Origin of the sequence: Mariniflexile maritimum, assembly GCF_009746565.1 — a bacterium.
GTDB classification, from domain to species: domain Bacteria; phylum Bacteroidota; class Bacteroidia; order Flavobacteriales; family Flavobacteriaceae; genus Mariniflexile; species Mariniflexile maritimum.
Genome location: NZ_WRPN01000013.1, coordinates 1 through 57,671, shown reverse-complemented (window position 1 = coordinate 57,671; position 57,671 = coordinate 1). Strand labels below are relative to the sequence as shown.

Genomic DNA, 57,671 nt, shown 5'->3' with positions numbered 1-57,671 from the left:
GTTTGGGTGGCATCTTCAATTTTTACGTTTTCTTTGGCTTCAATGGCTTGGTGCAAACCATCGGAATAGCGGCGGCCATCCATGATACGGCCGGTTTGCTCATCAACAATCATTACTTTGTTGTCGATAACCACATATTGAATGTCTTTTTCAAATAATGCGTAGGCCTTTAATAATTGGTTAAGGGTGTGGATACGCTCTGATTTTACTCCAAAATCTTTATATAATTCTTCTTTTAACTTTGCTTCTTCGGCTAAAGGTAACTGTTGGCTTTCAATTTTGGCGATTTCAACACCAATTTCCGGCATGATGAAAAAGTTGGGATCGTCTTTTCCGGATAAGTATTCCACGCCTTTATCGGAAAGCTCAATTTGATTGTTCTTTTCTTCAATCACATAATACAGTTCGGCATCCACCTTTGGCATTTCGCGGTTGTTGTCCTGCATGTAATAGTTTTCGGTTTTTTGAAGCAATTGCTTTACGCCTTCCTCACTTAAAAATTTAATAAGGGCTTTGTTTTTGGGCATACCACGATACACGCGGAGCAATTGGAACCCGCCTTCTTTGGTATCGCCAGCTGCAATTAATTTTTTAGCTTCAGCCAAAACACCGGTTAAATACTTGCGCTGTACCGCAACAATATCATCAACCTTCGGTTTTAGCTCGTTAAACTCATGGCGTTCGCCTTGCGGAATGGGGCCCGAAATAATTAGGGGGGTACGGGCATCATCCACTAGCACCGAATCTACCTCATCTACAATCGCGTAGTGGTGCGGGCGTTGTACCAAATCGTTGGGCGAGTGTGCCATGTTATCGCGCAGGTAATCGAAACCAAACTCGTTGTTTGTTCCGTAGGTTATATCGGCGTTATAGGCTTTTTTTCGGGCTTCGCTATTGGGTTGGTGGTGGTCTATACAATCGACCGTTAACCCGTGGAATTGGAATATTGGCGCCATCCACGCGCTATCCCTTTTTGCCAAATAATCGTTTACCGTTACCAAATGGACCCCATTTCCCGAAAGGGCGTTGAGGTACATGGGTAGTGTGGCCACTAAGGTTTTACCCTCACCTGTTTGCATTTCGGCTATTTTGCCTTGGTGCAGGGCAATACCGCCAATAAGTTGCACGTCGTAATGTACCATGTCCCAGGTAATGGCTTTTCCCGCGGCATCCCAGGAGTTGGACCAGATGGCCTTATCATCATCCAGGGTAACATAATCGTTGTTGCCCGATAGTTCCCTGTCAAACGCGCTTGCGGTTACGGTAAGGGTGGTATTGTCCTTAAACCGTTTGGCCGTTTCCTTTATTACGGCAAAGGCTTCGGGCAGAATGTTGTTCAGAACGTCTTCGGTAATCTTGTAGGCATCATCCTTTAACTTATCAATGGCTTGGTAAATATCTTCTCGTCGGTCAATATCTTCGGTGTTTTCAGCTTCTACGAGCAGGCCATCTATTTGGTCGTTTATGGGCTTTATGGCTTCCGCAATGAGGGTTTTAAACTGCGCCGTTTTAGCGCGAAGTTCATCGTGGGATAACGCCCCAATGGCCGCTTCAAAGGTTTTGATTTTATTTAGGATAGGGGTGATGGCCTTTACATCTTGTTTTGATTTGTCGCCAACAAATACTTTTAGTACAGAATTTATAAAACTCATGGGTTTCTATTTTGTTACACTGGTTGTGTGGTTCTTTTTTTGGTGCTTCTTTTAAAAAAAGCATTCAAAGATACATTTTGTAATATGTTTTATTAAGATTAGAGAAAAAAAAAAGTCTCAAACCGAGACTTTTTAACTTTTCTTTATGCTTTATTAGTATTCATCCTCATTCCAAAGGTAATCTTCATCTGTTGGATAATCAGACCAAATTTCGTCAATGGAGTCGTAGGCATCACCTTCGTCTTCAATAGACTGTAAATTTTCAACAACTTCCAAAGGCGCACCGGTTCTAATGGCGTAATCTATTAGCTCGTCCTTTGTTGCTGGCCACGGCGCATCGCTTAAATACGATGCTAATTCTAAAGTCCAATACATGTTATATGCGTTTAAATTTTGTGCAAAAATAATTTTTTAGTTCAAACACACAAGGAAAAAATGAATTATTTAATTATTATTTTTAGGAACGTATGTTTTTATTGTTTAATTAACTGATAGCTAGTGTTTTAATTTATGGCGTTACCATCCCGATAGCTATCGGGAGGTCGGGCTTTACGTTGCAATCTTTTTTGCTTTTAATGGCAAAAAAGGATTTCCACTACAATCCCTAACGCAAATCACAATAAACATTCAAATTCACGTCAATGGTAGGAGGTACAACGAAGCAATCTGTTAATTAATAATTCCGATTCATGAGATTGCTTCGTACCTCTTAATGACGATACACTATTAATACTTCTTTTTAAACGTCGCACTTCCAACTTCACTGCTTCTCCGGAATCCACTTCACTTCAGGTGCTTGCAAGTCAAAAGTCAATTTTCGTGCCAATACAAACAAATAGTCAGATAGGCGATTTAAGTACATGATGGTATGCGGATCAATGGGTTCCACATCGTTAAGTGCCGTGGCTAAACGTTCGGCTCTTCGGCAAACACAACGCGCAATATGACAGAATGACACCGTTTGGTGTCCACCCGGCAGCACAAAATGCGTCATGGGTGGTAATGATTCGTTCATTGCATCTATTTCATGCTCCAATCGCTCAATATCTTCATCAGATATTTTAGGAATATTCAACCGTTCTTTCCCGTTTTTTAAAATGGCTTTATCGGGCGGGGTCGCCAAAATAGCGCCCACCGTAAAAAGTCGGTCTTGAACACGTATGAGTATATCTTTGTAATGCTGATTTATATCTTGGTCGCGAATTAAGCCTAAATAGGAGTTCAATTCATCAACGGTACCGTAGCTTTCAATACGGATGTGGTGCTTTGGTACGCGGGTGCCGCCAAATAATGCGGTGGTGCCTTTATCGCCTGTTTTGGTGTAGATTTTCATAACTTCAAAGTTAGAAGTAAAATATTAAAAGTTAAAAGTTTTTTGGTACGAATTCACGAATAATGATTTCTTTGAATTTTACCAAAGGTCAAGAAGCACACTCAAGGATTCTAAATCTTTCCTTTAGTATTCAAATGCTTGCTATTCCTGCGACGGTAGGCATCCAAAATAAAAGATGCTATTTACTAATTAAATTTAAATTTTAACAGGCGTTATAACAAAGTAAACGACTAGACAAAAATGGCTAAACCTTGGTGTTAACAACGACTCGTAATATATTTTTACACATTTTTTTTCCCAATAAACCTAATTACACTTGCTAATCCGTTGTGAAAACGTCCTTCATTTAATTCTATTTGTGTCTCTTCAAGTTCAATGATTTCAAAATTTTTGAAAGTGTCTTTAATTTCCTGCTTTGAAAACAACATTGCTCTTATTGCCGGACCTCCAATTTTAGGGTTCTTTTTGAGAAGTTCCAGATTATTAACACTAAAGCCTTCCAAAATCAGATACCCATTTGGTTTTATTAATTCAGCTAAATCCTTGTGTAATGTCTCTTTTTCGTTTTCTGGAAAATGAGCATAAATTAGCGCTAGAGCATCAAAACTATTTTTTTTAAGATTTAGCTGATTCAGCTCTCCAACCCTATAATCAATAGTCACATTTTCTGATTTAGCTAATTCTTTCGCTTTATTTTTTCCTGCTTCGCTAATGTCAAAAGCAAATACATTTAATCCTAATTTTGCGGCATAAACGGCATTTCTACCTTCTCCTTCGGCAGGTAGAAGTAGTTTTCCAGATACATTTAGTTTGTTGATGGTATTCTTAAAGAACACATTAGGGTTCTTTCCGTATGCGAATTCTTTTTTCTTATATCTGTTATTCCAAAATTCTTCCATATTGGTTTTTAAATTGCACATAACTAAAAAGACTATGAAATTATTTTAATGGTTTGCCAAAGTTAACGAAGTTATATTTTTTCTCTGAAAAGTGAAATAGAGTTTTTTTTAAACACCTAAACCCGAATAACAAAATGTTCTTTCAATTGTTCTTTCCTAAAAAAAACAATTCCCCAATAAAAGGTATCGATGGTTACCGTTACTTTTGGGTGTTTTTTGATGGTTTCCCAAGCTTCTGTCATGGGTTTCGACCAATAAATATCATCAAAAATAAACACCGAATCGTTATGTGCCGTTTGTAAAAGGGTTTCAAAATAATGTAAGGTAGCTTCTTTTGTGTGGTTACCGTCAAAAAAAACAAGGTCGTAGGGGTTTGGTTTTAGTTTTTCAATGGCATCATTAAAATTTCCTGTTATTAAATGAATGTTTTTTAATGAATGTTTTTCAAAATTAGCTTTCGTAAAATTTGAAATATTCGGGCAGCCTTCAATGGTGGTAATGCGGGCTTCAGGATTTGCCAAACTTATAGCATGAGTTGCAATGCCAAGGGAAGTGCCTAACTCCAATACGGCATTTGGTTTAAAATAGGCGACGAGCCGGTATAAAAGTTCGGCTCTTTTTAGGGTGGTGCCAGCGTTTTTGGCAATTTCTGAAACGCGGCGTTCCCGTTGTTTGGTAAGGTTGGAGCCTGCGCCTAAATCGGTTACAATTAGCTGGGTTTTGTTTTTAAGAAGCTGCTTTTTATGGTTGTGAATGTTTTTATATGCTTCATAATTAGTTTTGTCGTAAAAACAGTTGCTCACCAAATGATAAACAAAAGGGGAATGGACCCCGTGCTGGTTGGTCGATTTTAAGATGAAGTTTAGGTAAGCTTTAATTTGATACAGCATGCTTTGATGATTTGTTAGGAAGCTGTTCAATGAAAAAAAGAATCAGTTTTTAAGAAAAATCACTTTTTAATCATTTTTACAATACTTCCAAGTAATTTAAACAGTAATAGCGCCATAAAACCTACCAAAAGTCCTATAATAAAATCTTTAATAAAACTTGGAACCATTTCCATAAAATGGTGTAAAAACGCGATATTATGGGTAAAAATACCACCGGCCACCAAAATAAGGGCAATGGTGCCAATAACCGATAAACTTTTTATAACCCAAGGCAAGGCCCTAACCAGAAAATGACCGATGCCTGCAAAAAAGCCGTTTTTATTTTTGCTGTTTTTTATGAGCCTGAACCCTAAGTCGTCCATCCTAACAATCATGGCTACAATGCCGTAAACGCCAATGGTCGCTAAAATGGCAACAATGGAAACCACGAGCACTTGAAACAAGATAGGCTTACCCAATACGGTTCCTAATGCAATGATAACGATTTCAACCGATAGGATAAAGTCGGTTACAATGGCCGATTTTATCTTCTTTTTTTCGGCCGCCACAACATCTTCTTCCGCAAGGGGCTCCATTTTTATTTCTTTGGTTTCCTGTTTGTGTTTCCCAAAAGAGTGCACTATTTTTTCAACACCTTCATAAGCCAAATACACGCCACCCAATACCAAAATTAAGGTTACCGCCCATGGTAAAAAGGAACTGAGTAAAAAAGCAATGGGTAAAATAATGAGTTTGTTTAAAAACGAGCCTTTGGTGATGGCCCACAAAACGGGCAATTCTCTGGACGATACAAACCCGGTGGCTTTTTCGGCGTTAACCGCCAAATCATCCCCTAAAATACCCGCTGTTTTTTTGGTGGTAATTTTGCTCATAACCACCACATCGTCCATAAGTGCGCCAATATCATCTAATAATGCAAAAAAACCTGATGCCATAAATTGAATGTTGTTATTTTAATTTGGAAGCTAAATTATCGAAAATAGACATGCCAATATAAATTAAGATGATTACAGGAATGGCGGCAAATTGCATAAAAATTAAAGATAAAACACAAAGTATCAAGAAAATATAACGGGTGGCATTGGCCTTAAAACCCCAGTTTTTAAATTTAAGGGCAAATAATTTAATGTTTGCGTTTAAAAGATAGCAACTTAACAACGTTAAACACACTAAAAACCATTGGTTGATGATGATGGCGTTTAGATAATCGTTATTTTGAAATTCTATAATTAATGGCAGGGAAATTATCAATAAAGCGTTTGCAGGTGTTGGCAGGCCTTTAAAATAGGTTTGTTGGTCTTCGTCGATATTAAATTTTGCAAGTCGGTAGGCCGAAGCCAAAGTAATGCACAAGCCAACAACAGGCAAAAGGGGTAATTTTACACTGCTCCAATGGAAGGTTGAACTCCACTCGCTGGTCATTTCCGGTGCATCCAAGGTTAAAAAAAGCAGTTTGTACATAATAATTCCGGGCACAACGCCACTGGTAACCATATCGGCAAGCGAATCCAGTTGCACGCCCAGGTCGCTTTGTACGTTTAATTTTCTGGCTATAAAACCATCAAAAAAATCGAAAAATATACCGAGAAAAACAAATAATGCCGCCGCAACAAAATGGTTGTTTACGGCAAAAATAATGGCAATTGTTCCGCATAACAAATTCAAAAGGGTTAATACATTGGGTATATGCTGCTTCATGGCTTTAGTTTTAATCGTGTAAAAATAGCAAACAATTTTCGTCTAAAGCAATATCTGTGATAATTTCAAGTTTATAGGTTTATAAATTATGTGCATCTTTGTAAAAAAATTGCGATTGAGAATTTACATCACTGCATTAAGCTGTTTCATGGCGCTATCTGTTTCTAGTCAAACCGTTCGGAAATATTCCAACGAGTTTTTGAATATAGGCGTTGATGCCGCTGCTTTGGGCATGAGCAATGCCATAACGGCGCAAACGGCCGACGTAAATTCAAGTTATTGGAATCCTGCGGGCCTGCTGAAATTGGAAGATAGCCAACTGGCTTTGATGCACTCCAGTTACTTTGCCAATATTGCCAATTACGATTATGTGGCGTTTGCAAAACCCTTGGATAATGAAAGTGCCGTTGGCATCTCGCTAATCCGTTTTGCGGTTGATGATATTTTAAATACCACCCAACTTATTGACGACCAAGGGAATATAAAATACGACCGTATCAGTTTGTTTTCTACGGCCGATTATGCCCTAACCTTTTCGTATGCGCGTTCATTGCCCGTACGCGGACTCAATTATGGCGTGAATGCCAAGGTCATACGGCGCGTTATTGGCGATTTCGCATCGTCTTGGGGCTTTGGGTTTGATGCCGGCATACAGTTTGAAACCGATAACGATTGGAAATTTGGACTGATGGCGCGCGATATCACCACTACTTTTAATGCTTGGGCTATTGATAAGGATGCCTTTAAAAAAATACAGGATGCCGTAGCGGGCCAAAACCAAGAACTGCCCGAAACTACCGAAATTACCATTCCCAAACTACAAATGGGCGTTTCTAAATTGTTTGATTTTAATTTTGATTATACACTGTTGGCAGCGGCAAATTTGAATGTGCGCTTTGAACAGAATAACGATGTAATTTCCTCATCGTTCGCCAGTATCAATCCTGCTTTGGGCTTTGAATTTGGCTATATTGATATGGTTTATTTGCGTGCCGGTGTTGGCAATTTTCAAAATGAACTGCAAATAGACAGTACCGAAAAATTAACCTTTCAGCCCAGTTTTGGCGTTGGTTTTAAATACAATGGTATTCAAATAGATTATGCGTTTACCGATATTGGCGACCAAAGTGTGGCACTCTATTCCAATGTGTTTTCGTTAAAACTCGATTTTAGTATCTTTAGGTAAATTTTGCTACATGAAAAAAACAGTACTTTTTTTATTTCTTTTACTAGCTTCAAAACTAACATACGCACAGCAAAATATACTATCCGAACAAGCTGAAATGAGCGTGCTTACCATTGGCCCCGGTACCTCCTTAAACGATTCGTTTGGGCATAGTGCTTTCAGGATAAAAGATCCCGTAAAAGGTATTGATGTGGTTTTTAACTATGGTGTTTACGATTTTAACACGCCTCATTTCTATACCAAATTTGCCCAAGGAAAACTCAATTATTTAATGGGGTTGAATTATTACGAGGATTTTTTTGAAGCTTATACATCGCAAAACCGAAGCATCAAAGAGCAGGTTTTAAATCTATCACAAACCGAAAAACAGAAATTGTTCAATTATTTGCTAAACAATTACAGGCCAGAAAACCGTGCCTACCTTTACGATTTCTTTTATGATAATTGTGCTACCAAAATGAAGGATGTGCTTCAAAATGTTTTAAATAACGCCATTGTATTCAATAAGCCCCAAGATTTTCAGCCCAAAACCTTCCGAACCTTAATTCAAGAAAACCTTCATAAAAATTCATGGGGAAGTTTGGGTATTGATGTGGCATTAGGCTCGGTAATCGATAGAAAAACATCTGCCGAAGAAGAAATGTTTCTTCCGGAAAACATCCATAAATTCTTTGAAATAGCACGCATAAAAAACACCAATAAACCGTTGGTTAAAGAAAATAAGGTGCTTTATAAAGCGGTGCCTATACCAAAACCAACCGATTTTTTCACCAGTCCATTGGTCGTTTTTGGAATTATCGGTCTTTTTATTCTTTACAGAACCTATACTGATTTCAAAAAACATACACGCAGTAGGTGGCTAGATGTTACTTTGTTTAGCATAACGGGACTTGTGGGTATTTTAATTTTACTACTGTGGTTTGCAACCGACCACAAGGGCACGCACCAAAATTACAATCTGCTTTGGGCTTTTGTGCTTAATATTTTTGTAATGGGTCAAGTGGTTCGGGTAAACCCAAGCGCATGGTTTGTGCGTTATTTAAAGTTTTTGGTAATTCTGCTGTGCTTATTAACCTTTCATTGGATTGTGGGCGTACAGGTTTTTGCCATTGGATTGATTCCTTTATTGATAGCGTTGTTGGTAAGGTATGTGTTTTTGATTGGCTTTTATAAAGCAGATAGTATTGAACTTTAACATTAAGGTTTTGATGGCGGAAGAAGCATCCTGATAGCTTCCAAAACTACCACTTATTTTCTCGCAAAGGCGCAAAGGTTTTTTTAAAACGGGAGACGGTTGAACAATAGAAAAAAGTCATAATAGAAACCCCAAACCCAACTACTGCCCCCTATAAAAAATCATGGTGCTAAGGGTTTTAATAAAAATATTAACATCCAACAAAAAGCTACGGTGCTTAATATAATACAGGTCGTATTGCAGTTTAAGCAAGCTATCATCTACCGAAGATCCGTAACGGGTTTTTACTTGCGCCCAACCTGTAAGTCCGGGTTTTACGATGTGGCGGGTTTCATAAAAGGGTAGTATTTGCGATAATTGCCTAACAAAGTGCGGGCGCTCGGGTCGGGGCCCAATCAAGCTCATGTCGCCTTTTAGGATGTTTATAAATTGCGGTATTTCGTCCAGCCGGGAATTTCTTAAAAATTTACCAAATGGCGTAATGCGCACATCGTTTTTTTTTGCCCAAACCGCACCACCGGTTTCGGCGTTTTTTATCATGGTGCGAAATTTTATGATTTTGAAAAGGTTGCCGTTTTTACCAATGCGTTCTTGCGAATAGAAAAGCGGGCCGCGGTTGCCAAATAAATTTCCTATTAAAACCAAAGGAACCACCAGGAGGCCGAATAAGAGTCCAATAACGGCTATCGATAAGTCGAACAAACGCTGAAAAAACAAATACAACTTATTGTGGTTGCTTCGGCTAAACGGAAAATAGCGGTAAAAATCCTTGCCAACAAATTGAACCGGAACGCGTTGCATCATATCTTCATAAACCCGTGTGTATTCTTTTATGGGAAAGCCACCTTCCAAAAGGGTGATGAGGTCTTTGTAAATTTCAGGAGTGATTGAACTTGAGTGATAACTGGCTATAACAATTTCCGAAATGTGTTCCTCTTTTATAACCTGATAAATTTGTTTGGGGCTGTATTCAATAATGCCTTTAAATTTAATTTTATCCTGTTTTTTGTGCTCACAATTAATAAAACCGATGATTTTGTAATTGGGGTCGGCATTTCCAAAGGCTTCAATAATGGCTTCAATGTTCGATATTTCGCCCACAATAAGTACTTTTTTGTAAAACCGTGGCGATACAATAAACGTTACATAGGCCATGCGCCATACGAACAGCGCAAAGAGGATGGCAAAATAAAAGTAGATAATCTGAAGCCGGTTATCGGGCAAAATGGGGGTGAAAAAGGGCGTTAACAAATAGAATAAAACCGTAACCGAAGCAGTAAAAACAATGCTTGTGGCTATTTTTTCAATCTTGCTCGATTTTTGTAAATCGTACAGCTCGAAAATAGTACCAAATATGGAGATGTACAAAATAAGCACAAATGCCCACCGCCAATTTTCCTGGTTGATGGTAAAGTAATCAAAATCGAAGGTATTGCTTACAAAGTAGAGAACGGCAAGTATGGAAATGACGTCGAAAATGCGCAACAAGACCTTGCGTTCTGAAATCTCGAAATGAATCCCTTTTTTCGACATTGTTGTAGTTTATGTGTTGAGAGGTTATAAAGATACTAAGTTAATTATAGATATTTCTAATTTTGAAGCATACTAATCCATAACTTTTTAACAACGTTCCAATCATAGGCCGTTACTTTGTTTCTGGCGTTCTGCATCATTTTATGGGCAGTTTCCGTATTGGCCAGTATTTTTTTTATGGCTTCCACAAAGGCGTTTTCATCATTTGCAGGCACCAAAATACCTTCTTTTTCATGTTCAATTAAATAGGGCAAACCACCCACGTTCGTACTGATAATGGGCAACCCCAAGGCCATGGCCTCTATAACGCTTACGGGCATATTATCAAAATTGCTGGTGTTTATAAATAACGTATAATTTTCAGAAAGGGCTATCCACTGGGGTTTTGTTAGCTTGCCCGTAAAGTGCACATCAACCCCTAACGTTTGCGCATAGCTTTTGGTTTTTTGTAACGAGCCATCGTTATCGGGCCCTACCATACATAAGCTTGCCGGTATGTGTTCATCGCGTAAGGCCTTAACTATTTTTACAGCCAACATCGGATTATAAATTTCTGAAAACGAGCGCACCCAAAGTAATTTTATGGTTTTGAAATCGCGTTGTTTAAAAGTGTAATGTTCTAGGTGGATGCTATTAGGAATACAGATGCAGTTTGAATAGCCAAGGGCTTTAAATTCGGATACCATATATTCTGAAGGCGCCACATTTATAAAGGCATGTTTAAACAGCGCTTTTGATAATCTGGGGCTTGTTTTTAAACGGTTTGGTAAATGGCCACCATGTAAAATGGGAATGTATTTTAAATGAAAAACACGACATAGTTGACTGCTTAAATAGGCATAATAAAAGTTTTGGGTAGAGTAGGTGTCAATTAAAACATAATCGGCTTTTTTGCAGTGCTTCATTACAGCAAAAAGCATATCGAAAAGCCGTAATAATTTGTTTTTTTTGTTGGAAGACACAAAAACGCTAAAGCCTTCCTGCCTTAATGCGCCGCTTAAGGTTTCGATGGTTGTTTGGGTTTTGCCTGTTTCAGACAGATTGTTTCCTAGGTACAGAAGGTTTTTCATAGGTGATGGTTAACAAACAAAGGCCGTATATAAAAGCGGGTGCCGCAATGCGCATGGCGGAATGGTTGATGGTTAACAGCCAAAACAAATAAAATGAATAGAAAAAAAGGTTGGTTTTGTTTTTCAATCGAAGCAGCAAAGGGGTAAATAACAGTATGAGGAAAGCAAACACCCCAAACAGTCCGTGTTCTGCAACAATACGGCTCATTTCGTTGTGCGATGCGGCCTCAACGCCTGTTTCGTTTAAACGGACTTCTTTCACCTTGCCCACACCAATTCCTAAAAACGGATGGTCTATAAACTCATTAAACTCAAACGTCACCAGGTCGGTCCTACCGGTGGTAACGTCTTCTTTTTCACGGCCTGCCGCATCTTGGTTGGCATAACGCTTTTCAATAAAACCACTGGTTTGGAATGAACTGTACGCCCATGTAAAAAATACCATGATTAAAAATACAACCAACGAAAGTTTTATTCGGAACTTGGTTTTTAAGTTCACTTTTAAGTAATAAATGCCTATAAAAAACACTATCATAAGAATGGCCGTTAACACGCCGCCACGGCTAAAGGTTATTAACGCCCTGTAGGTTAAAATACCCAATAAAAACAAATCGATAAGCCTGTAAAGTAGCCCTTCTTTCGACATGAAAAAGCGCGTTGCCAACACAAACATGCCCATACCTAAAACGGTTGCCACTTGGTTAGGGCCAAAACCACCCGAGGTCGCAAAGTTCGACTCGGTGCTTGTAATGGCTTCCTGTAAATTGGGGGTATATAAAAACAAATAAAACGTCATGCTTACCAAAGGGAGCAATAAAGCAAGTAAAACCATTTTCATTTGGTTAAAAGTTATGGAACGTTTGTAACAAAAAATGGCAGTAATGCCCAAACAAATGGGGCCGCTTAAATTAAAAGCAATGGCTTTTCTAATATTGGTCTCAAAGCCCATTTCAGAAACCGCCACAAAAATACCCGGTATCAACAGCAAAATATAGAACACATATACCAAAGCCTTGTTTGAAAAACTATTGCTTATTAAGCCAATTACCATCAAAACAATAACCAAGTACTTAATGGCCTCGTAGGCAATCGTACCATCGTTCATTCTTAAAAACACTTCGGCCCCTATAAGGTACGCACAAGCAAACAGCACATAAAAGGACTTGATTTTTTTGGGTGCCATTAAAATTTTATAGCCAAAGAATGGTGTAATAATTAAAAAATAGGCGAGTGCCAAGGGTTTAAACAGATACACCCCCAAGGCCAAACCAAGGTGGAAAATGAGGAGCTTAAAATAAACCGACAGCTTCATTTTTTTTGCAAATTGTAAATATTAAGCAGTGTTTTTACTGCATGTGCTTCTGAAAAAGTTGATAATACTTTTAAATTCAGGTTTTCGGCAACTTGAGCCCTCAAATCTAAATCATTCATATAAGTTATTAAAGCTTCGGCCAAAACTTTTGGGTTTTCCGCCGAAATCAATAAACCTTCATTGGCATTTGAAATCACTTTGTTGCAATCGCCCACATTCGTAGCAACTACGGGTAACTTCGCCAACCCATACTCTAACAGCGCCAAAGGCAAACCTTCCGATTTTGAAGCGAGTACGCCTAGGGTGCTTTGGTTCAGGATGTTGAAGGTATCAACACAGCTTCCATAGAAAAAAACGTGGTTTTCTAAATGATTGCTTTCAATGAAATTTTTAATGCCATGATAATAGACATCTTCATCATAATGGCCAACTAAATGCAAAGTCCAATCGGCATGAAATTTATGAACTGCCTTAAATGCTTCCAACAAATTTAGGTGGTCTTTATCGGGTCTTAAATTCGCTAGGCACACCATGCGTTTACCGGTTTTACCCAAAAGCGTCGTGAATTTTAATGAAGGGTCGAGATGCGGGTAGTTGGGCAAAACGTACACTTTTTTAGTAAAAAGCTTGGTTTCGCATCGTACTTTTAATGCAGCGTTTACCACGAGGATACCTGAAAAAAAGTAAGAACAAATTTTTAAAATGAATTTAGCTGTGGTTGAAGTCTGTTCTCGGTTTCCATAGTGTTCATGCCAAATTAATTTAAGTTTCGGAGTTAGAATTTTAACAAGGGTCGCTATGAAAAAAGAAGAACCATGTGCATGAATGAGGTCTATTTTATTGTTTTTAATAAAGGCATGAAGCGTTTTGATGGCCTTTAGGTCGAAGGTTGATTGTTTGTTTAAAAATAAATAGGAAACGTTTTTTGAAAGGCTGTCCTTTAGCACACCTTCCTCTCGGGTAGCGCACAAATGCGATGTTTTGATGTGCGAAACCAGTGCGTTGGCATAATTTACCGCCACCCGCTCTGCGCCACCGGCATTTAGGGAATCTATAAGCTGTAAAACGTTCATAACGGTTTCAATAATTTAGAAATTTCAGTTTCAAAAACGTCTAATGTATAGGTTTGCGACCAGTTTGAAGCGTTTTTGCTCATAGATTTTAGGGTTTCTGCATCCTTAAGGGCATCCAAAATGGTTGCAAGGGCTTTTTGTAAATCGGCTTCAATTAAAATGCCCCTGTTGCCAAAATCGAGCATGTAAGGCACGCACGAAACGGGCGTTGCCAAGGGTATGGCACCAAAAAACATGCTCTCGGCAAGTGCTTTGGGCCACCCTTCCGATTTGGATGGCAAAAGGGAAAAGTGGGCCGATTTTAGAGCTTCTTTAATCACGTTTTTCGATTGGTTGCCATGTAAGGTAACCATTTTTTCAAGACCTTGTTGGGTTATGTAACGTTGAAGGGTTTCTTTTAAAACACCGTCGCCATACATGTCCAAAAACACAGGTTTACCTTGTTGGTGCAGTGCTTCTATAATTTGAATGGCCAATAACGGGCGTTTGCCTTCCGTTAGGGTGCCAGCAAATACAACATTTAGGTTACCAGCATAATTTCGGGTATGGGGCGTTTCTCTTTCGGTGTTTGAATAGGTTGCCGTAAAGAACGGTTTGATATTCTTCGATTGGTTTTTCCATTCGCCATATACTAAAACCGTCATGTTTTTGCTTAAAAGGGTGTTGCTTAATAGCCATTTTTGCAGTTTGTAACTTAGGGGTTGCTTTGCTCGGGGGTCCCAATTGCCTGCATATTTAGCGGTTTTTATCTTCTTCGGAAAAAAAATCTGGACAAAACAGCCCATTAAGCCAATATTTCCGGGGCACCTTAAATGGATGTGGTCTGCTTTTTTGGAGGCTTTATATAGTTTGAAAAAAATTATAGGAAGTTTAAATAGCGAACGGAATGTTTTAGTGAAAGATGTAAAAGCCAAGGATGGAACCTCTGTTAGCACTAAGTTTTCATGGTGGTAGGCCGTTTCTATGTTTGAAATAGCACCATAAACCAAGGGTGCCACAATTTCTACGGTATCCACATGGTTTAGCCATAAATTCATTTCACGTACATAGGGCGCATAACTAAAGAGCTGTTGGTCTTTGGTTTTGTGCAAGGCATGGGATATAATTAAAAACCTCATGGGGCCACTTTTGGTGCCTTAAAGATAAGCGAAAACCAGCCAACCACACGCCCAAAACTTTCGGTTAATGCCTCTTTTTTGTTTGAAGACGTGATGGCGTTAAGCAGCCTTAGTTTGGTTAGCAGTATGGCGGTAGCATGCCATTTGAATTGCGCTTTCAAAGAAGGATTGGGATATTTAACACGCCACACATACCAGCCATTTCTAATAACCATCTTGCCATACTTAAATTTGTTTGGGCGCCCCAAACCATCGTGATGGTGGGCTAGTTGTGCAGATGTGTTGATATATAGGGTACCTGTTTTTGCCAATCGCAACGAGAAATCGGCGTCTTCATACAGGCCGTAACCTTCAAAATAGGTTGAAAATGCCATCTTATCAAAAACGTTTTTTCTATAAGAGGAAACCCCGCCCATAAGTTGTTCTACGCGATACGTTTTTCCAGAAGGTGGTAAAAAGCTAACAGAGCGTCCGTGTGAAAACGTAGGCATAAAACCAGGTTCGGTATCGGGTAACAATCCAAAAAAACGACGTATTTTAAATCGGGATGGTTCCGTGCGTTGCCAACCATCATAATAAAAATGGTTTCTATCTTTTGGCAACAGTTCCTTTTCCCAGCTTACTTCATTTGAAATGTAGCCACCAACCGCCAAAGCATCTGGTTTTTCCGTGTAAGTTTGTATTAAATTTTCAAAATAATGGGCATCCAAAATAATATCATCATCCAAAAAACACACAATTTCTGAAGATTTTGAAACCTGTTCAATTCCAAAATTGCGCTGTTTGGTCAAGCCTCTGTGTAACGCATCAACTTTAAAATAGTTTAAATTTTTAAATGGATGTTGCTTTAAAATACTTTCGGTTTCGTTATTGGTAGAGCCGTCTATAATTAGAATTTCATTTGGATAAAGCGTTTGTTTCGCCACCGAGTGTAACAAGTTTAGCAACGGTTGTGGGCGCATGTAGGTGCAAACTATTAAAGTAAAATCCTTCATTATCAGTGTGTTCTCTTGCCTAGAGCCATTAATTTTTTAGCATAAAATACCGACTTGTTAAACTGTAAAAGTCGCATGGGGAATTTTAATAACCGTAATGGGATTTCCACCAACTTTGCTTTTGTAAAATAGAATACAAAATACTTGATTTTATATTCTTTTCGTTGGTTTTCGTTAAAATGTTTAAACAACTGGTACATAATGGTAGGGCTTGGTATAGGCACAATCCATTTTACGGGCGTATTCAATTCCCAAGGTTGCGGTTTGCGTTTTTTTCCTTTAATTCCGGCTTGTTGCCCCCAAAAGCGATACCCACCTACTGGTGGTTTTAAGTGCAAATTTACCGAGAACGGGTTGTGCAGAACGGTGACGCCCAATTTGGTAATGGACAGACCAAAATCGCTGTCCTCACCATAACCGCCATCATAGTTGATGTCGTTTCCAATTAATAAATCCACCACACGTTTGGAAACGCAGGAATTGGCATTGCTAAACGATTGTGCAGCCCCTACTTTCCATCGCGCATCACCCAATGCTTTTAATTTTTCATCTAAATCGGTTAAGGTTTGTTGTTGATGGTCGGCACGAATATCCAACCCGTTGCAGGCTTCGGCCTTGTAGGTTTGCAATAATCGAAGATGGTTTTCAATAAATTGCGGTTGAATGCGAATATCATCATCACCAAAAACAATATAATCGCCCGTACACAAATCAATCGCTTCATTTCGTGCCCTACAACTGCCTTTGGTGGTTTGCCATTTAAAAACCGTTTTAAACGAATAGTTTGTTGCATTATAAAGTGAGGCATCCCGGGCTTTTTCAGGGGTTGCATCTACCACAACCACTTCATAAGGTTTGTAGGTTTGTTGTTCTAAATCGTTCAGTAGGTTGCGCGTGAACTCTTGGCGCATCATGGTAGGGATGATGTAACTTACTTTAGGAGTTCCTTCAATGGGCTTTAGCTCGCGGGGTTGTAGAATCGTTTGTTTGTCCTTGAACTTAAAGTTGCGACTTGCAAAGCCGTAGGCAGAACGTTCGTTAGGTTTCCAAAATCCGCGTCGCAGCAACATATAAATGGCGTGCGACCGTTTGAAATTTTTAATATAAAACGTATAAATGTCTTTTGTTGATAGGTTTACGTTTTCAATAGTAGCATCAAACAAGCCTTTTACATACAAAGGAATGGCACCTTGATAGCGTAAAGAGTTAAAGCCCAAATCGAAGGCCGACATTTGTAGGTTTTCATAGTCCAAATCAAAACCAGCAAAGGTGTCCCAAACCTCTTTTCTAATGGCAAAGGCGTGTGGGTTGATGCGCCAGCTAACGCATTTTTCAAGGTTTTCAAAATCGTTGGCATACCAAAAATACACCACTGTTTGATAGATAATTTCGGGGAACGCATTTTTATACCCTTGGTCCAAACTACTGTGCCAAATGCTGCCCTCGCCTAATGCAAGCTCGTTAAGCAGGTTCAAATTTGGGTTGCCACTATATAATATAACGGTGCCGTTTGGTGTAATGTGTTGTTTTTGAGGTGTCAAGATTTTTAAGGATTTATATGATAAAAAATGACATACTATTTTTAATTATACTGGTTTGACAAGTGCTAATTTAAACCTTTGAGGTCTTAAAAGTTAACGTACATGGCCAAATAAAGTGTTGGTTTTTATTATTTGCTCACTATGGATTTATAAAAAGCAACCGATTGGTTTGCTACCAAATCATGGCCGAATGTTGTTATTACTTTTTCTCTGGCGGCCGTACCAAATTGTTTTCGTTTTTCTTCATCAGCCAACAAATCCAAAATGCGTTCAGCATAATTTTTATGCTCCTTTGGGTGCACCAAATAACCTTCCTTACCATCTGCAATCACCTCCGTTGCCCACCCAATGTTGGATGCCACTATGGCTTTTTCCAGGGCCATCGCTTCCAACCACGATACGGGCAATGCTTCTGCAAAGGTAGGAAATACACAAACGGTGGCGGCCTGAATTAAATCTTGTATTTTAGAATACGGTACCGCGCCTAAATACTGTACTTTTTCAAAAGCCGATGCATCAAAAAGCGGCTTCATAAGTTCCCAGGTTGAAGCAGAACCCGTTTTAACATCGCCACTATCCTTACCAACAAGAATTAAAGTGACATTTTTATTGGCTTTGTGAACAAGATTGAAAATTTCCGGCAATTCCAAAAGCCCTTTTTTGCGAATGAGCGTGCCAAAATAAAGGAGCGATACATTTTTGCTTTCAAAGTGTTTTGGTTGGAATAAAGATGCATCAACGCTGTTGGGAATTACGGTAAAAGGCTTGTTGAGCCCGAATAATTGATTGGTTAACTGGCCCGTAAAGGCACTAACACTTATAATGCCATTGGCTTGTTGAAGTGCCCGTTTTTCCAAAAACTTGTTTTTAAACTTAACGGGGCGTTGGTCTAAATGGCAAAAATAGGTATCACTGCCATTTTCACGAATAATCAATGGGCACTTCGGTTTTATAAAAGCGGTAAACCCCGTCCAATCGGGGGCTTCAACCAGGTTTATTTTTCCTTTTTTATATAATGAATTTAGCAACCGTTCTACTTTTTTTTGGGTAAAAAGGAGCGATAAGCCCTTTACTTTAATGTTTTTTATCTTATAAAAATGGATACCTTCATCAGTAAAATAATCGTCTGTTTCCTGTCCGTAAACCAAAATAGAAATGGTGTGCCCCATAAGGGTTAAGGCCTTCGCCAAACTTAAAATACTGGTGCCAATACCACCGGCCTTTCCTGTTTTGGGATGTGGGTATTCGGGGGTTAGGAAGGCTATTTTCATATATATAAAAGTTTAATATGATTTTCAACCATCAAACCAATGGAGAATTTGTTTTCAATCAACATTCTGGTGTTTCCTGAAATCGCTTTTTTCCCTAGTAACATGTCAATCAATAAATTTGATAAGGCTTTGCTGTTTTTTGTTTCATAAATAAAGCCGTTTTCGTTAGGTATTATAACCTCAGTATTGCCTCCAACGGGCGTTGTGATTACCGGAATATTTGCTGCCAAACTTTCCAGAATGGATAAGCTAAAGCACTCCATGTGCGTTGGTTGAATCAAATAATCGTAATTTTGATACAGTTCATTCACATTGGAACGACTGCCCTTAAAATTGAAATTCGCTTCAAGCGCATAGGTTGAAACAAGCTCAAGCAAATCGTTTTTATACGGCCCATCACCATAGATGTCGATTTTTAAATGTGGTTTTAAATCTTCAGGAAACAAATGAACGGCTTTAATTAAATCTTGAATACCTTTTGAAAATCGCAAGTGGGAAACCACTAAAAATTTGGGGTTTATTTTACGTCTTTCAGTTGTTTTCGGAATGATATCATCCATCAAAACACCGTTGTAAATTGTGCGTGTTTTGGCCTGTAAAAAGCTGCCAAAATCGTGTAAAATAGCTTGACTGGTATAATTGGAAACGCCAATAAATTGGTCGATATATTTTGAATACAACACCCCTTTTAATCGCTTTTTAAGTCGTTTTTTTAATGCATAACCACCCAACGGACGTGGATTGTGATCTACTGCAATCACTTTTGCAGTTTGATTTTTTTTGACTTCAGCAAAGAACGACGTACACAGTTCCACAAAATGGGTGATGATGTGCGAGTAGGTAACCGTTTGGTTTTTAATATGATGGATAAAATGTTTCTCTAAAGTTTTGTTTTCAGAAGAAAAAATAGAGAATGTATGGTAATTGCCGTGTGAAGCCGTATTGGGGAAAAACCAATCGATTGCAATGTTCCTTTCCATGCACCTTTTTTGGAATGCCCAGAAAAAATAGTCCATACCGCCCACACGACTTTCAAGAAGCTGGTAGTTGCAGATGATGGCTATTTTTTTGGTCATTTTTTTCTAATTAATGCCTGTTATTTGAAATATCATGAAGTACTTGCCAAATTTTTGTGCACGATTGAGAGGGGGTTTTGCCCACCACTGTTTCATACCACAATAGCCCTTGGGGCACATTTGAAATGTGACCATGTAGGCCGCCTAAAACCAGTGCTTCTAGGTGTGCTTTATCGGTACAAAAAATAACGGCATTTTTACTGGGCATGGATCTAAAATGCACGTACTTGTAATTTTGACCAATATCCCGAATGCCTTTTTTAAGTTGGGGCTGCTCGTAGTGATAGTAAATGCACGATTTGTGGTGTGCCACAAAATCGAAAACGGTTGATGAGCATACATTGGTTACCAATTCGGTATGTGCACATATATTGTACAGCATTTCGGCATCTTCGGGCAAAGGTAGCATATCCCCATGGTTTTCAAATTGTTTCCAAAGGGGCGTTATGGCTTTTATAACATCTTTATTGGCTTCTAAAATGGGGTCGTATCTTTCCGAAATATCAAAAGGGCATTTTCTGTATATAATTCCCAAATTTTCACCTTTTGAATTTAGGTTTCTTACGGCATGAGCCAAATCTTCCAAATAATATTGGTCTAAGGGTGAGGTTGTAGCATCATCACCCGAAAAACAGATATACTTTTTGTTTAAATCTAAACCATACTGCTTAAAAAAAGCTTCGCGAGGGCGCAAAAGCGATTGGTTATAGTGCATTTCAAATTGTGGCGTTCCTGTAACCACTACTTTGTTTTCGCTTACATAGGGGTAATATTTTAAAAGTTCCGTTTTCATTAAGGCACTCCAAACCACATAATAATCGGTTTCAACCACTTGCATTGCTTTGGGCACGTTGTCCCATGATTGCACAAAGCATACCGTGGTAATTCCCAGATCCTTAGCGGCCAATAAGGCACTTATGGCTTGTGTGTTACGCTGGTTGGAACAAAAAACGATGGCGGGTTTATGGTGTTGCAATTGCGATTTGCAGGTTTTGTATTTCGGGTTTTTCCGTTCTAGGGTTTCTATTTTTTTTCTGAGGGTTTCCAAGCCTTTTTCAGAAGCAAAAAAACGAATCAATGCCATCACAAAAGCACTTTTCAAACTGTTTTTTAAGCCTTTAAAATTTAAGGGGAATTTGTAGGTTTGATAAACGGCATCATTGAATTTTTTTGTTGAAATATTCAATTCAATATGCTTTCTTGCACGGGTATATAAAGGTGTTAAGGGATGTATGGAACGGTTTTCGATTTTAAGTTCGTTGAATCCTAAGGTTTCCTTAATGGGAAATGGACTGTTGTTCCAGTACACCGTATCAAAACCCATGTTTTCGCCAATAGCGTTAAAATTTGAAAACGCAAAATTGCGAAGTCCACCACCATCTGGGAACAAGATAAAAACTTTTTTTTTGGTCATGTTACTAATTAGGAGCGTATTATTTCTTGTTTTTCAATTTATCACGTTGTACTTGCTCTATGGGTAAGATATCCCTACTTTTATAGGTTAGTGCCTTATGTACCGCATGCAGGTCGCGCGCTAGCTTGCGCAGGCCCATGGGTTCCAGGGAGGCGGCGTGGTCGGTACCCTTCCAAGTTCTGTCAATAGTGTAGTGCCGTTCAATAATAGGGGCGCCCAGGGTATAGGCAGCAACATCTACCGCAATGCCCAAATGATGACCAGAAAAACCAATATGCTTTACTTTTTCCTGATAATTTTCAAGCAACAAGTTGATGTCCAGTAAACAAACATCTTCAAAAGGCACAGGGTAACCTGAAGTGCAATTGTAAAGAACCACATCCTTGTTTCTATTTTTATCGCAAAAAAACTGAACAAGGGTCTCCATTTCGGTTTTGGTGGTCATGCCGGTTGAAATGTGGATGTCGCCCATGTAATGTTCACAGAGCCAGTCCAACATTTCAAAATTGTTATTGCAGGCAGATGGGATTTTAATGAAATTAGGGTTTAAGGAAGCTATCTCTTTTGCTGAGGTTACGTCCCACACCGAAGAGGCATACATAATGTCCATTTCTTCACAATATGCTTTTAAAACCTGATGCTGTTCTAAAGTAAACTCTAAAAACTCGCGGTGCAGGCCATAGGTTTCGCCGTAGGCATTGGAAGGGTTGGGGTGGGGTTGGTTGTATTGCGCTTCGGTTAATAGTTCCTTATTGTTTCTTTTTTGAAATTTTACCGCATCCACATTGCAAAATATTTTAGCGACCTTAATCAATTCCTTGGCTATTTCCATATCGCCTTTGTGGTTGCATCCAATTTCGGCAATTATAAAAGGGGGCGTGTAGGGTTTCATAAAAGTTTTAAAATCGTTTGTTATAATTTAAAATAAAATCGCATGCTTCGCGTATGGCACCATTGCCTGAAGGGCGCGACAATACCATATCGGCATGTTGCTTAACCATGTTAGTGGCATTTTGGGGCGCCATAGACCAACCAACACTGCACATGTTTGCCAAATCGTTTACATCATCGCCCATGTAAGCAATGTTGCCTAGGGCGATGTTTTCTTTATCCGCAAGATAATATAACAGGGCATATTTATCCTTGGCGTTCAAAAATACGTTTTCTATTTTTAACTTTTTCATGCGTTGGGCAACCAGTTCAGAAGCTTCGGAAGTGATAACCCAAACCTTTACGCCCAATTCCCTAATTATTTCCAGGCCCATGCCATCGCGCATATCAAAGGTTTTGGTATGTTCACCCTCTTTGGTGTAGGTAATGGTACCGTTGGTAAAAACCCCATCCACGTCCAATACCAAATGGGTTATCTTGGTAGTTTCTTTTTGCGATTTTAAACGCGCTATTAATAAGGTTTCAGCAATTTGCCAATCGGTTTCCGAATCTATTTCATACAGCGACTCTTCCGGCATTGGTATTAGTTTTATGTTGCCGCTTACCCTGTTTTTCGATTTTATAAAAGCTTGCTTGGTGGTGCAATAAACTGCGCCGTTTTCTATGAGCAGGCCCTCAAAATCCTGTCGTCGTGGTCTGTTGAACACATCATAATTAATAGGTGTGCCGTTGGAATTCCATGTAAAACGATGGGTGTTTACAACAGTTAATGTGGCATCATACGTGTTGCTTTGAATGGCTTCTAAAGATTGATTAATGGTTTTGGAGGTTGTAAAAGGCGAGGTGGCCTGCAACAGGCACAACACATCAAAGGCCTGATTTATTTTTTCGGAAAATTCTAAAAGCGCACTTTCAGTAGATGCCGTATCGGTGGCATTTTGGTCATCGCGCAAAAGGGCCTTTACCTTAGGCGACCATTGGTAATGCGTTTCAACAAAGGTTATGATGTTGGTATCATCGGTAAACACAACAATTTCGTCTAGGTTTGAAAAAATAGCTTCCTTTAAAACCCAAGTAAACAAGGGCCTGCCAACCATTTTGCGTTTGTTTTTGCCTATGATGCTTTTCGAGCCTTTTCTTAAAGGGATGATGCCTATTTTTTTCATAATTTAAAGACTTAATTTTTTGCGTTCACAATTTCTTTTTGGCAACTATACCGTAACTCATCCCCTTTGCCAAAGGGTTTCTGTGTTCAATATAACGTTCTATTTTTTGCTTCACCCAATCTTTAAAGGATGTTGGCTTTTGGTAAATATAGGCGGTATCAACAATAGCATATTCCAAAATAGCGAACCCGCACATTTTCAAATAATGCTCAACAATATGTTTCCAAGGTGTAAATACATGGTTTTCTGCCAGGTGTTTTTCTTGGAAGGCATATAGCGAGCCCCGTAAAAACAAACTTACTATATTTTTGCTAGATTGTGGGTTAGGGGTTGTAAGAATGATAACGCCATTTTTATCAAGATGTTTTGAGATGTTTTGAAGGCCTAACAATGGGTTGTCCAGATGCTCCAATACTTCTAAAAACACCACCATACCAGCATTTTTAGCACCATTGGGAGCTTCTTCGTTTAAGTTCCATATAATGGTTTGATCTATTTTTTTTATATAATCAAAAGGTTGCCATGTGGCATGTAGCGATTCAATTTTCGCTTTCATGTGGCCAAAACCGGCACCAATGTCGCTTATCACCATATTGGGGGCTCCCGCAAAGTATTTATCTAACATGGCGTTTGCGAACAAAGCGCGATTTTTATATAGTTCTATTTTTTGCATCGAATTTATTAACAAATCTTTTATAAAATTTCATCAATGATATTTTAAGATTAAACAGTGAATCTTTAAAAATAACAATGTCAGCATTAATTTTTGAAGGTGCAATATCAACTCCCATGTTGTTTAAAACGGCATTAATTCTATTGGTATGCTTTTCATTTGCATTATAGCTTCGGGCATACCAGGTGTGGTACGCAAATTCTTTATTGTTGAAGATGATACTATTTGAAATACCATCATCCAGCATCTGTGCATCTAAATATAAAAAGTTTTTTCCTTTTCGTTTAAGCCAAAGAAAAAAACAATAATAGGGTTCGTAAAGGCTGTTCAAATCAAATGTACTGCTTAAACGATTGCTATCAAGCTTAAATTCAGAAGGCAAAATAAATTGCTGTTTCTTTAGTTCATTTTTATTCCAGATTTTTAAGATTTCCTTAAAATTAATAATAGTAAAAAACGTATTGACCATAAGCGGATTAAAGTGGCGATGCGCAATAACGCCACCATCCCTAACACCACAAACGCTAATTTGTTCTCCTTTCATTTTATCGATAATTGAAAAAACTACATGGCTATCCTTAAAAATCACGTCTTCATCAGCTAATATTAACCAATCTATGTCTTTATTGGAAAGTTTTTTGAACATGTAATAGATGCTATGGATACCGTGCATGCCATTTCTGCCATCAATTACATATTTTTTTATGTCTTTTGGGAAAAGCCTCGAGGTCATGCCATATAGTTCGAAATTGGCAACCGTGGTTAGTATGGCTATGGTCGATTTAGGCATCTATATTTTGAGTTTGTTTATCTTTATACGTCCAATATAGTTTCGTTTCCGGAAGCCTTGAATACGCCAAAAACTCCTTTTTCGATAATCTGTGGGCGTTTTTAATTAATCGGGGCATGTTCATCATAACATCGCCCAACGCCTGCAAAATAGCCAAAAACGCTTTGAAATCGCCTTTAAATACTTTGTTTTTAAACTGAACCCATAATGAGTATAAAAAGCGTTTTGGTATGAATGGCCATGGGTAAAACAAAACATACAGATACCAGCCCGAACGCAACGAACGCCTTAAACGCTGTTGGTAATCGTGGTTGTTTTTCCTGCTTTTTACATCCACGCGGTGGTGAACCAAAATGTCTGGATGGTAATGCACCTCCCAACCTTGCTTAAAAAGTTGGAAACCGGCAAAATCTTCCTCGCCATAAAAAATAAACCAATCGGGGTAGTTGGGTATGGTGTTCCAAGACTCCATGCGCCACACATGCCCACAACCTACAAATCCTTTTACGCGCATAATTTCGAGGGTATGGCTTAGGTTGTTTGGCGCTATTGTTCCCCAAAAAATCCTAAAGGCCATAACAGCGCATTGTTTGTTGGTTTCAAAATAGCGCTCAATAATCTCAAACGGCTTTTGGGATATGATATGGGCATCATCATCTAAGGTTAGCGCATAGGTTGCCTTGGTTAACTGGAGCAACCTGTTTCGGCTGTAAATAAGCCCTTTGCTTTTTGGGTTTCTTATTAAATGGATGGATGGATGGATGGTTTTTATATAGTTTGAAGTACCATCGGTGGAACCATCATCACAAATAATGCACTCCACATCGCTTCTTTCAAGGAAATGGTTTGTTTTTTGAAGGGTGAGCTTTAAATCTTCAAGGCGGTTTTTGGTGGTTATGAGGATGGAGAATTTACACATTATTAAAAACCGATTCAATTTGTTCTTTTAAATATGTGGTTCCTAAATAACGCTCCAAATCGGGCCGTTCCAGCATAAACCCATTCTTGTTGGTAGTCCAGAGCTCGTAGAGTGTTTGGAGTATTGTGGAAATGGCTTCAGCATTATCTATATCTGCCCAATAAGGATAATTTTCACCAAGCAAGCGTCGTGTTTCGCTATGTTTTGGCCCTAAATGTATTATTGGTTTTTTGGAAGCAACGCAATGGGGAAATTTACCGGGTAAAAACGGACTAATTTCTGATTTGGCTTCCAAAATAACGTTCACTGCAACCTTGTTTTGTAGCCAGAACACATTTGAGAAAGGTATATTGGAAAGCTGCACATATATTTCGTTGACGTTGTTTACATAATGGATAATAAAATTTTTGTGATAATCTGCATTTCCCAATAACAATAATCTGGCGTCTTTTTTGGCTTCAGGTTTGTTTTCAAGAAACAGTTTAAAACCTTTAAGCAATCCTTCTGGGTTACGCTGTTTCATTAAATTTCCTGCATGTAAAATGTTAAATTTGGTGCTGTCAAAATAATTTGGTGCGGGTACATCTTCAACTTCTTCTTCTTCTTCAAAGTTTTGATGTGGAATTACGATACCGGTATGAATAAAATTTGGAAAAAAACTACCAACCCAATCTTTCAATAACTGGCTTGGAAACGCAGCATTTCTGGCATGTAAAGAAACCTCTTTAAAAAAGTGTTGCTTTTGTTTATACCCAGGTTCTTCCCATTGGTAGGGAGGTGGGTAGCAGCTCATGGGATAGGGGTCGTGAATGTAGGCCAACCATTTATTATGTAAATACGGTAATTTGTTAAGGGCATAATGTGGCCTAAAACTAGCACCTTTGCTTAAGGTTAAAATTAAATTGAATTTTGAAGTATCGTGTTTTTTTAAGGCAGATTTTATACTATTAACATCATTGAAATAAGTAAACGAAAATCCGAAAATGGGTTCAAGGTATTTTGCTAAATTCAATTTGGAATAGCGTTGCATAACCCGTTGCGCTCTGCTTAAAACATATAATAAGTTGTATTTATTCTCTTTTATTAAAATGGATGAAATGTTTTTTAATTGGATATCTTTTTGAGTGTAATGAAACACCGTAAGGTTGTATCCAATAGCTGCCAAATTGTTAATGATAGCAACATTGGCTTTAGAACCACTGCTATCGTTTACATCAATAGAATCTACAATTATGGCTATGTTTTTTCGCATTTATTAATTCAATAGTATTTAATAACTATAGGTGCTTATATTTAAAAATATTATTGTAAAGAACCCATAGTGGAAACAGTTGATATTTTAATATGTAAAATAATTTTAATTTCAGTGTTGGTTTAGTGATGTTTAGTATATTTTTCAATAATTTAAAATCCCTAAACGAAATAGCGTAATTTACTAAGTATTTGAATAAATAGGGTGTTAACAAATCTTTTTTATGCAAATTTTCGATTACCAAGAAAATGGCTTTTTTTTGGGAAGCCACCCGAACTGCATCGCCTTTCCAGAATTCGCCTGTATTGGAATTGGGGTGTTTCCGGTTATAATACAAAACGTTATCGATAATTATGCCTTTGGGCTTAGAACTTAAAATGCGTTGATAACATTCCCATTCTTCGGCATACATCAAATCTTCATTAAAAACATGTTCCTTAAAACAGATTCTTTTCCATAAAACGGTACAAGACGCAAAGGGGATTGATTGGGTAAGAACGTTTTCCAACAAATCATCGTTAGTTATTTCTATGCTATATTCTTTATTGGTTGCAATTAAATTATAATCAAATTTTCCTGAAAAAGGCTGTTTCATATAGTTGCAAAAAGTTGCCTCATTATAAGTATTAAATGCCAATAAACAATTTTCCAAGCAGAGAGGATGCACAATGTCATCGTCATCAAAAAAAATAATGTAATCGCCCGACGCCAAATCTAAACCATAATTTCTGCAACCAGGCAAGCCTTTTTTATAATTGGTAGGTCGTTTGTAATATTGAAAACGGGAATCCTTTTTTAAAAAAGCTGTAATAACGGTCAATGTGTTATCGGTGCTTCCGTCGTCAATAATTAAACACTCCCAATTTTTATAGCTTTGAGCCTGAATGGATTGCAGGGTTTCAAAAATAAAGTGAGCCCTGTTGTAGGTTGCCATGATGATACTAACGATGGGCTGTAGTTGTTGCATTTAACGAATTATGCTTTTTAAAATATAATTTAGGGTTGTTTTTTTGCTGAAAGACGAATGGAACAACAATTGTCTTTCTTTTTTCAATACCAGCATTAATGACTTAAAATTACGATTATTTGTTATTAATTGATTTCTTAGCACCAGTTGAAATCCGAAAAGTATTTCTGTTTCATCAAATTTTTCGGCATTGAATTTTAAAAGATCTTTTTTTATTTCTTCCTTCCATTCTAAATAATTAGAAAGATCTATTTTTTTTTCCAAAAAATTTTCTGTTAGTAGGTTATGAGTTGCTGTATTCCATGAAAACTCCTTTGTGATATTTTTAAACAGTTCTAAAACACGTTTTTCGTGTGTTTTTTTTTTTTCATCATTACATTGAATACCCGAAGTTAAACTGCCTGTATGTAGTCTGTATTGGTATAAATTGGCATCTAAGTGATAAAAATTAAATTTTGTACTTGCTCTCAACCAAAAATCATAATCTTCCAATAAAAAAAGCGTTTCATCATAGCCTTGTAATTCTTGATATACTTCTTTTTTGTATAAAAATGAAGCGCCAATTTTATTGCCAAATAAAATATGCTCGGTTGGTCCTGTACGATGTATTCGTTTTAAATTACCATTTTCATTGATAATATCATAGTTGGAATATACAATATCTGCTTGGTTTTTAAGTAATGAATCGATTAAACAGTCTAAAAAGTTTGGTTTTAGAATATTGTCGTCTGAGGTCCAAGTGATGAAATCGCCTTTTGCATAGCGGTGACCAATATTTAAAGATGCGGGTAGTTTTTTGTTTTCGTTATTTAAAATAACTTTTATTCTGTTGTCTTTTTCAGCAAATTTATTGGCAATGGAAACTGAGTTGTCTTTTGAAAAGTCATCGACAATGATAAGCTCAAAATTTGAATAGGTTTGGTTTAAGATACTACGAATGGCAACCTCTAAAAACGTTTCGCCATTGTGTACAGGTAGCACGATTGATATTAAGTAATTAAAACGCCTCATTCAAAAGCAGATAGATTGTTATAGAATAATATCATTTTTATACGTTCTGGCATATTTCATTATGTTATATCCTTTTCCCATATATTTTGATGTTATCAAAGCTACTAAAAAAGCCATTCCTTTCGTGAAAGTATAATATTTTGAAATTAATTTAAAAGCACTGTATTTATAGGGTACTTGTCTGTTATTTTGAGCCAAACTAAAAGAATATTGCATATATCCTGATAGAAACCAGCGAATTAATACATGGTTTTTATAGCTAACCAAATCTTTGGCTGTTTGGTATTTAATGTTGGCTATTATGGCATCGTAGGCAAAATTATTAATTTTGTTGATGGTAGAAATAGAGCCGGAATGTATGCGCCTATGCGTTAGTATCTTATCTACGAAAGCGCCCCGAAATGGCTGCGACAACATTTTTACGAAAAAATTATATTCGTCGCCATCAATAAGATGTTCGTTAAATGTGATATTTTCAACGATGCTGCGTTTGCCTAAAAAATCATCGGTAATCCAACCTATTTTATTTAAAGCAAAATTTTCTACCGTAATTGTTGAGGTTTCTCTATCGAAGTTATAAGGGCTTCCTATAAATTCGCCACTTTCATGATTGAAATTAAGTGTATTGGTAACTACAAAATCCAATTGGTCTTTAACGAGAGTTTTATAAGCAATGTCTAAATGGTTGGGCAACATAATATCATCGCTATCAAACCATTTAATGTAAGGGCCTGTTGTTTGCAAAAACCCAAAATTTCGACACGAATTTGCGCCTTTTTTAAGCATTTCGGGTCTTTTGTATGCCTTAAATCTGGAATCGTTTAATTGATAGTCAATCATTATTTTAAACGATTCATCCATGCTTCCATCATCAACAAGAATACATTCCCAATTTGTAAAGTCCTGCAAAACAATGCTGTTTAAGGTATCGGGCAATAAGTTTTCCCTATTAAAGACCGGTATTATAATTGAGATTAAAGGCTTAATGGTCATTTTTTCTTAAATGGATAAAAACACGGCGTGTAAACTTAATACTTTGAACAAAATAACATTGCTTTAAAAACGAGGTAAATACAAACAGCCAAAAATTGAAACTTACTTTTTTGTGTTTGTAAATTATTTGTTCATAATATAACAATAAAAAACGTTGTTGGGCTCGCGTAAATTTACTTAAATGCTCAAGAGTAATAAATTTAAAAAACGCCAACCTCAAAATTTCCTTTTCGTGGGTTTTAAAGTTTGCCCTAGAAATATTTTCTTCACTCAACCTAAAACTTAAAAAGGCACTATTAATTGAATAGATGTTTTTAAATTCTGAAAATTCCAACCACGCCCTATCGTCAGTAAACCATGCCAGATTATAATTGTAGAACCCATATTTATTATAAGCATGTTTTTTGAACATATATTCCGATAAAGAACTGCGCGTTTTATTGGTAAAGCGTCTGTGAAAAAAATCTGTTGCCTTTTCTATTTTTGGATGTGTAAATAATGGGGAAGTTTGGTTGCTTCTATTATCAATTGTAACCGATGCAAATCGAACAACGTTGCAGTTATTTTTGTTAATTTCAGGAAGATGTTTATAGAATTCGGCTATATAGTTGGTGCTTAGTACATCATCATCACCCAAAACCATAAGCCAATCTTCGTTCGTTGTCAAGTCAATACAACGCTCCCATTGTTTTACCAAAGAAGTATTACCTAGGTTATGTTCAAATCTTTTATATACAAAATTAAACCTGTCCTTATATTGCTCTAACAGGTCGGAACAATTTTCTTTACTGGCATCATCCCCAATATAAACATTGAAATTTTTATTGGTTTGATTGGCCAATGACTCAAGGGTTTCTTGAAAAAAAGTGAATTTGTAAAAAGGAATTACAATAGCAATCATTTTGTTTTTTTTAATACCTTAAAAAGGAATTTAATAAAAGCGGTTTCTTTTATTTTTTTTGTCCATTTATAAGTCTTGGAATTTTGATAGTTATGTATGCTGGTTTTTAATTTTGTGTTTTCGTGATGTTTTAGTTTTAATTCTTGTATCAAAAACTCAATGTAATCGCTATTCGGAATAATGTCTTTAATATAAACCATGGCCTTTATATGGTTTTCTTGCATGTGGTTTGCGTTGCTGGTCATGCCATTTGGGTTTAATCTATAATAGGCCATAGGTTGGTTTAAAAAATAAACAAGCTCTGTTTTTTGGAAAAGATAAAGCCACATGATCCAATCTTCTTTTGCCTTTAGTTCTTCGGGAAACTTAAAACCTTTAAACAATGTAGCGTCGAATAAGCCACAGTGTATTGGAATGCTAAAAAGCGTTTCCCATTTTAATAAAACGCTTTTGAGATTAAATAAATCTGGTGATAAATGGCAATAAGGATCTGTTGATTGAAGAGGATTTTCAAGAAACATCCTGAAATTTGTTATCACTATCTGGATGTTTTTTGAAAGGTATTTTTTAAATATATCAATGGAGCCTTGCAGTTTTCCTTGGCTAAGACTATCATCGGCATCTAAAAATTGTATGTAATCTCCTGTTGCTATGCGAAGCCCCGAATTTCTTGCACTGCTTAGGCCGCCATTTTCTTTATAAACATATTTGAACCGGTCGCTTTTGTTTTGCCAAAGTTTTGCTACCTGTTCTGTATGGTCGTTCGAACCATCATTCACTATAATGCATTCCCAATTTTCATAACTTTGTTTCCATACCGATTCTAGTGCTTCAGTTAAGTACTGAGCTTGGTTGTAACACGGAACTATAATGGAAACCAGCATTTAGTATTGTTTAAAATATTTTCTTTTTATTCTTTTTAAAATAAATTTGGCTAAATCTTTAACGGTAAACCACTTGTCCCTGTGCAGCTCTTCAACGATATTTTCTTTTTTATAATAATCCAAAAACTTTTTTTTGTAATAATCTTTAAGAATATGAGCATTATAATCTTGAATGTTTTCTGTGTGCCAAGATCCTTCAAAATGATGAACCGCATAGTTTTGTTCAATATTCAAACAAAAAAAATGGGAAGGGTATATGCAAATGTCATCTTCCAGTTTTTGGGTTTCATTTCTAAAAGGATCAACCTTATAATGGTTTATTAAAAACTCTGAAACGATTCTGGTGTTGGTTCTTTCATCAAAACCATTTAAGTTTTCATAGTATTCGAGTATATTTTTTGGCCAATTGTGTTCTTTGCTTGAGCCCCATAATGCCGTAAAAGGGTACCCATAATCTTCAAATCCTGAAAAGGCGCCATGAGTTAAAAACCTATCTAAATTACACCTTATTTCAACGTCAGTATCTAAATAAATTCCTCCATAGTGGTACAATACATATACTCTAACATAATCAGAAACAAAAGCCCATTTTCTTTTTTCATAAGCTTCACTAATAAAAGCGTTTCTTCTAATATCAAAATTATCTTCATTCCATTCAATAATTTTATAATCCGGTAAATGGAATTTCCATGATTGAATGCACTTTTCAATTAAGTTAGATTTTTTGTTTTTACCAAACCAACAATAATGAATAGTTTTTGGTATCATTTTAATATGGTGTTAAATACATAAAAATACCACTAGTGTTAATTTTATTTCCGTTCTCCATTATCCAGCGATGGGAAGGGTGTTTGTGATATGGGATATTCAAGTCCATACCTTTTAAAATTTTATCAATTTTAGCATCCTCATCAAAATCGTCGTAAATTAACTCAATCCTATGTGTTTTTCTAAATCTATTTGATAAAGTGGCTATTAAATTATCGATATAAAATGGATGGATTTCAGCCAAAATTTCCGTTTGTTCTTGCCATGGAAAAATTAATGGGTTTAATAATTCTATTTCAAAACCTTCACAATCCATAAACACCAAATCGATTTTGGAATCGATTTTTGAAAATTCTTCTTCTGAAGCTTTTCCGTATATGGCATAATTTTGAAGCTTATTTTCTTGAAACCAAGATTTTATAAATGGATGAAAGTACGCTTCTGTTTCATAAATAGCAAAGGAATCTGGATTTAGAAAACAACTAATTCCAGCAGCATAATAGCCATTATTCCCGCCAATTAACATTATGTTTTTAATTTCTTTATTGAGTAAGCTTTCAAATTTTGGATGTAAGCAAGATTCATATAACCCCAATATCTCACTGGTGGTTAATATGCTCGATACACTTTGCGGTATTTTTAATCCTGTAAATGGGCCAAAATAGACTCTGTTTCCAAGTCTTTCGAGTAAAGACAGGTTTGTATGTTTTTCTTTTTTAAATAATTTCATGGATTACAATATTAGGTACTAAGCTAATTTTTCCGGGCCATTCTCCTTTATAATTATCGCCCCTTCTGATGCCGTCATCGTAGATGTTTAGTTTGGTAACCCCTTCAAATAGATTATACAATTTACCGTGGGAATTGTTTGTGTGAAAATTCAAGGTATAGATGCCTGTGTTTAGGATGTACTTGTTGATTTTGATGGTAAAATTGTAATTTCCTACGGCTAAATTTCCTATTGCACTATTGATGTGATAACTGTTTATTGCCGTTATGAGTTCATGTAATTCATTGTAAATGGCAACACAAAAGCCAATATCTGGTTTGTTTTGTTTAATCGATAGGGCAATGTCTATATAAAAATCCTCACCATTTGAAATGTTGCTCACTCTCTTTTTTTCAGAGTTAAGAATCGCAACTTCTTTAAGTTTGTATAGGTCGGTTTCATGATAAACCAATCTTTCAGACTCTAGGTTTAAATAATGTGTAATTATTTCTTCAACGTCACCTTCCTTGGTTATCAATCCATTTTCAAGTAATATTGCCCGCGTACACAAACTTTTTACCGCCGCCATATTATGGCTCACAAACAACACCGTTCGTCCTTCGCCCCTAGAAATATCCTGCATCTTGCCAATCGCTTTTTTCTGGAATTCGGCATCGCCAACGGCCAGTACTTCATCAATAATTAAAATTTCAGGTTCTAAAAAGGCGGCCACGGCAAAAGCCAAGCGTACCGTCATCCCCGACGAATAGCGTTTTACAGGGGTGTCAATATAGCGTTCGCAACCCGAAAAGTCGATAATTTCATCGAGTTTAGAGGTTATTTCCTTTTTGGTCATGCCTAAAATGGCCCCGTTTAAATAAATGTTTTCGCGCCCCGTCATTTCGCCATTAAAACCCGTGCCCACTTCCAGTAAGGAAGCCACCCGACCGCCAAATTTAATTTCGCCCGTTGTGGGTGTGGTAACCCGCGATAAAATTTTAAGGAGGGTCGATTTTCCTGCGCCGTTTTTGCCAATAATACCCAAAACCTCGCCACGTTTCACTTCAAAATTAATAGCCTTTAAAGCCCAAACGTAACTGCTTTCGCCTTTGGTAGTCCTATCGTTGGTATCGCCTATTTTTAAATAAGGGTCTTCCTTCCCCCGAATACGGTGCCACCACCGGTTTAGGTCATGGCTAATCGTACCGGTTCCAACGACTCCCAAACGGTATTGTTTTGATATGTTTTCGGCTTTTAATATAATATCATTCATTTTTTAGCGAATGGTGAATGGTGTAAAGTGAATGGTGAACTTCTCGCTTCTCACTTTTTCACTTGCTTTTATTAAATAATTCCTAAATCCTAATCTCTTAATTTCTTTCAAGTTTTGTTCTGTATTTTCATTATTGGCTGAGAGTTTCAATTGCTGTGATATCAAATATTGAGTTTTCAACTCGGATAAAGAACCTAAACCAATCATTAAATACTGTATAAAATTTTTATCGTTTTTCCAGTGGCTCCTTCTGCTATATTAGATGGTTTAGAAACTGATGCTCTGCGCATTTGGTTCACTAATCCATACTTTTCTTCCAAACCTCTAAATCCTTTATGACCCATAATTTTTTTTACCATTCTCCCTTCACCATCAAACCGTATCAATAAAACTTTTTTCTGTTTTGTTGAACAATAGCAACCCCATAAAAAAAACGGCTACGGTTATTATAAAGGTGTACACAAGCCCCCAATAGGGCAATGCGCCTATGTTCAGCACCATATAACGCGTGGTTTCAATAATATAGGCTAAGGGGTTGTATTTTACTAACCATACAAAATCGGGCATTTTTTGTTCTACCAAGGCCATGGGATATACTACTGCGGAAATGTACATTAACAGTTGAACGCCAAACCCGACCAAGTAATTTAAGTCCCTGTATTTTGTAACCATCGAAGAGATGATCATGCCAAAACCCAAACCAAGCGTACCCATCAAAACCACCACCACCGGAAACAATAGGATAAACCCATTTAATGAAATAGCGGCTCCTTGAAAATAAAAATACAGATAAAACACGATGAAAATGAGTAATTGGATACCAAATTTCAATAAATTGGAAATGACCAACGAGAGGGGTGTGATAATACGCGGAAAGTACACCTTCCCAAAAATACTTGCATTGGCGCCAAAGGTATTGGAGGTGCCCGTTAAACAGGATGTAAAATAATTCCAAATGGTGATGCCCGCCAAATTGAATAAAAACGGTGGCACGGTTCCGGTATCAATTCCCGCCAAATTATTGAATATAATGGTAAAGGTGATGGAGGTGAACAAAGGCTGTATTAAATACCAAAGGGGGCCTAAAACGGTTTGTTTATAGGCGGTTATGACATCGCGTTTTACAAAAAGCGTTAACAAATCGCGATATTGCCAAATCTCCTTGAAATTAAGGTTTATAGCACTTCTTTTTGGTGAAATGGTATAAAGCCAATGGGTATCGTGCGTGGGGTTGTTCAAGTTTTTGTTTTTTAAATTAGTTGTTTGTTTGATATTTTTTATTCTTCAATTTTTACAGCCATCCACTCTAGTTAAGGCAAACACTACACCGAAGGTACTTTGTAGATAAAGCGTATCAAAGGCGTATCAAAGGCGTAGTTAAAGCGTGTTTTGTTAAAATTTTTAACAGTAGCAATAACACATTTTTAAGCCATGTTGGATTTAAGTCGCTTAGGGTTCGTTTTTTAAAAAAGCCATTTTTAAGAATTGGATTTCCTAAAAAAAGTTTTAATCTGCGATAGCCACCCTGTTGGCCTTCCTTCATCATGGTAGCCGTTGGCATAATTTCCGTAGCCATAACCATAGCCGTATCCATAACCGTACCCATAGCCATATTTCGCTTTTTGGTCGTAACCGTTATATATTAAACTGATGTTTTTTATTTGCTTGGTCTTGTATTTTTCATTAATAAAATTAAGCATGCCTTTTTTGGTGTAATCCTGTCTAACCACATATAAGGAAGCATCTACATAGTCCAATAATTCCAGGGCATCTGCAACCAATCCCACGGGTGGCGTGTCTAAAATAATATAGTCATATTGCAATTTTAAGGTTGAAATGAGTTCATTTAACTTTTCATTGATCAATAATTCGGAAGGATTGGGAGGAATGGGGCCCGAAGTAATCACATCCAAATGTGCAATTTCTGTTTTCTGGATGACGATTTCCAGTGGTTCTTGCCCAATGAGATAGTTCACCACACCAATATCATTTTTAATGTTAAAGTCGCCAAAAATCTTGGGTTTTCTTAAATCCAATCCTACCAAAATGGTTTTTTTGCCACTTAAAGCAAAAACCGTTGCAACGTTAATGGAGCAAAACGTTTTGCCCTCGCCACTTACCGATGAGGTTACTAATAAAGTTTTAGCACCATCCAAATCTTTTGATTTATAGAAATATTGCAAATTGGAACGGATGGCCCGAAACGCCTCGGCAACGGCCGATTTTGGTTTTCTGTGAACCACTAGGTTATTATCCAGTTTGTTTTTACCCACAACGCCCAAAATGGGAATGGTCGATAGTTGTTCCACATCCATGGGGCTATGGATATTATGGTCTAAAAATGTTAAGATAAAGGCCAGTAAAACAGGGATAAGTAAAGCAAAAAATAAGGCGAACACGTAGCGAATATTCAAATTTCTGCCCAACACGGTAGCACCCGTATTTTTTGCGGGGTCAATAATTAATATATCCGAAATATTGGCGGCCTTAATAATTTCTGCTTCCCCACGTTTTGCCAAAAATACATTATAGGTTTGCTCGCTTAATGTATATTGGCGGTTTATGGTGATTAGTTTTTGCTGGTCTTCGGGCAGCTTGCTAAATTGCGATTCAACCGAACTTAATGAACTGTTTATAGATTGCAATTCGCGTTTTAGCCCATTGGTGGCGGCACTTATGTTTTCGAGCAACACGTTTTTTAAACCTTCAATTTGGCGGTTTAAATCGTTAAAAATGGAAGCATCGCTACGAACGGAATATTGCAGTTTCGATTTTTGTACCGATAGTTCGTTAATTTTTGAAACATTGTTCAAAATATTGCCATCACCAATACCGGCGATGGAAGGTGCGGGTATGTCGGTAAACGAACTACTGGTCAATAAATAATTTTTAAGGTTTGAATAATAACTTAGTTGCCTATTGATGGTTTCTTTTTCTTCATCAAGTTTGGTAAGTTTGTCGTTCAGCAGGCTACTGTCGTTATCCAAACTGTAAATTTTGTTTTTCTTACGGTAATCGTTCAGCGCTTCGGCATTATCGGACAGTTCATTTTTTACACGCGCAATTTGTTCATCAATAAAACTAATGGTATTGGTCGCAAATTGGTTTTTTCGGTCTAGTTGGTCTTCACTTAAAACCGTAACCACCATGTTGAGGTAGTCAACAATTTTTTGGGTGTTTTTATCAATAAGGGCAATGTCCAAAATAGGCGATGATGCGGCATTATCCACCGAGGTTCGGGCTTGATAGCTAGACACCACGCTATCAAAATCGCTAAATTGAATGAAGTAAGCATCGCCATAAACGGGCTGCCTCTTTTCTGCTAATTTAATGCTGCCCTTTAAAAATGGTAATTGAATGGCAGCACCCAATTTGAATTGTTTTTTATAGGTGCCAACAGACACATCAACAGGGGTGATTTCCTTGGTAATGTAGTTTTGTGCCTGTACAACGGGATTGGTAAATTCGGTTTCCAGCTCGAAGGTGTCGGCATTTATAAACGTAATTTTTATGGGGATATTTAAAAGTTGCGGTGCGTTGTAATCGTGGTCGAATTTAAAAGGGGCCGCTTTGTAAATATCCTGCATCCTAAACCTACCTTGCACCAAATAGCTTTTGTAAAATTCCAACCGGTCCACCACTTTTTCATGGTGCGAACGCGATTTAAGCGTAACGATCATGGTTTGAACTTTCGAGGTTACACCGCCCCAATTGAAGGTTAAACTGGCGTTGGAAGTGAACAGCGGGTTGCTATCATCTTCAATAGAAATTTTTGTGCCCAAACGATACGAAAACTCTTCGCGTATGTTTTTTTGATACACATAGAAGATGCCTATGGCCAGCAACAGTAAAAAGAGCTTCCAGTAGCTTAACGCCCTAAACAGAAACTTTTTTATATCGAAACTGGGGCCCGATTCTGAAACTTCAAATTCTTCAATCATAACGTCATTTTACAGGTTTCGGGTTAAAAAGTAGGTCGATACCAATACCGATAATATGGAAGCAATGGTCGTAATATTCTGGATAGCCGTTTGTCCGGCACCCAAGGCTTTGCGTTTTAAGGGCTTCACCAAAATCATGTCGTTGGGCTGTATGTAGTAAAAGGGCGATTGCATGGCGGCTACATTGGTTAAATCGATATGGTGTATTTTTTGTCCGTCGGGATATTGCCGAACAACCAACACATCGGTACGGTCGCCGGTTTGGGCAATGTCGCCCGCATTTGCCAAGGCTTCAATAATGTTTACGCGGTCTTGGTACAAGGTGTAAACCCCCGTGCCACTTACCTCGCCGGTTACCGTATAGCGCAATCCAGCCAATTTAACGGTCACAAAAATTTCGGCGGTTTCCTTAAAATATTGTGCTAATAATTCCTTTTTTACTTTGTCTTCAATTTCCTTAATGGTAAATCCCAAAACATTGATTTCACCTAAAATAGGAAACTTGATGTTGCCATGTAAATCGATGGTAAAACCATTAAAATAGAGTGCCGCACTTCCTTGGTTGGTGTTCGTGCCTACATTTTCAACCGGATTGAAAATAGCGGTAAGTTCAGTATCCATGGCTTTAACATTAATGCTCAAAATATCGTTCACTTGCACCCTGTATGGTTTTGATAGTTCCTTGATTTGCAGTGAGTCGGTTTTGGCTGTGCCTTTATCCTGTAAATAAACAATGTCTTTGTTGCTAATGCAAGAAGTGCATAACATGCTGAAAGCGACACAAATAAACAGGAACATTTGTTTCATCATGGGGGTCACGGATTTGACACAAATATAACTTTTCAAAATGAACAATAAAACTTATAATAGAATTTTTGGTTTTTTATCCGTTCTTTGCAAAAAAAATCAAGTCGGGCGCATTAAAATCAAGAACCTTGTTAAAAAACGAATTGGCACGAATTAAATGAGTTGGACGCATTTAAAATTAATGAAATTCGTGTTCTTAGTATTTTTAATGCCTTCGACCCTCAAAAAAAAGACTTTTGAATTACTTAACTGTTGAAAATATATCGAAATCGTACGGCGAGCTAACACTTTTCGAAAACATTTCCTTTAGCATCCATAAAGATCAAAAAATTGCCTTTGTTGCCAAAAATGGTACGGGAAAAACCTCTATTTTAAACATTATTTCTGGTGAAGATGAAGCCGATGCGGGCAGCGTTATTTACAGAAAGGACATTAAGGTGTCGTTCCTCTCGCAAGACCCAAAGTTAAACCCGGCCTTAACGGTTGAAGAAACCATTTTTGCGAGTGATAACCCTATTTTGAAAGTCATTCAGGATTATGAGCACGCGCTTCTAAATCCGGATGATGCCGATGCCTACCAAAAAGCCTTCGAACAGATGGAACAGCACCAGGCATGGGATTTTGAGACCCAATACAAACAGATACTTTTTAAACTTAAATTGGAGAATTTGAGCGAAAAAGTAAGTGCACTTTCGGGCGGACAAAAAAAACGCTTATCGTTGGCAAATGCCCTTATAAACAAACCCGACCTGCTCATTTTGGATGAGCCTACCAACCACCTTGACCTGGAAATGATTGAATGGTTGGAAGCTTTTTTCGCCAAGGAAAACATTACCTTGTTTATGGTGACGCACGACCGCTATTTTCTGGAACGTGTGTGCAACGAGATAATAGAATTGGATGAAGGGCAACTGTACAGTTATAAAGGTAATTATTCTTATTATCTTGAAAAACGCGAAGCCCGCATCGAGCAAACCGAAGTGGAAACAGGCAAAGCCAAACAACTTTTTAAGAAAGAATTGGAATGGATGCGCCGCCAACCCAAAGCCAGAACGACCAAATCGAAATCGCGTATCGACGATTTTCACGACATCAAGCACCGCGCCAGTCAGCGACGAAACGACCATGAAGTGCAACTGGAACTCAACATGGAACGTTTGGGCAGTAAGGTGGTCGAATTTCACAAGGTATCAAAAGCGTTTAAAGATAAGGTTATACTCCAGGGCTTTGAATACCTGTTTAAAAACGGCGAGCGCACCGGCATTATTGGAAAAAATGGCACGGGCAAAACCACCTTTTTAAACCTGTTAACGCAAACTACCAAGCCCGATGCAGGAAAAGTGGTGATTGGCGAAACCGTTAAATTTGGTTATTACACCCAAAACGGCATCACCATCAAGCCCGAGCAAAAGGTTATCGACGTAATTCGGGAGTTTGGCGATTATATTCCGCTTAAAAAAGGACGCCAAATAAGTGCACAGCAACTGTTGGAACGCTTTCTTTTTAGCAGAAAGAAGCAATACGATTTTGTTGAAAAGCTAAGTGGTGGCGAACGTAAACGCTTGTATTTGTGTACGGTTTTAATTCAGAATCCTAATTTTTTAATTCTGGATGAACCTACCAACGATTTGGATATTGTAACCTTAAATGTTTTGGAAAATTTCCTTCTGGACTTTCCCGGATGCGTTATTGTGGTATCGCACGACCGTTATTTTATGGATAAAGTGGTCGATCACCTATTTGTGTTTCGCGGGGATGGCATCATTGAGGATTTTCCCGGAAATTACACCGATTTTAGGGTGTACGATGATAGTCAACCCGCTGTTTCCAACACTTCGGAAGATAAAAAAGAAAAGAACGCTTGGAAAAAAACCGAAGCCAACAAACTATCCTTTAATGAGGAAAAGGAACTTAAAAACATTGAAAGTAAACTAAATGTCTTGGCTTTTGATAAAAAGGAATTGGAGGCCCAATTTCATAACCCCGATTTAACCCCAGAGAACATAAACAAGCTATCGGAAGCCTTGCAAAAAATTATTGATGAGATTGAAGCCAAAGAAACGCGCTGGTTTGAGTTGTCATCAAAATTGGAAGGTTAGTTAAGGGTTGCGCAGATAGACTCTGAAGTTTTTTGTATTGGTTTTCCCTTCTGAAAAAACGGCAACTGCAACTGCAAACTACTCCCGTATCTTCTTTTTGCGCAACTCAAAATTCTGGCCCAGATACACTTTGCGCACCATGGCGTCGTTTGCCAATTCCTCGGGTTCTCCAGCTTTTAGGATGCTGCCTTCAAACATTAAATAGGTACGGTCGGTAATGGCAAGTGTTTCTTGCACGTTGTGGTCGGTTATTAAAATGCCAATGTTCTTTTTGGTAAGTTGCGCTACAATGCGCTGAATATCTTCAACCGCAACAGGATCCACGCCCGCAAAAGGTTCGTCCAGTAATATAAAACTGGGGTCGGTTGCCAAAGCACGCGCAATTTCTGTACGACGGCGCTCGCCACCCGATAATAAATCGCCACGGCTTTTGCGAATATGGCCTAGACCAAACTCTTCAATGAGCGATTCCATTCTGAATTCCTGCTCTTTTTTGCTGAGTTTGGTAAGTTGCAGCACGCTTAATATATTGTCTTCAATACTTAGTTTCCTAAAAACGGAGGCTTCTTGTGCCAAATAACCAATGCCATTTTGTGCCCGTTTGTACATGGGGTACTGGGTTATTTCGGTTTTATCTAAAAAAATATGGCCGCCATTGGGTTTTATCAAGCCAACAATCATGTAGAACGACGTTGTTTTTCCAGCGCCATTAGGGCCTAAAAGACCTACAATTTCACCTTGGTTTACTTCAAGGGAAACGTTTTTTACCACTTGTCGCCCACTATACGACTTCATTAAATTTTCGGCTCTTAAAATCATATTTTTTGTATCAAGTTAAAGGATAAAACCTTCTTGTTTTGTTGCTTTTTTGTTGAATGGTTATTGGGTTATTAAGTTTTTAGTTATTAAGTCATTAAGTTATTGGTTATTTAGGCTTGACCAATTAATAACGAGTAACTAAATAACTGAACAACACATTCCATCCCAAACAATTTAATAACTGAACAACACATTCCATCCCAAACAATTTAATTACTGAACGCCAAAAATAGTAAAATGATATGATAATGATGGCGCACGTGAATTTAATATCCCTAGTTAGCCTTGTTGTTCCAGAGCATCCCAAAACTCGTAGGCCCGACGTAAGTGCGGTATAACAATAGTGCCCCCAACCAAGGTTGCAATACTTAATGCTTCAACCACTTCGGCTTTTTTCAAACCCAATTTATGGCTGGTTTCTAAATGGTACTTCACGCAATCATCGCATCGTAATACTGCCGAAGCCACCAAACCTAAAAGTTCCTTGGTTTTTACATCCAAGGCACCTTCCGCGTAAGCGTTGGTATCTAAATTAAAAATACGCTTGATTACTTTATTGTTGTCGGCCAAAATTTCGGCATTCATTTTAGAACGGTAGTCGTTAAACTCGGTAACTAGGTTAGGCATGCTTTTTTAATTTTCTGTTTTGGTTTCTTATAACAATTTTTGAAATGATGATGCTCGCTTCATACAGGATTAAAATGGGTATGGCAACAATAATTTGACTGGCTATATCGGGGGGCGTAATGATTGCCGATAAGACCAACACCAAAATTAAGGCATATTTTCGGTATTTTTTTAAGAATTCGGGCGTAACCAAGCCTATTTTGGTTAGAAAATAGATGATGATGGGAAGCTCGAAAATGATGCCCGAAGCCAGTACGGACGAGCGTACCAAACCAATGTAGGAGCTGATGTCAATTTGATTGTCAACCCGCGCGGAAATGCTATAATTTGCCAAAAAGTTAATGGATAAGGGCGTAATAATGTAATAGCCGAACAATGCTCCCGTAAAGAACAGTAAGGATGAAATGATTATAAAGCCACGGGAGTGTTTGCGTTCGTTTTCGTGCAAGCCAGGGCTTATGAATTTCCATAATTGGTAAATAATATAAGGAAACGCCATGATGAAACCACCTAAAATGGCGGTCCAAATATCTGCTGAAAATTGTCCTGCCATGGTTCTGTTCTGCAAAATAAGGGGCATTTCATCATTGCAGAAAGATGTTTCCACCTGCATATAAGTTGCTGTTTTGCATAACAGTTCGTAGGTTGGAAACGTCATGTCTAGGGGCGCAAAAATAATGTCCTCAAAAATAAACCGGCTAAAAATAAATGCCAAGGTAGCAACAATAACTACTGCCAGGGTTATTTTTATAAGGTGCCAGCGCAAATCTTCAAGATGGTCTAAAAACGACATCTCGTTTATGTTTTTTTTCGCCATTAGATTATGCCTTCTTTAATTAAATCGTGTAAATGCACCACACCGGCGTACAGGCCGTTTTCTTCAACCAAAAGTTGCGATATTTCATGGGCTTCCATCATTTCCAGGGCATCAATGGCCATGGCTTCGGCTGCAATGCGTTTGGGGTTGGTGCCCATAATATCCTGGGCAGTTAATTTTGAAAAATCATCTACTTTGGTAAGCATGCGCCGTAAGTCGCCATCGGTAATAATGCCAATTATTTTGTTGTTATCCACAACGGCGGTAACGCCTAACATGTTCTTGGATATTTCGATGATTACCTCCTTGATGTTTGTTGAGGCGCTAACTTTAGGTTTTTCGTTTACCGATGAAATATCCTGAACGCGCAAGTACAGTTTTTTTCCCAAAGCGCCCCCAGGGTGGTATTTGGCAAAGTCGTTGCTTGAAAAACCGCGCAGTTCCAGTAAGCAAATGGCCAATGCATCGCCAAGAACCAGTTGTGCGGTAGTGCTTGTGGTTGGTGCTAAATTATTGGGGCACGCTTCCTTTTCAACAAAAGCATTTAAGATATGATCGGCATGTTGCCCCAAAAACGAGTTGGTGTTGCCCGTTATGGCAACTATTTTGTTTTTGGTTCGTTTTATAAGTGGTATGAGTACCTTAATTTCGGGCGTATTTCCGCTTTTTGAAATGCAAATTACTACGTCATCATCAAGAATGAGCCCTAAATCACCGTGTATGGCATCGGCGGCATGCATAAAAACCGCTGGGGTTCCGGTAGAGTTTAAGGTGGCTACTATTTTGCTGGCGATAATGGCACTTTTGCCAATACCTGTAATGATTACGCGCCCTTTTGAATTGTAAATTAGGTTTACGGCATCGGCAAAATCATCATTTATCAAATTTGACAAGTTTAATATAGCTTTACTTTCTAATTCAATAGTTTGTTTTGCGATATTGATAATTGAACTGTTGTTATTCAAAATTTATTGATTTTTTTGGGTGATGCTTTTAAAGATTTTGTTATCTTTAATGTTGTCGATAAACAGGTTTTTATTGTAATTTCGATTTTCGTTACAAAACTAACGAAAAAATCATAAGAGCACTCTCTTAATACTTTAAAAATAAAGGCTCTTTGGTTTCATTGGTTTATATTTTTTAATTTTTAAATAAATTTTAATACTATTCATGTTAATAGCTAAAAATGACTTGCTAACCGCGCTAAAAAAATACTTTGGTTTTGGTAAGTTTAAAGGGTTGCAAGAAAGCGTTATAGAAAACATAGTTTCTGGAAATAACACCTTCGTTATTATGCCAACTGGCGGGGGCAAATCGCTTTGTTATCAATTACCGGCACTCATGCAAGAGGGTACGGCAATAGTGGTATCGCCTTTAATTGCTTTAATGAAAAACCAGGTGGACGCCATACGTGGGGTCTCAAATGAAGAAGGGATTGCCCATGTTTTGAATTCCTCATTGAACAAAACCGAAATTAAACGGGTTAAGGAAGATATTGTAAACGGCATTACCAAACTGTTGTATGTAGCGCCCGAATCGCTTACCAAAGAAGAAAATGTCGAGTTTTTACGCTCTGTAAAAGTGTCGTTTATGGCCATTGATGAGGCCCATTGCATTAGTGAATGGGGGCATGATTTCAGGCCCGAATATAGAAACCTAAAGCAGATTATTGGTCGAATTGGCGATAAAATCCCCATTATAGCATTAACAGCTACGGCCACTCCAAAAGTTCAGGAAGACATCATTAAAAACCTGGGCATAAGTGGCGCAAAAACCTTTAAGGCCTCGTTTAACAGACCCAATTTATATTATGAAGTACGGCCAAAAACCAAAAATGTTGATGCCGACATCATTCGATTTATAAAGCAAAACCAAGGAAAATCGGGCATTGTTTACTGTTTAAGCAGAAAGCGTGTTGAAGAACTCGCCCAGGTATTGCAAGTTAACGGAATTAAAGCGGTGCCTTACCATGCGGGGTTGGATGCCAAATCGCGTTCCAGCTACCAAGACCAATTCCTAATGGAAGATGTGGATGTGGTGGTAGCAACCATTGCCTTTGGCATGGGAATCGATAAACCCGATGTGCGTTTTGTAATCCACTACGACATCCCAAAAAGTATTGAAAGTTACTACCAAGAAACCGGTAGGGCAGGACGCGATGGCGGCGAAGGCCATTGTTTGGCGTTTTATGCCTATAAAGACATTGAAAAACTGGAAAAATTCATGTCGGGTAAACCTGTTGCCGAACAAGAAATAGGTCATGCCTTATTGCAGGAAGTCGTTGCATTTGCCGAAACATCCATTTCGCGCAGGAAATTTATTTTGCACTATTTTGGTGAAGAATTTGATAACGCCACAGGCGAAGGCGGTACCATGGACGACAACGTGCGGTTCCCCAAAAAGAAACATGAAGCCCAAGATGATGTTAAATTATTGTTGGAAACCATCGATGATACCAACGAAAAATACAAATCAAAAGATTTGGTTCATGTTATTACTGGCAAGGAAAACGCCCTGATAAATTCGCACAAAACCAATGAACAGCCATTTTTTGGCAAAGGCAGCAGCAAAGACAAAAAGTATTGGATGGCTTTATTGCGGCAAGTACTGGTTGCCGGTTTGCTAAAAAAAGACATTGAAACTTACGGGGTTATTAAATTAGCGCCATCTGGTAAGGATTTTATTAAAAATCCAACCTCGTTTATGATGACCGAAGACCACATTTTTGATGGCGAGCAGGAAGACGGCAGCATCATTGCCGCTGCAAAAACAGAAGGCGCCATAGCCGATCCCTTGTTAATGGACTTGCTAAAGGACTTGCGTAAAAAGAATGCCAAAAAATTAGGAGTGCCACCGTTCGTAATTTTTCAAGACCCTTCACTAGAGGATATGGCGTTAAAATATCCCATAACCATGATCGAGCTTGCCAACGTACATGGTGTGGGCGATGGCAAAGCCAAAAAGTACGGTAAAGATTTTATTGAGCTTATTGCCGCCTATGTGGAAGAGCACGACATCATCCGTCCAGACGATTTGGTCGTAAAATCAACGGGCAGTAATTCGTCCAATAAACTATACATCATCCAAAATATTGATAGAAAATTGCCATTGGACGACATTGCTTCTTCCAAAGGCATGACCATGGAAGAGTTTATTAAGGAAATGGAAGCCATCGTTTATTCGGGCACCAAATTGAACATTAATTATTGGATTGACGAAATTTTAGATGAAGACCAGCAAGAGGAAATCCACGATTATTTTATGGAATCCAAAACCGATAGCATCGATGCCGCCATTAAGGAATTTGATGGCAGTTATGAAGATGAAGAACTTCGTTTGTACCGAATCAAATTTATTAGTGAAGTAGCTAATTGATTTTTAAGGTTAAAAGTGAACGGTTAAAAGTGAAAAAGTTTTCTGGTTTTTCAGCTTTCCGTCTTTGCGCGATATTTATCTTCAGGTTGAACAATCTTCTGTAAAACTCTGTTTGTAGTTTCTAAAAATCCGTAATTCGTAAATCGTAACTCAAAAATCATCCTTATCTTTGTCCCTTCATAAAAAAAGAACAGCATGCAAGACGGATTATACGCAAAATTCAACACAACAAAAGGAAACATTCTAGTTGCTTTAGAATACAAAAAAACACCAGGAACGGTAGGTAACTTTGTGGCTCTGGCCGAAGGGAACCTAGAAAACAAAGTGAAACCTCAAGGCACCCCGTATTATGATGGCTTAAAATTCCATAGGGTAATTCCAGATTTTATGATTCAAGGAGGTTGCCCACAGGGTACTGGCACCGGCGATCCGGGATATAAATTTGACGATGAGTTCCATCCCGATTTAAAACACGATGGGCCTGGGGTTCTATCTATGGCAAATGCGGGCCCGGGCACCAATGGTAGCCAATTTTTTATAACGCACATAGAAACAGCGTGGTTGGATAACAAACACACGGTTTTTGGTAAAGTAGTGGAAGGGCAGGATGTTGTGGATGCGATTAAGCAAGGCGATATAATTGATAGCCTGGAAATTTTAAGGGTTGGCGCCGATGCGGAAGCTTACAATGCTGTTGAAGCTTTTAGAACTTTTGAGGGTTCTAGGGAAAAAAGAATGGCTGAAGCCAAAAAAGCGGCCGAGGCCTTATTGGATACCTTAGCAGCCGGTTTTAACAAAACTGAAAGTGGGTTGCGCTATCAAATCATTCAAAAGGGTACTGGGGCAAAAGCCGAAAAAGGCAAAAATGTATCGGTACACTATAAAGGGCAACTGGCCGATGGTACTGTTTTCGATTCATCGTACAAACGTAATGCGCCCATTGAGTTTCCACTTGGCGTAGGACAGGTTATTTCTGGTTGGGATGAAGGTATTCAACTTTTAAGGGTAGGCGATAAGGCACGCTTTGTAATCCCTAGTCATTTGGGCTACGGCAGCCGAGGAGCTGGTGGGGTTATTCCACCCGATGCGACCCTGATTTTTGATGTAGAGTTAATGAACGTTAAATAACTGTCGTAAAAAATAAACTTTTCAAAAAGCATCTTAGTTTTAGGATGCTTTTTTGTTTGGCTAAAAAAGGCCAGTACTTCTCTTTAAAACTAATTTTTTTTAGGTTAATCGATTATTTTTTAACCTAAAAATTGCTAGGGCTACTTTTGTGCCGTGAAAAGCATAAAAGAAACCTGTTTTTATAACGAGGTTATAAAAGAACTTATTTACCCATTTGGAAACATATTTATTTTTCAAGGGTTTGTGGTTTCTGAAATTAATAGGGGCGTTATTTTTAATTGGGAAGACCACGGGAAAATTATTACCGAAGATATCGCCTGTTTTCTGGGCACCAACGGGGGCGACCTCATATATATTTCCAATAGAATCCATCCTTACTCGGTTTTTGTGACCGATTGGTTCAAATTTTTCAACAACAGTTATAGCTTAAAAAGTTACTTTATCGTTTCGCAAAATGCCATTGGCATTGTAAATTCTCTAATTGAAAATCTTTTTTTCAGTACTAAAATAAAGCGATTCAGGAACATAGAAATGGCCGTAAACTACATAAAAACCGGTTTGGTTGAAATTGCCTGACAATTCTTTATATTTATCAAAAAAAAAACGGTTCCCAAAATATTTATAATGTATGATTAGAGCTGTAACCCCAAACGATGCGAAACAGTTGGCTGCCATTTATAACCATTATGTGTTGAACACGGTGGTTACTTTTGATGATGTGCCGTTTTCTGAAGAAGAATTTAGGCACAAAATAGCCGGCATTGTTTCAAATTACCCCTTTTTTGTTTTTGAGGAAGGTGCTAAAATTTTAGGATATGCTTACGCCAATAAATGGCGCGAAAAACCCGCTTACAGGCATACCGTTGAAAGTACCGTGTATGTTCACCATGAAGCGCAAGGCCAACAAATTGGTTATAAACTTTACGCCCAACTTTTAAACTATTTGAAAGCGCAAGAGTGCCATGTGGTTGTTGGGGGCCTTACCTTGCCAAATGAAGCTAGTGTAAAGCTCCATGAAAAATTCGGATTTAAGCAAGTGGCCCATTTTAAAGAAGTTGGGTTAAAATTTAACCGATGGCTCGATGTGGGTTTTTGGCAGTTAACCTTTTAATCAAACGATCTAAGAAAACTAAAAAGCCATATTAACCTTTCCACTTAATATTGCAGCCAATACTAGGCTTTTGTACTGCTGTATTAACTTTGTTTTCAATCAAACAATCCAATGCATGTCTTAAATCGCGACCAGAAACCGGTAAAGCATTTCCTGGTCTCGAATCGTCCAATTGTCCCCTGTAAACCAATTTTAAATGGGTGTCGAACACAAAAATATCGGGGGTGCAGGCCGCATCATAAGCCTTTGCTGTGGCTTGACTTTCATCGTATAGATAAGGAAATGGGTAGTTTTCAGTGGTGGCATGCAGCTTCATCTTATCGGGGCCGTCTTGAGGGTATTTAATGGCGTCATTACTTGAAATAGCGGCAAAACCAATACCTTTTTTTGAGTAGTGGCTAGCGATGGCAACAAGTTCTTTGTTTATATGAATTACAAACGGACAGTGGTTGCAAATAAATAGAATAACGGTTCCTTTTTTGCCCCTGATGGTTTCTAAATCTACAAGCGAATCGCTAATGGTGTCGGGTAATTTAAAATAAGGTGCTTTTGTACCTAAAGGTAGCATGTTTGAGGGTGTATTTGCCATGGCTATAAGTTTTTTTACAAAGTTCGGTATAATTTGTATTTTTAAAAAATGAAAACAACTATCGCATTTGAAGATTTTTCAAAAATGGATTTGCGTATTGGAACTATTTTAGAAGTGAAAGATTTTCCGGAAGCAAACAATCCATCCTACCAACTTACCATTGATTTTGGCGATTTGGGAATAAAAAAATCGTCGGCACAAATAACTACGCTGTATAAAATAGATGATTTATTAGGAAAGCAGATTGTTGCCGCTATAAACCTTCCTAAAAAACAAATTGCCAAATTTATGAGCGATTGTTTGGTTTTAGGTGCGGTAAATGGTAAGGACGTTATTCTTTTAAAACCAGAAATTAAAGTGAAAAACGGAAGCGTAATAAGCTAAAAAAAACCGCTACAAAAGTAGCGGCTTGGTAAGTTTTAAATATTAAATATCGTCAAATTCTATATCGGTAAAACTTTCCGTTGACGTGTTCAGTTCGCCATTTTCAGTTAAAGTTTCGCCTTCGTATTCCTTTTTGAAATCTTTTTGGTGGCGTTCACTAATTACTTCATCGCCTTTTTCATCAATGATATAAGCCGTCATTTCATTTAAAATGTCATTAAACTCTTGAAAATCTTCTTTATAAATATAAATTTTGTGTTTTTTGTAGTGAAATGAACCATCGTCATTAGTGAATTTTTTACTTTCGGTAATGGTTAAGTAATAATCATCTGCTTTTGTAGATCTTACATCAAAAAAATATGTGCGTCTTCCTGCCCTTAATACTTTAGAAAAAATCTCCTCTTTCTCCATCATGTCATTATTGTTCATATTTTATAGGAATTTAATAGGTTATCAATTTATACCAAAAATCTAAAAAAAACAGATACTAACCAACAAATAATGCCATTTCTTTTTTAAATAACGATGTTTATTGCATTAAATATAATGTGGAATAAAGGCTATTGTGTTAAAAATCAGCGTGTTTAATCTTTATTGGAAGCGGTTTCACTTAATTGTTTAAGGTACAAGTGTTGGTAATAGCCCTCTACGTTTATAAGCGATTCGTGGGTGCCTTCCTGAACAATGGCACCATTATCGAGCACAATAATTTTGTGGGCATTTTTAGCCGAAGAAACCCGGTGGCCAACAATGATGGCCGTTTTGCCTTGGGTGATTTTTATTAAGTTTTTTAGTATTTTTTCCTCGGTTTCGGTATCAACGGCCGATAGGCAATCATCAAACAATAAAATTTCGGGAGCCTTAATTATGGCGCGCGCTATAGAAACCCGTTGCTTCTGCCCACCAGAAAGAGTAATGCCACGTTCGCCTAAAATGGTATCGTACCCTTTGTTGAAATTAATGATGTTTTTATGAACTTGGGCGTTTTTGGCCGCATCAATAACTTCATCATCGGTAGCATCGGGTTTTCCAAATTTAATGTTGTTTTTTATACTATCCGAAAACAAAAAGGCATCTTGAGGCACGTAGCCTATACTATTTCTTAAACAGGTTAGATTATGGTTTTTAATGGGGATGTCGTTAATTAAAATAGTGCCATTATCAATATCGTACAGTCGGCCTATTAAATCTAAAATCGTCGATTTTCCAGAACCTGTCTTGCCCAATATGGCCAGGGTTTCACCTTCCTTTATATGAAAACTTACGTTGTTTAACGCTTGAATATTGGTATCATCGTAGGTGAAGGATACCTTGTTAAATTTAATGCCGCCCCTAATTTCAGTAGGAACTTCCACCGTATTTTTTATTTCTGGTTCCAGTTTTAAAAATTCGTTGATGCGTTTTTGCGATGCTTCGGCCTGTTGTACTATGGATGTTACCCAGCCTACCGTAGCTACGGGCCATGTAAGCATGTTAACGTAAATGATAAATTCGGCAATAGTGCCCAAACTTTCAATTTCGCCGTTAATGTATTGCATACCGCCAATATAAATAACCAGTAAATTGCTGGCGCCAATAAGCAAAATCATCATGGGAAAAAACCACGCTTGTACTTTGGCTAAGCTAATTTGCTTTTCCTTGCTTTCCGCTGAAAGCGATTTGAAGTTTACCGAAGTCTGTGGCTCGATGCCATAGGCCTTTATTACCGAAATGCCACTAAACGATTCTTGGGTAAACGCCGAAAGTTTCGATAAGAACTGTTGAACAATGGTGCTTCGGTTATGGATTTCCTTACTTAGCTTATAGATTACAATGGATAATAGTGGTAACGGCAAAACGGTGTATAGGGCCAGTTTTGGCGCTTCGTTGAACATGTAAATTAAGGCAATAACAAACAGGGTTACCGTGTTGATGCTGTACATGATGGCGGGTCCCGCATACATGCGTACATTACCAACATCTTCGCTAATGCGGTTCATTAAATCGCCGGTCCTGTTTTTTTTGTAGAAATTCAGGGAAAGCTTTTGGTATTGGTCGTAAATTTCGTTTTTTAAATCGTATTCAATATAGCGCGAAACGTTAATGATGTATTGACGCATAAAAAACGTAAGGATGGCCGCAATTATCGAGGCTCCCACAATGTACAGGATTACCTCGGTTAATTCTGCTTTTACGGCCTGTTCATTAAAGGTGCCTTCTAAATGTTTTTCAATAACAACAAAAATTTCCCGAACGTAACGTGGGGTAAACAATAAAAAAATACGGGCTATAACGGTAATTAAAATGCCCAATAAAAGTTGCTTTTTATATTTAAAAAAGTATTTGTTTAAGTGCTGTAATTCTTTCATTTAAGGCTGTAATCAATCAAGAAAAGTAAGTTGCAAATATAAAGTTTTAATGGTATAAATAGCCAGCATTGTGTTTTGTTATTGTTAAAAATACCATAAAGTATTTAATAAATAATAAACCAAAAAAGATGGAGCCACTTTTTAAAATAATATTATTTTTGCAGCTCGAAACTCTAAAATGTTCGTCTTTATTAATTAAAGTTCATTGTAATTATGCTAAACAGAAGACATATTCGCGTAAAAGTAATGCAAACCTTGTATGCCTTTAAGGGCGGTGAAAGTGACGATTTTAGTAAAGACCAAAAATTCTTGCTTTTCAGTATTGATAACATGTACAATTTGTACCTTTTGCTGCTTTCATTGCTTTTGGAAGTTCACAAGCGGGCCGAGGCCGATATAAAAAAGAAGCAAAAGAAACATTTGGCAACCAAGGAAGACAAAGATCCTAACCGCAAGTTTATAAACAACGAATTACTGGCACTTTTACAGGGCAACTTTCAGTTAAAAAACCAATTGGAAATTCATGGCATTACAAATTGGCAACTGGATAGCGAATATGTGGACATTATCTTTAAAGCCATTACTGCCAGCGAGATTTACAAGGATTACATGAAAACAAGGGTGTCCGATTTTAAGGAAGATAAAGATTTTATAGTAGATGTTTTTAAGGAAATTATTGCGCCAAACGATAAACTTTATGACTATTTGGAAGATAAGAACCTAACCTGGCTCGATGATTTACCAACCGTAAACACCACCATTTTAAAGTTATTGCGAAAGGCAAAAGCATCCGTTACCGACGATTATTTTACCCCAAAACTGTACAAAGATGCCGATGATAAGCAATATGCCATCGACCTGTTCAAAAAAACCTTGTTAAACAGAACCGCCATCAATAAGGAAATTGAGCAAAAAACACAAAACTGGGATACCGATCGAATTGCGCTTGTGGACCATGTGTTGCTCCAAATGGCCATTTGCGAACTGAAAAACTTTCCGTCCATTCCCGTTAAGGTTACTTTAAACGAATACCTTGAAATTGCCAAGGAATATTCAACCCCAAAAAGCAGTATTTTTATCAATGGTATTTTAGATAAATTGGTCAAGGAATATGAGGATGCCGGCACTTTGAAAAAGATAGGGCGCGGTTTGCTGTAAATTTGTGTTAAGAAGCTATTAAAACTTTTCAATCGATTAAATAATTCCTATTTTTACCACTTCAATATTAAAAGATTTTTTAAATGAAAAAACTGATATTTGGATTTTGTTTGCTCAACGTTATGGCTTTCACCTCTTGTAAAGACAACGCGAGCAATAAAGTGCATGAAGCGAATGTAACGGCCGCCGCTGAAAGAGATGCCAACGCCTTAAAGTTTCCTGTAATTGAATTTAACGAAACCGAGCACGATTTTGGAGCAATAGAACGAAACCAACCCGTTGAGACAACCTTTAGCTATAAAAATACGGGCAACGCCCCTTTGGTAATAACCGATATAAAAACCTCGTGCGGCTGTACCGTTCCAGAAGGTTGGAGCAAAGACCCGTTGGCACCAGGTGAAACGGGGTCGTTTTCAATTAAGTTTAACGGCAGTGGCTCAAACAAAATTACCAAAACCATTACCGTTTCCGCAAATACCGAAAAAGGTTCGGAAGTGGTTAAAATTACAGCGTTCGTAAAACCGGACCCAAATGAAAATCCAGCTGCTGCAGCAGTTCATTAAATAACTAACAAATAACTAAAAAACAATGGGAGAAGGAGGTTTCGGTAGTTTATTACCGTTTATTCTAATGTTCGTGGTCGTGTATTTCTTCATGATTGCGCCACAAATGAAACGTGCAAAAAAAGAGAAGAAGTTTAACGCCGAATTACAAAAAGGCGATAAAATAATTACAAAAAGCGGTTTGCACGGTAAAATTTTAGAACTTAATGATAAAGACCAAACATGCATAATTGAAACCATGTCTGGGAAAGTAAAGTTTGAGCGTTCTGCCATTTCAATGGAACTGAGCGCAAAAGCCAACGCAGCATCATAGCAAGGCGTTTTTTACAAGTACAAAGGCTTCCTAATGGGAAGCTTTTTTTGTTTGAAACCGTTCATATTACAACATGTTGTAACATTCACTTTTATTTTTCAACCTAACTTTCCTGTTTTGTTTTTCTTACTGAAATTTGGGCATTGGGTTTTTTAAATTCTGGGGTGGTGCGTTGTTTATTGCACTATTAACGTCTGTAATTTGCCAGTGGCGGCCATTTTTCGTAAATTTGCACCATGCGAAAAGGAATCCATGAATCACAAAACAGTAGAATCTTCAATTTTAACTTCTTAGTTTTTAGAACCCAATCGGCTAAATTCATCCCTCCCAGTTTCACCTCCTAAACCGTTTTTAGCCAATTAATACGTTAACGAAACAAGTATTTACCGGCAAAATTTTAATAATATGGTTTAATCATTAACAGAATAATGGTTAAGCCAGTTCCAAACCATAACCATCTAGCTTTTGGTTCGTTTACAAAAACCAAAGCTATGGGTTATTTATATGCGAACCTTCAACAAAACACCTTACATGAAACCAATATATATCAAACGAAAAACAACTTACGAAAAACGCCACAGTGTAAAAATGGGCGAGCTAACCACCAAGGTTATCTATATTAAAAAGTACTTTTTTGGACTGCCCATTAAAACGCTGCACAAATACAGAGAAACCTATTATGGCGAAACAAAAGACTGCAAAGACTGTGTGTTGTTTGTTTAAAAAATGAATTTGCGCATTACATTTCACCATAAAAAAATCAATAAATATAACAAATGAAAGTATTAGTAATTGGAGCGGGCAACATGGGGCTTACCTATGCCGAAGGTATGTCGAAGTCAAAATTGTTGAAAAAGAAAAACATCATGGTTTTGGACAAGTCGGAAGAAAAACTGGAAGCACTCCATCAAATAGCCCATTTTGATGCGTTTAACGAACTGAAAGACTGTGTTCCAGATGCAGATATTATTTTCATTGCCGTAAAGCCCTATCATGCCGAAAGCGTGTTCAAGGCCATGAAACCCTACGTGCAGCCCCAGCAAATTGTGGTTTCAATTATGGCGGGCGTTACCATTAACTCCATAAAAGAACTTACAGGTTTAACAAAAATTGTAAGGGCCATGCCAAACTTGCCGGCACAAATAGGCGAGGGTTTAACATCGTATGTGATTTCGCCCGAAATTTCCAGAATTGAAATGTTAACCGTTGAAAGTTTGCTCGATACCACGGGTAAATCGATACGGGTAAGCAGTGAAAACTTTATCGATGCCTCTACCGGAATTTCTGGAAGTGGCCCTGCCTACGTGTTTTATTTTATGCAAAGCATGATGGAAGCTGCCTTGCAAATGGGCTTTTCAAAAAACGACTCTACGGTTTTGGTAAGCCAAACCTTTACGGGTGCGGTCGCGCTTTTTAACCAATCCAATTTATCACCAAACTCCTGGATGGAAAAGGTAGCTTCAAAAGGCGGTACCACGCGTGCAGCCCTCGACTCCATGCAGGATAATAACGTAAACGAACTTATTAAAGAAGCCGCTTTTGCTGCCTTTAACCGTGCGGTAGAATTAGGTAAAGCATATTAAAATGTATAAAGAAAGAATAGTAATAAAAGTTGGCACCAATGTAATGACCAACAAAAACAATAGAATTGTAAGGCCTGTGTTGCGTAATTTGGTCAAGCAAATAGCCGAATTGTACGAGCGCGACATCATTTGCTTGCTTGTTTCGTCGGGTTCGGTTATTGCCGGACGTGAGGTTTTGGGGAAATCGAAAATAGAGGATACCACCCAACGCCGCCAAGTGTATTCGGCTATTGGGCAACCCCGTATGATGCGTTTATACTATAATATTTTTCATGATTATGGTATGAAGTGTGCCCAAGTGCTCCCTACCAAGCGCGATTTTAGCCCGGGTGTGCACCGCCAAAATATGATCAATTGCTGTGAAGGCTTATTGGCAGAAGGCGTTATTCCTATTGCAAATGAAGATGATGCCGTATCGGTTACCATGTCTATGTTTTCTGATAACGATGAGCTGGCAAGTCTTATTGCGCAACTTATAAATGCCGACAAATTAATAATTTTAACCGATATTGACGGACTTTACACAGGGCACCCCGATGCAGAAAACAGCGACTTGATACAAAACGTTAACCCGCACGACGACCTAAATAAGTTTATTAAAGACAGCAATAAAACCGAAGGTGAAGGTCGTGGCGGCATGGGCTCCAAGCTGGATTTTGCCCAAAAAGCAGCGGCAAACAACATACCCACCTACATTGTAAACGGAAAGACCGATAATGTGATCATTGATATTATAAACGGAAAGCCTGTTGGCACGAAAGTATCGCTTTGAGGTTTTTGTGTTTTATAGTTCAGTTCTTTGTTAGCCACAGTTTTTTTATTAAATTGCTATTCAAAAATACCACGAGCTTTTAAATATCCGTTTTTCTTATTTTCAAAAAGTTCTTTTATAGATTCACCATTTATTCCGCTCCAAGTTCCGTCATCATTCTTTTTTACTGGATCATACATATATTTTTGAAGATAAAATTCATTTTCGTTTTCCGATTTTGAAATATACATTATTGCATATTCATATTTTTCAAATTTTGGTCGTCCGTAATGGTCGTAAACAAGAAATGAAATGGTGTCCTTTTTAAAATTATTGAATAATGATTTTTCAATTTGGTATTTTGCTTTAAATCGTTGGTCAAAATAAATGACTTTTTGAACAACAGTATCTCCATCAATTCCAATAAACTTTTCTGTTGCAGTAGTGTCTCTTTCAAAAATTTTTACTGACATTTTTTTTCCGATAAATGCAAATAAATTTATTTCATTATTCTCCGAGTAGAAATCAGATTCGGTTTTGTTTTTAGTCGATTTACAACTTGATATTAAAAAAAAAATCCTAGTATTAAAAGGTAACGATTCATTTTTTAAATTGTGGCTAACGGTTTCGGCTCGTATGTTTACGGCAGGGTCGTTAATTGAATTTAAAAATAGTAAATTTTTGATTAATAATGCAAGTAAAAATAGAAGGGATAGAGAGGTCTCGGCTAGATACACAGGTTTATCGTGATATCGTTTCATAGAAATCCCACCCTTCTATAATTTTCTTGGAATCTGGACAGTAC

56 protein-coding genes and 1 pseudogene (1 of these 57 running past the window's edge) are annotated in these 57,671 nt (G+C 37.7%); 14 read left to right on the top strand and 43 right to left on the bottom strand.

The genetic code is table 11. The annotated features are described in order from the left end of the window. The 7 genes from secA to GQO80_RS14230 form a co-directional block, all read right to left on the bottom strand. A protein-coding gene (gene secA / locus GQO80_RS14260) for a preprotein translocase subunit SecA (protein WP_157209042.1) crosses the window boundary here: on the bottom strand, positions 1 to 1,652 show its 5' end (the start). Its footprint begins 1,702 nt before the window's first position; 1,652 of the gene's 3,354 nt are visible here — the first part of the coding sequence; the start codon lies at positions 1,650 to 1,652; its stop codon lies beyond the left edge, outside the window. Between the two features lie 153 nt (positions 1,653 to 1,805). Further along, positions 1,806 to 2,027 (bottom strand): DUF2795 domain-containing protein, encoded by a 222-nt coding sequence (locus tag GQO80_RS14255; RefSeq protein WP_044638512.1) that lies wholly within the window; start codon positions 2,025 to 2,027, stop codon positions 1,806 to 1,808. Positions 2,028 to 2,412: 385 nt separating this feature from the next. Then, a complete protein-coding gene (locus GQO80_RS14250) occupies positions 2,413 to 2,985 on the bottom strand; it encodes a cob(I)yrinic acid a,c-diamide adenosyltransferase (protein ID WP_157209041.1) in 573 nt (190 codons plus the stop codon). 281 nt (positions 2,986 to 3,266) lie between these two features. After that, a complete protein-coding gene (locus tag GQO80_RS14245) occupies positions 3,267 to 3,884 on the bottom strand; it encodes a class I SAM-dependent methyltransferase (RefSeq protein WP_157209040.1) in 618 nt (205 codons plus the stop codon). A 116-nt stretch (positions 3,885 to 4,000) separates the two neighbouring features. Next, on the bottom strand, positions 4,001 to 4,774 hold the full coding sequence (locus GQO80_RS14240; RefSeq protein WP_157209039.1) for an O-methyltransferase: 774 nt from the start codon (positions 4,772 to 4,774) through the stop codon (positions 4,001 to 4,003). 59 nt (positions 4,775 to 4,833) lie between these two features. Then, a complete protein-coding gene (locus GQO80_RS14235; protein WP_157209038.1) occupies positions 4,834 to 5,709 on the bottom strand; it encodes a DUF808 domain-containing protein in 876 nt (291 codons plus the stop codon). 13 nt (positions 5,710 to 5,722) lie between these two features. Next, on the bottom strand, positions 5,723 to 6,472 hold the full coding sequence (locus GQO80_RS14230) for a CDP-alcohol phosphatidyltransferase family protein (RefSeq protein WP_157209037.1): 750 nt from the start codon (positions 6,470 to 6,472) through the stop codon (positions 5,723 to 5,725). Positions 6,473 to 6,560: 88 nt separating this feature from the next. On the opposite strand from GQO80_RS14230, the gene GQO80_RS14225 reads away from it, so the two are divergent. Further along, positions 6,561 to 7,658, top strand: coding sequence for a putative type IX sorting system protein PorV2 (locus tag GQO80_RS14225; RefSeq protein ID WP_449405565.1), 1,098 nt, complete (start codon positions 6,561 to 6,563; stop codon positions 7,656 to 7,658). 10 nt (positions 7,659 to 7,668) lie between these two features. Next, positions 7,669 to 8,853 (top strand): lipoprotein N-acyltransferase Lnb domain-containing protein, encoded by a 1,185-nt coding sequence (locus GQO80_RS14220; RefSeq protein ID WP_157209036.1) that lies wholly within the window; start codon positions 7,669 to 7,671, stop codon positions 8,851 to 8,853. A 141-nt stretch (positions 8,854 to 8,994) separates the two neighbouring features. Here the strand turns inward: GQO80_RS14220 and GQO80_RS14215 are convergent, their stop codons facing one another. From GQO80_RS14215 to GQO80_RS14080, 28 genes and pseudogenes are all read right to left on the bottom strand, one after another. Further along, positions 8,995 to 10,386 carry a sugar transferase gene (locus GQO80_RS14215; protein ID WP_157209035.1) on the bottom strand — a complete coding sequence of 464 codons (1,392 nt, stop codon included), beginning with the start codon at positions 10,384 to 10,386 and terminating at the stop codon, positions 8,995 to 8,997. A gap of 56 nt (positions 10,387 to 10,442) precedes the next feature. After that, positions 10,443 to 11,456, bottom strand: coding sequence for a glycosyltransferase family 4 protein (locus tag GQO80_RS14210; protein ID WP_157209034.1), 1,014 nt, complete (start codon positions 11,454 to 11,456; stop codon positions 10,443 to 10,445). Continuing rightward, the gene (locus GQO80_RS14205) at positions 11,419 to 12,768 is read right to left on the bottom strand and encodes an O-antigen ligase family protein (RefSeq protein WP_157209033.1); all 1,350 of its coding nucleotides are present in this window, start codon (positions 12,766 to 12,768) and stop codon (positions 11,419 to 11,421) included. Before GQO80_RS14205 ends, GQO80_RS14210 begins: the two co-directional genes overlap by 38 nt. Next, positions 12,765 to 13,841 (bottom strand): glycosyltransferase, encoded by a 1,077-nt coding sequence (locus tag GQO80_RS14200; protein ID WP_157209032.1) that lies wholly within the window; start codon positions 13,839 to 13,841, stop codon positions 12,765 to 12,767. The genes GQO80_RS14205 and GQO80_RS14200 overlap by 4 nt, the downstream gene beginning before the upstream one ends. Next, positions 13,838 to 14,959, bottom strand: a complete 1,122-nt coding sequence (locus GQO80_RS14195) for a glycosyltransferase family 4 protein (protein ID WP_157209031.1) — start codon at positions 14,957 to 14,959, stop codon at positions 13,838 to 13,840. Before GQO80_RS14195 ends, GQO80_RS14200 begins: the two co-directional genes overlap by 4 nt. Continuing rightward, a complete protein-coding gene (locus tag GQO80_RS14190; RefSeq protein WP_157209030.1) occupies positions 14,956 to 15,954 on the bottom strand; it encodes a glycosyltransferase family 2 protein in 999 nt (332 codons plus the stop codon). The genes GQO80_RS14195 and GQO80_RS14190 overlap by 4 nt, the downstream gene beginning before the upstream one ends. Before the next feature lie 2 nt (positions 15,955 to 15,956). After that, the gene (locus tag GQO80_RS14185) at positions 15,957 to 17,495 is read right to left on the bottom strand and encodes a glycosyltransferase family 2 protein (protein ID WP_232333198.1); all 1,539 of its coding nucleotides are present in this window, start codon (positions 17,493 to 17,495) and stop codon (positions 15,957 to 15,959) included. A gap of 128 nt (positions 17,496 to 17,623) precedes the next feature. Next, positions 17,624 to 18,766, bottom strand: coding sequence for a glycosyltransferase family 4 protein (locus GQO80_RS14180; protein WP_157209028.1), 1,143 nt, complete (start codon positions 18,764 to 18,766; stop codon positions 17,624 to 17,626). Next, the gene (locus tag GQO80_RS14175; protein ID WP_157209027.1) at positions 18,763 to 19,842 is read right to left on the bottom strand and encodes a glycosyltransferase family 4 protein; all 1,080 of its coding nucleotides are present in this window, start codon (positions 19,840 to 19,842) and stop codon (positions 18,763 to 18,765) included. Before GQO80_RS14175 ends, GQO80_RS14180 begins: the two co-directional genes overlap by 4 nt. Before the next feature lie 10 nt (positions 19,843 to 19,852). Next, positions 19,853 to 21,256, bottom strand: coding sequence for a UDP-glycosyltransferase (locus tag GQO80_RS14170; RefSeq protein WP_157209026.1), 1,404 nt, complete (start codon positions 21,254 to 21,256; stop codon positions 19,853 to 19,855). 19 nt (positions 21,257 to 21,275) lie between these two features. Beyond that, positions 21,276 to 22,148 carry an N-acetylneuraminate synthase family protein gene (locus GQO80_RS14165; protein WP_157209025.1) on the bottom strand — a complete coding sequence of 291 codons (873 nt, stop codon included), beginning with the start codon at positions 22,146 to 22,148 and terminating at the stop codon, positions 21,276 to 21,278. A 7-nt stretch (positions 22,149 to 22,155) separates the two neighbouring features. Beyond that, positions 22,156 to 23,313, bottom strand: a complete 1,158-nt coding sequence (locus GQO80_RS14160) for an acylneuraminate cytidylyltransferase (protein WP_157209024.1) — start codon at positions 23,311 to 23,313, stop codon at positions 22,156 to 22,158. 25 nt (positions 23,314 to 23,338) lie between these two features. Continuing rightward, a complete protein-coding gene (locus GQO80_RS14155; RefSeq protein WP_157209023.1) occupies positions 23,339 to 23,986 on the bottom strand; it encodes a class I SAM-dependent methyltransferase in 648 nt (215 codons plus the stop codon). Beyond that, positions 23,964 to 24,776, bottom strand: coding sequence for a hypothetical protein (locus GQO80_RS14150; RefSeq protein WP_157209022.1), 813 nt, complete (start codon positions 24,774 to 24,776; stop codon positions 23,964 to 23,966). The genes GQO80_RS14155 and GQO80_RS14150 overlap by 23 nt, the downstream gene beginning before the upstream one ends. After that, positions 24,769 to 25,695 (bottom strand): glycosyltransferase family 2 protein, encoded by a 927-nt coding sequence (locus tag GQO80_RS14145; RefSeq protein ID WP_157209021.1) that lies wholly within the window; start codon positions 25,693 to 25,695, stop codon positions 24,769 to 24,771. The genes GQO80_RS14150 and GQO80_RS14145 overlap by 8 nt, the downstream gene beginning before the upstream one ends. Then, positions 25,688 to 26,947 carry a glycosyltransferase family protein gene (locus tag GQO80_RS14140; protein WP_157209020.1) on the bottom strand — a complete coding sequence of 420 codons (1,260 nt, stop codon included), beginning with the start codon at positions 26,945 to 26,947 and terminating at the stop codon, positions 25,688 to 25,690. Before GQO80_RS14140 ends, GQO80_RS14145 begins: the two co-directional genes overlap by 8 nt. Before the next feature lie 25 nt (positions 26,948 to 26,972). Then, positions 26,973 to 27,914 carry a glycosyltransferase family 2 protein gene (locus GQO80_RS14135; protein ID WP_157209019.1) on the bottom strand — a complete coding sequence of 314 codons (942 nt, stop codon included), beginning with the start codon at positions 27,912 to 27,914 and terminating at the stop codon, positions 26,973 to 26,975. Further along, entirely contained in the window at positions 27,915 to 28,895 is a 981-nt protein-coding gene (locus GQO80_RS14130) for a glycosyltransferase family 2 protein (RefSeq protein WP_232333197.1), read from the bottom strand. It lies immediately after the preceding gene. Positions 28,896 to 28,943: 48 nt separating this feature from the next. Beyond that, the gene (locus GQO80_RS14125; protein ID WP_157209017.1) at positions 28,944 to 29,918 is read right to left on the bottom strand and encodes a glycosyltransferase family 2 protein; all 975 of its coding nucleotides are present in this window, start codon (positions 29,916 to 29,918) and stop codon (positions 28,944 to 28,946) included. Beyond that, positions 29,908 to 30,819 carry a glycosyltransferase family 2 protein gene (locus tag GQO80_RS14120; protein WP_157209016.1) on the bottom strand — a complete coding sequence of 304 codons (912 nt, stop codon included), beginning with the start codon at positions 30,817 to 30,819 and terminating at the stop codon, positions 29,908 to 29,910. Before GQO80_RS14120 ends, GQO80_RS14125 begins: the two co-directional genes overlap by 11 nt. Continuing rightward, complete coding sequence (locus GQO80_RS14115; protein WP_157209015.1) at positions 30,816 to 31,703, bottom strand: glycosyltransferase family 2 protein; 888 nt, start codon at positions 31,701 to 31,703, stop codon at positions 30,816 to 30,818. Before GQO80_RS14115 ends, GQO80_RS14120 begins: the two co-directional genes overlap by 4 nt. Continuing rightward, positions 31,704 to 32,471, bottom strand: coding sequence for a glycosyltransferase family 32 protein (locus GQO80_RS14110; protein ID WP_157209014.1), 768 nt, complete (start codon positions 32,469 to 32,471; stop codon positions 31,704 to 31,706). 1 nt (position 32,472) lies between these two features. Beyond that, the gene (locus GQO80_RS14105; RefSeq protein ID WP_157209013.1) at positions 32,473 to 33,201 is read right to left on the bottom strand and encodes a hypothetical protein; all 729 of its coding nucleotides are present in this window, start codon (positions 33,199 to 33,201) and stop codon (positions 32,473 to 32,475) included. Further along, positions 33,188 to 34,453, bottom strand: a complete 1,266-nt coding sequence (locus GQO80_RS14100) for an ABC transporter ATP-binding protein (RefSeq protein ID WP_157209012.1) — start codon at positions 34,451 to 34,453, stop codon at positions 33,188 to 33,190. Before GQO80_RS14100 ends, GQO80_RS14105 begins: the two co-directional genes overlap by 14 nt. Positions 34,454 to 34,456: 3 nt before the next feature. Continuing rightward, a pseudogene (locus GQO80_RS14095) lies at positions 34,457 to 34,743 on the bottom strand (four helix bundle protein). An 82-nt stretch (positions 34,744 to 34,825) separates the two neighbouring features. Continuing rightward, positions 34,826 to 35,692 carry an ABC transporter permease gene (locus GQO80_RS14090; protein WP_157209011.1) on the bottom strand — a complete coding sequence of 289 codons (867 nt, stop codon included), beginning with the start codon at positions 35,690 to 35,692 and terminating at the stop codon, positions 34,826 to 34,828. A 239-nt stretch (positions 35,693 to 35,931) separates the two neighbouring features. Beyond that, on the bottom strand, positions 35,932 to 38,394 hold the full coding sequence (locus GQO80_RS14085; RefSeq protein ID WP_157209010.1) for an exopolysaccharide transport family protein: 2,463 nt from the start codon (positions 38,392 to 38,394) through the stop codon (positions 35,932 to 35,934). Between the two features lie 9 nt (positions 38,395 to 38,403). Next, positions 38,404 to 39,204 (bottom strand): polysaccharide biosynthesis/export family protein, encoded by an 801-nt coding sequence (locus GQO80_RS14080; protein ID WP_157209009.1) that lies wholly within the window; start codon positions 39,202 to 39,204, stop codon positions 38,404 to 38,406. A 233-nt stretch (positions 39,205 to 39,437) separates the two neighbouring features. Here GQO80_RS14080 and GQO80_RS14075 point away from each other — a divergent pair, with 233 nt between their 5' ends. Beyond that, the gene (locus tag GQO80_RS14075; protein WP_157209008.1) at positions 39,438 to 41,300 is read left to right on the top strand and encodes an ABC-F family ATP-binding cassette domain-containing protein; all 1,863 of its coding nucleotides are present in this window, start codon (positions 39,438 to 39,440) and stop codon (positions 41,298 to 41,300) included. A 78-nt stretch (positions 41,301 to 41,378) separates the two neighbouring features. Here GQO80_RS14075 and lptB read toward each other — a convergent pair whose 3' ends face one another. From lptB to GQO80_RS14055, 4 genes are all read right to left on the bottom strand, one after another. Next, positions 41,379 to 42,119, bottom strand: coding sequence for an LPS export ABC transporter ATP-binding protein (gene lptB / locus GQO80_RS14070; protein ID WP_157209007.1), 741 nt, complete (start codon positions 42,117 to 42,119; stop codon positions 41,379 to 41,381). A 279-nt stretch (positions 42,120 to 42,398) separates the two neighbouring features. Next, entirely contained in the window at positions 42,399 to 42,746 is a 348-nt protein-coding gene (locus tag GQO80_RS14065) for a carboxymuconolactone decarboxylase family protein (RefSeq protein ID WP_157209006.1), read from the bottom strand. Continuing rightward, positions 42,739 to 43,563 carry a twin-arginine translocase subunit TatC gene (tatC, locus tag GQO80_RS14060; RefSeq protein WP_157209005.1) on the bottom strand — a complete coding sequence of 275 codons (825 nt, stop codon included), beginning with the start codon at positions 43,561 to 43,563 and terminating at the stop codon, positions 42,739 to 42,741. Before tatC ends, GQO80_RS14065 begins: the two co-directional genes overlap by 8 nt. Beyond that, a complete protein-coding gene (locus GQO80_RS14055; protein WP_157209004.1) occupies positions 43,563 to 44,528 on the bottom strand; it encodes a KpsF/GutQ family sugar-phosphate isomerase in 966 nt (321 codons plus the stop codon). Before GQO80_RS14055 ends, tatC begins: the two co-directional genes overlap by 1 nt. A gap of 205 nt (positions 44,529 to 44,733) precedes the next feature. Here GQO80_RS14055 and GQO80_RS14050 point away from each other — a divergent pair, with 205 nt between their 5' ends. From GQO80_RS14050 to GQO80_RS14035, 4 genes are all read left to right on the top strand, one after another. Continuing rightward, entirely contained in the window at positions 44,734 to 46,938 is a 2,205-nt protein-coding gene (locus GQO80_RS14050) for a RecQ family ATP-dependent DNA helicase (protein WP_157209003.1), read from the top strand. 195 nt (positions 46,939 to 47,133) lie between these two features. Beyond that, positions 47,134 to 48,066: a peptidylprolyl isomerase gene (locus GQO80_RS14045; protein WP_157209002.1), complete on the top strand. Its 933-nt coding sequence runs from the start codon at positions 47,134 to 47,136 to the stop codon at positions 48,064 to 48,066. 153 nt (positions 48,067 to 48,219) lie between these two features. After that, a complete protein-coding gene (locus GQO80_RS14040) occupies positions 48,220 to 48,642 on the top strand; it encodes a hypothetical protein (RefSeq protein WP_157209001.1) in 423 nt (140 codons plus the stop codon). A 52-nt stretch (positions 48,643 to 48,694) separates the two neighbouring features. After that, positions 48,695 to 49,177 carry a GNAT family N-acetyltransferase gene (locus tag GQO80_RS14035; protein ID WP_157209000.1) on the top strand — a complete coding sequence of 161 codons (483 nt, stop codon included), beginning with the start codon at positions 48,695 to 48,697 and terminating at the stop codon, positions 49,175 to 49,177. A gap of 31 nt (positions 49,178 to 49,208) precedes the next feature. On the opposite strand, the gene GQO80_RS14030 is transcribed toward GQO80_RS14035, so the two are convergent. Next, entirely contained in the window at positions 49,209 to 49,766 is a 558-nt protein-coding gene (locus GQO80_RS14030) for a thioredoxin family protein (RefSeq protein WP_157208999.1), read from the bottom strand. A gap of 48 nt (positions 49,767 to 49,814) precedes the next feature. Between GQO80_RS14030 and GQO80_RS14025 the strand changes: the two genes are divergently transcribed. Continuing rightward, positions 49,815 to 50,150, top strand: a complete 336-nt coding sequence (locus GQO80_RS14025) for a tRNA-binding protein (RefSeq protein ID WP_157208998.1) — start codon at positions 49,815 to 49,817, stop codon at positions 50,148 to 50,150. Between the two features lie 42 nt (positions 50,151 to 50,192). On the opposite strand, the gene GQO80_RS14020 is transcribed toward GQO80_RS14025, so the two are convergent. Together GQO80_RS14020 and GQO80_RS14015 are read right to left on the bottom strand one after the other, a co-directional pair. Then, positions 50,193 to 50,579: a PUR family DNA/RNA-binding protein gene (locus GQO80_RS14020; protein WP_157208997.1), complete on the bottom strand. Its 387-nt coding sequence runs from the start codon at positions 50,577 to 50,579 to the stop codon at positions 50,193 to 50,195. A 155-nt stretch (positions 50,580 to 50,734) separates the two neighbouring features. Continuing rightward, a complete protein-coding gene (locus GQO80_RS14015; RefSeq protein ID WP_157208996.1) occupies positions 50,735 to 52,498 on the bottom strand; it encodes an ABC transporter ATP-binding protein in 1,764 nt (587 codons plus the stop codon). 213 nt (positions 52,499 to 52,711) lie between these two features. Here GQO80_RS14015 and nusB point away from each other — a divergent pair, with 213 nt between their 5' ends. The 6 genes from nusB to proB all read left to right on the top strand — a co-directional run bounded on the left by nusB (position 52,712) and on the right by proB (position 56,887). Then, a complete protein-coding gene (gene nusB, locus GQO80_RS14010; protein ID WP_232333196.1) occupies positions 52,712 to 53,656 on the top strand; it encodes a transcription antitermination factor NusB in 945 nt (314 codons plus the stop codon). Between the two features lie 83 nt (positions 53,657 to 53,739). Continuing rightward, positions 53,740 to 54,219: a DUF1573 domain-containing protein gene (locus tag GQO80_RS14005; protein WP_157208995.1), complete on the top strand. Its 480-nt coding sequence runs from the start codon at positions 53,740 to 53,742 to the stop codon at positions 54,217 to 54,219. Positions 54,220 to 54,244: 25 nt separating this feature from the next. Beyond that, on the top strand, positions 54,245 to 54,532 hold the full coding sequence (gene yajC / locus GQO80_RS14000; protein ID WP_157208994.1) for a preprotein translocase subunit YajC: 288 nt from the start codon (positions 54,245 to 54,247) through the stop codon (positions 54,530 to 54,532). 531 nt (positions 54,533 to 55,063) lie between these two features. Then, entirely contained in the window at positions 55,064 to 55,255 is a 192-nt protein-coding gene (locus GQO80_RS13995) for a hypothetical protein (RefSeq protein ID WP_157208993.1), read from the top strand. A gap of 53 nt (positions 55,256 to 55,308) precedes the next feature. Next, the gene (gene proC, locus GQO80_RS13990; RefSeq protein WP_157208992.1) at positions 55,309 to 56,115 is read left to right on the top strand and encodes a pyrroline-5-carboxylate reductase; all 807 of its coding nucleotides are present in this window, start codon (positions 55,309 to 55,311) and stop codon (positions 56,113 to 56,115) included. A gap of 1 nt (position 56,116) precedes the next feature. Beyond that, a complete protein-coding gene (proB, locus tag GQO80_RS13985) occupies positions 56,117 to 56,887 on the top strand; it encodes a glutamate 5-kinase (protein ID WP_157208991.1) in 771 nt (256 codons plus the stop codon). Positions 56,888 to 56,943: 56 nt separating this feature from the next. On the opposite strand, the gene GQO80_RS13980 is transcribed toward proB, so the two are convergent. Beyond that, a complete protein-coding gene (locus tag GQO80_RS13980; protein WP_157208990.1) occupies positions 56,944 to 57,339 on the bottom strand; it encodes a hypothetical protein in 396 nt (131 codons plus the stop codon). Positions 57,340 to 57,671 lie beyond the last annotated feature (332 nt).

Excerpts from the sequence above, each read along its gene's own strand:
- GQO80_RS14195 (WP_157209031.1), bottom strand. The coding sequence starts at position 14,959 with ATGAGGTTTTTAATTATATCCCATGCCTTGCACAAAACCAAAGACCAA.
- GQO80_RS14065 (WP_157209006.1), bottom strand. The coding sequence starts at position 42,746 with ATGCCTAACCTAGTTACCGAGTTTAACGACTACCGTTCTAAAATGAAT.
- GQO80_RS14165 (WP_157209025.1), bottom strand. The coding sequence starts at position 22,148 with ATGAAACCCTACACGCCCCCTTTTATAATTGCCGAAATTGGATGCAAC.
- GQO80_RS14125 (WP_157209017.1), bottom strand. The coding sequence starts at position 29,918 with ATGACCATTAAGCCTTTAATCTCAATTATAATACCGGTCTTTAATAGG.
- GQO80_RS14210 (WP_157209034.1), bottom strand. The coding sequence starts at position 11,456 with ATGAAAAACCTTCTGTACCTAGGAAACAATCTGTCTGAAACAGGCAAA.
- GQO80_RS14140 (WP_157209020.1), bottom strand. The coding sequence starts at position 26,947 with ATGCGAAAAAACATAGCCATAATTGTAGATTCTATTGATGTAAACGAT.
- proB (WP_157208991.1), top strand. The coding sequence starts at position 56,117 with ATGTATAAAGAAAGAATAGTAATAAAAGTTGGCACCAATGTAATGACC.
- GQO80_RS14030 (WP_157208999.1), bottom strand. The coding sequence starts at position 49,766 with ATGGCAAATACACCCTCAAACATGCTACCTTTAGGTACAAAAGCACCT.
- GQO80_RS14080 (WP_157209009.1), bottom strand. The coding sequence starts at position 39,204 with ATGATGAAACAAATGTTCCTGTTTATTTGTGTCGCTTTCAGCATGTTA.
- GQO80_RS14200 (WP_157209032.1), bottom strand. The coding sequence starts at position 13,841 with ATGAACGTTTTACAGCTTATAGATTCCCTAAATGCCGGTGGCGCAGAG.
- GQO80_RS14025 (WP_157208998.1), top strand. The coding sequence starts at position 49,815 with ATGAAAACAACTATCGCATTTGAAGATTTTTCAAAAATGGATTTGCGT.
- GQO80_RS14120 (WP_157209016.1), bottom strand. The coding sequence starts at position 30,819 with ATGATTGCTATTGTAATTCCTTTTTACAAATTCACTTTTTTTCAAGAA.
- GQO80_RS13980 (WP_157208990.1), bottom strand. The coding sequence starts at position 57,339 with ATGTCAGTAAAAATTTTTGAAAGAGACACTACTGCAACAGAAAAGTTT.
- GQO80_RS14155 (WP_157209023.1), bottom strand. The coding sequence starts at position 23,986 with ATGCAAAAAATAGAACTATATAAAAATCGCGCTTTGTTCGCAAACGCC.
- GQO80_RS14135 (WP_157209019.1), bottom strand. The coding sequence starts at position 27,914 with ATGCAACAACTACAGCCCATCGTTAGTATCATCATGGCAACCTACAAC.
- GQO80_RS14205 (WP_157209033.1), bottom strand. The coding sequence starts at position 12,768 with ATGAAGCTGTCGGTTTATTTTAAGCTCCTCATTTTCCACCTTGGTTTG.
- GQO80_RS14110 (WP_157209014.1), bottom strand. The coding sequence starts at position 32,471 with ATGATACCAAAAACTATTCATTATTGTTGGTTTGGTAAAAACAAAAAA.
- proC (WP_157208992.1), top strand. The coding sequence starts at position 55,309 with ATGAAAGTATTAGTAATTGGAGCGGGCAACATGGGGCTTACCTATGCC.
- GQO80_RS14020 (WP_157208997.1), bottom strand. The coding sequence starts at position 50,579 with ATGAACAATAATGACATGATGGAGAAAGAGGAGATTTTTTCTAAAGTA.
- GQO80_RS14015 (WP_157208996.1), bottom strand. The coding sequence starts at position 52,498 with ATGAAAGAATTACAGCACTTAAACAAATACTTTTTTAAATATAAAAAG.
- GQO80_RS14100 (WP_157209012.1), bottom strand. The coding sequence starts at position 34,453 with ATGAATGATATTATATTAAAAGCCGAAAACATATCAAAACAATACCGT.
- GQO80_RS14225 (WP_449405565.1), top strand. The coding sequence starts at position 6,561 with ATGTGCATCTTTGTAAAAAAATTGCGATTGAGAATTTACATCACTGCA.
- GQO80_RS14050 (WP_157209003.1), top strand. The coding sequence starts at position 44,734 with ATGTTAATAGCTAAAAATGACTTGCTAACCGCGCTAAAAAAATACTTT.
- GQO80_RS14115 (WP_157209015.1), bottom strand. The coding sequence starts at position 31,703 with ATGCTGGTTTCCATTATAGTTCCGTGTTACAACCAAGCTCAGTACTTA.
- GQO80_RS14160 (WP_157209024.1), bottom strand. The coding sequence starts at position 23,313 with ATGAAAAAAATAGGCATCATCCCTTTAAGAAAAGGCTCGAAAAGCATC.
- GQO80_RS14170 (WP_157209026.1), bottom strand. The coding sequence starts at position 21,256 with ATGACCAAAAAAAAAGTTTTTATCTTGTTCCCAGATGGTGGTGGACTT.
- GQO80_RS14175 (WP_157209027.1), bottom strand. The coding sequence starts at position 19,842 with ATGACCAAAAAAATAGCCATCATCTGCAACTACCAGCTTCTTGAAAGT.
- GQO80_RS14150 (WP_157209022.1), bottom strand. The coding sequence starts at position 24,776 with ATGCCTAAATCGACCATAGCCATACTAACCACGGTTGCCAATTTCGAA.
- lptB (WP_157209007.1), bottom strand. The coding sequence starts at position 42,119 with ATGATTTTAAGAGCCGAAAATTTAATGAAGTCGTATAGTGGGCGACAA.
- tatC (WP_157209005.1), bottom strand. The coding sequence starts at position 43,563 with ATGGCGAAAAAAAACATAAACGAGATGTCGTTTTTAGACCATCTTGAA.
- GQO80_RS13995 (WP_157208993.1), top strand. The coding sequence starts at position 55,064 with ATGAAACCAATATATATCAAACGAAAAACAACTTACGAAAAACGCCAC.
- GQO80_RS14085 (WP_157209010.1), bottom strand. The coding sequence starts at position 38,394 with ATGATTGAAGAATTTGAAGTTTCAGAATCGGGCCCCAGTTTCGATATA.
- GQO80_RS14005 (WP_157208995.1), top strand. The coding sequence starts at position 53,740 with ATGAAAAAACTGATATTTGGATTTTGTTTGCTCAACGTTATGGCTTTC.
- yajC (WP_157208994.1), top strand. The coding sequence starts at position 54,245 with ATGGGAGAAGGAGGTTTCGGTAGTTTATTACCGTTTATTCTAATGTTC.
- GQO80_RS14045 (WP_157209002.1), top strand. The coding sequence starts at position 47,134 with ATGCAAGACGGATTATACGCAAAATTCAACACAACAAAAGGAAACATT.
- GQO80_RS14035 (WP_157209000.1), top strand. The coding sequence starts at position 48,695 with ATGATTAGAGCTGTAACCCCAAACGATGCGAAACAGTTGGCTGCCATT.
- GQO80_RS14255 (WP_044638512.1), bottom strand. The coding sequence starts at position 2,027 with ATGTATTGGACTTTAGAATTAGCATCGTATTTAAGCGATGCGCCGTGG.
- GQO80_RS14145 (WP_157209021.1), bottom strand. The coding sequence starts at position 25,695 with ATGTGTAAATTCTCCATCCTCATAACCACCAAAAACCGCCTTGAAGAT.
- GQO80_RS14215 (WP_157209035.1), bottom strand. The coding sequence starts at position 10,386 with ATGTCGAAAAAAGGGATTCATTTCGAGATTTCAGAACGCAAGGTCTTG.
- GQO80_RS14190 (WP_157209030.1), bottom strand. The coding sequence starts at position 15,954 with ATGAAGGATTTTACTTTAATAGTTTGCACCTACATGCGCCCACAACCG.
- GQO80_RS14220 (WP_157209036.1), top strand. The coding sequence starts at position 7,669 with ATGAAAAAAACAGTACTTTTTTTATTTCTTTTACTAGCTTCAAAACTA.
- GQO80_RS14250 (WP_157209041.1), bottom strand. The coding sequence starts at position 2,985 with ATGAAAATCTACACCAAAACAGGCGATAAAGGCACCACCGCATTATTT.
- GQO80_RS14235 (WP_157209038.1), bottom strand. The coding sequence starts at position 5,709 with ATGGCATCAGGTTTTTTTGCATTATTAGATGATATTGGCGCACTTATG.
- GQO80_RS14105 (WP_157209013.1), bottom strand. The coding sequence starts at position 33,201 with ATGAAATTATTTAAAAAAGAAAAACATACAAACCTGTCTTTACTCGAA.
- GQO80_RS14230 (WP_157209037.1), bottom strand. The coding sequence starts at position 6,472 with ATGAAGCAGCATATACCCAATGTATTAACCCTTTTGAATTTGTTATGC.
- GQO80_RS14240 (WP_157209039.1), bottom strand. The coding sequence starts at position 4,774 with ATGCTGTATCAAATTAAAGCTTACCTAAACTTCATCTTAAAATCGACC.
- GQO80_RS14180 (WP_157209028.1), bottom strand. The coding sequence starts at position 18,766 with ATGAAAATAGCCTTCCTAACCCCCGAATACCCACATCCCAAAACAGGA.
- GQO80_RS14245 (WP_157209040.1), bottom strand. The coding sequence starts at position 3,884 with ATGGAAGAATTTTGGAATAACAGATATAAGAAAAAAGAATTCGCATAC.
- nusB (WP_232333196.1), top strand. The coding sequence starts at position 52,712 with ATGCTAAACAGAAGACATATTCGCGTAAAAGTAATGCAAACCTTGTAT.